This is a genomic window from Desulfurivibrio modestus, assembly GCF_044068625.1.
In the GTDB taxonomy this organism is placed as follows: Bacteria; Desulfobacterota; Desulfobulbia; order Desulfobulbales; family Desulfurivibrionaceae; genus Desulfurivibrio.
Window position 1 is genome coordinate 1 of the sequence record NZ_JBIPKH010000019.1, and the last position, 42,470, is coordinate 42,470.

45 protein-coding genes and 1 tRNA gene are annotated in these 42,470 nt (G+C 60.3%); 36 read left to right on the plus strand and 10 right to left on the minus strand.

Annotation, left to right across the window (positions count from 1 at the left end):
* The first annotated feature begins 77 nt into the window (after nucleotides 1-77).
* Both ACHHRT_RS10910 and ACHHRT_RS10915 read left to right on the plus strand, forming a co-directional pair.
* Nucleotides 78-3,986, plus strand: coding sequence for an RHS repeat-associated core domain-containing protein (locus ACHHRT_RS10910; protein WP_395499802.1), 3,909 nt, complete (start codon nucleotides 78-80; stop codon nucleotides 3,984-3,986).
* A 412-nt stretch (nucleotides 3,987-4,398) separates the two neighbouring features.
* On the plus strand, nucleotides 4,399-5,412 hold the full coding sequence (locus ACHHRT_RS10915; protein WP_395499803.1) for a transposase: 1,014 nt from the start codon (nucleotides 4,399-4,401) through the stop codon (nucleotides 5,410-5,412).
* A gap of 253 nt (nucleotides 5,413-5,665) precedes the next feature.
* On the opposite strand, the gene ACHHRT_RS10920 is transcribed toward ACHHRT_RS10915, so the two are convergent.
* Together ACHHRT_RS10920 and ACHHRT_RS10925 are read right to left on the minus strand one after the other, a co-directional pair.
* Nucleotides 5,666-6,298, minus strand: a complete 633-nt coding sequence (locus ACHHRT_RS10920) for an esterase/lipase family protein (RefSeq protein WP_395499804.1) — start codon at nucleotides 6,296-6,298, stop codon at nucleotides 5,666-5,668.
* Between the two features lie 3 nt (nucleotides 6,299-6,301).
* Nucleotides 6,302-8,254 (minus strand): chemotaxis protein CheW, encoded by a 1,953-nt coding sequence (locus ACHHRT_RS10925; RefSeq protein WP_395499805.1) that lies wholly within the window; start codon nucleotides 8,252-8,254, stop codon nucleotides 6,302-6,304.
* Nucleotides 8,255-8,472: 218 nt separating this feature from the next.
* On the opposite strand from ACHHRT_RS10925, the gene ACHHRT_RS10930 reads away from it, so the two are divergent.
* The 8 genes from ACHHRT_RS10930 (at nucleotide 8,473) to rimO (ending at nucleotide 14,356) form a co-directional block, all read left to right on the plus strand.
* Complete coding sequence (locus tag ACHHRT_RS10930) at nucleotides 8,473-8,754, plus strand: hypothetical protein (RefSeq protein WP_395499806.1); 282 nt, start codon at nucleotides 8,473-8,475, stop codon at nucleotides 8,752-8,754.
* 94 nt (nucleotides 8,755-8,848) lie between these two features.
* Nucleotides 8,849-10,156, plus strand: a complete 1,308-nt coding sequence (gene hemL, locus ACHHRT_RS10935) for a glutamate-1-semialdehyde 2,1-aminomutase (RefSeq protein WP_395499807.1) — start codon at nucleotides 8,849-8,851, stop codon at nucleotides 10,154-10,156.
* A gap of 111 nt (nucleotides 10,157-10,267) precedes the next feature.
* Nucleotides 10,268-10,492 (plus strand): AtpZ/AtpI family protein, encoded by a 225-nt coding sequence (locus ACHHRT_RS10940; RefSeq protein WP_395499808.1) that lies wholly within the window; start codon nucleotides 10,268-10,270, stop codon nucleotides 10,490-10,492.
* Nucleotides 10,489-10,896 carry an ATP synthase subunit I gene (locus tag ACHHRT_RS10945; RefSeq protein ID WP_395499809.1) on the plus strand — a complete coding sequence of 136 codons (408 nt, stop codon included), beginning with the start codon at nucleotides 10,489-10,491 and terminating at the stop codon, nucleotides 10,894-10,896. Before ACHHRT_RS10940 ends, ACHHRT_RS10945 begins: the two co-directional genes overlap by 4 nt.
* A 20-nt stretch (nucleotides 10,897-10,916) precedes the next feature.
* The gene (gene atpB / locus ACHHRT_RS10950; RefSeq protein ID WP_395499810.1) at nucleotides 10,917-11,654 is read left to right on the plus strand and encodes a F0F1 ATP synthase subunit A; all 738 of its coding nucleotides are present in this window, start codon (nucleotides 10,917-10,919) and stop codon (nucleotides 11,652-11,654) included.
* Nucleotides 11,655-11,716: 62 nt separating this feature from the next.
* Complete coding sequence (gene atpE, locus ACHHRT_RS10955) at nucleotides 11,717-12,073, plus strand: ATP synthase F0 subunit C (protein WP_395499811.1); 357 nt, start codon at nucleotides 11,717-11,719, stop codon at nucleotides 12,071-12,073.
* 181 nt (nucleotides 12,074-12,254) lie between these two features.
* On the plus strand, nucleotides 12,255-12,989 hold the full coding sequence (locus tag ACHHRT_RS10960) for a nucleoside phosphorylase (RefSeq protein ID WP_395499812.1): 735 nt from the start codon (nucleotides 12,255-12,257) through the stop codon (nucleotides 12,987-12,989).
* Between the two features lie 5 nt (nucleotides 12,990-12,994).
* Nucleotides 12,995-14,356: a 30S ribosomal protein S12 methylthiotransferase RimO gene (gene rimO, locus ACHHRT_RS10965; protein ID WP_395499813.1), complete on the plus strand. Its 1,362-nt coding sequence runs from the start codon at nucleotides 12,995-12,997 to the stop codon at nucleotides 14,354-14,356.
* On the opposite strand, the gene ACHHRT_RS10970 is transcribed toward rimO, so the two are convergent.
* From ACHHRT_RS10970 to ACHHRT_RS10990, 5 genes are all read right to left on the minus strand, one after another.
* Nucleotides 14,346-14,621 carry an HU family DNA-binding protein gene (locus tag ACHHRT_RS10970; protein ID WP_395499814.1) on the minus strand — a complete coding sequence of 92 codons (276 nt, stop codon included), beginning with the start codon at nucleotides 14,619-14,621 and terminating at the stop codon, nucleotides 14,346-14,348. The genes rimO and ACHHRT_RS10970 overlap by 11 nt on opposite strands.
* 88 nt (nucleotides 14,622-14,709) lie before the next feature.
* Entirely contained in the window at nucleotides 14,710-15,447 is a 738-nt protein-coding gene (locus tag ACHHRT_RS10975; protein WP_395499815.1) for a pseudouridine synthase, read from the minus strand.
* 30 nt (nucleotides 15,448-15,477) lie between these two features.
* A complete protein-coding gene (locus ACHHRT_RS10980; RefSeq protein ID WP_395499816.1) occupies nucleotides 15,478-15,915 on the minus strand; it encodes a hypothetical protein in 438 nt (145 codons plus the stop codon).
* A 78-nt stretch (nucleotides 15,916-15,993) separates the two neighbouring features.
* A complete protein-coding gene (locus ACHHRT_RS10985; protein WP_395499817.1) occupies nucleotides 15,994-17,775 on the minus strand; it encodes a UbiD family decarboxylase in 1,782 nt (593 codons plus the stop codon).
* Between the two features lie 62 nt (nucleotides 17,776-17,837).
* The gene (locus tag ACHHRT_RS10990; protein WP_395499818.1) at nucleotides 17,838-18,086 is read right to left on the minus strand and encodes a hypothetical protein; all 249 of its coding nucleotides are present in this window, start codon (nucleotides 18,084-18,086) and stop codon (nucleotides 17,838-17,840) included.
* Between the two features lie 36 nt (nucleotides 18,087-18,122).
* On the opposite strand from ACHHRT_RS10990, the gene ACHHRT_RS10995 reads away from it, so the two are divergent.
* The 10 genes from ACHHRT_RS10995 (at nucleotide 18,123) to mnmE (ending at nucleotide 26,593) form a co-directional block, all read left to right on the plus strand.
* The gene (locus tag ACHHRT_RS10995) at nucleotides 18,123-18,872 is read left to right on the plus strand and encodes a flagellar brake protein (RefSeq protein WP_395499819.1); all 750 of its coding nucleotides are present in this window, start codon (nucleotides 18,123-18,125) and stop codon (nucleotides 18,870-18,872) included.
* Between the two features lie 117 nt (nucleotides 18,873-18,989).
* The gene (locus tag ACHHRT_RS11000; protein WP_395499820.1) at nucleotides 18,990-19,640 is read left to right on the plus strand and encodes a precorrin-2 dehydrogenase/sirohydrochlorin ferrochelatase family protein; all 651 of its coding nucleotides are present in this window, start codon (nucleotides 18,990-18,992) and stop codon (nucleotides 19,638-19,640) included.
* A gap of 5 nt (nucleotides 19,641-19,645) precedes the next feature.
* Entirely contained in the window at nucleotides 19,646-20,461 is an 816-nt protein-coding gene (gene ccsB / locus ACHHRT_RS11005) for a c-type cytochrome biogenesis protein CcsB (RefSeq protein ID WP_395499821.1), read from the plus strand.
* The gene (gene hemA, locus ACHHRT_RS11010; protein ID WP_395499822.1) at nucleotides 20,451-21,734 is read left to right on the plus strand and encodes a glutamyl-tRNA reductase; all 1,284 of its coding nucleotides are present in this window, start codon (nucleotides 20,451-20,453) and stop codon (nucleotides 21,732-21,734) included. The genes ccsB and hemA overlap by 11 nt, the downstream gene beginning before the upstream one ends.
* Nucleotides 21,735-21,846: 112 nt before the next feature.
* A complete protein-coding gene (gene rpmH, locus ACHHRT_RS11015) occupies nucleotides 21,847-21,984 on the plus strand; it encodes a 50S ribosomal protein L34 (RefSeq protein WP_395499823.1) in 138 nt (45 codons plus the stop codon).
* A gap of 26 nt (nucleotides 21,985-22,010) precedes the next feature.
* Entirely contained in the window at nucleotides 22,011-22,382 is a 372-nt protein-coding gene (gene rnpA, locus ACHHRT_RS11020) for a ribonuclease P protein component (RefSeq protein WP_395499824.1), read from the plus strand.
* Nucleotides 22,382-22,654: a membrane protein insertion efficiency factor YidD gene (gene yidD / locus ACHHRT_RS11025; RefSeq protein WP_395499825.1), complete on the plus strand. Its 273-nt coding sequence runs from the start codon at nucleotides 22,382-22,384 to the stop codon at nucleotides 22,652-22,654. The genes rnpA and yidD overlap by 1 nt, the downstream gene beginning before the upstream one ends.
* A 22-nt stretch (nucleotides 22,655-22,676) precedes the next feature.
* Entirely contained in the window at nucleotides 22,677-24,362 is a 1,686-nt protein-coding gene (gene yidC, locus ACHHRT_RS11030) for a membrane protein insertase YidC (RefSeq protein WP_395499826.1), read from the plus strand.
* Between the two features lie 12 nt (nucleotides 24,363-24,374).
* Complete coding sequence (locus ACHHRT_RS11035; RefSeq protein WP_395499827.1) at nucleotides 24,375-25,154, plus strand: Jag family protein; 780 nt, start codon at nucleotides 24,375-24,377, stop codon at nucleotides 25,152-25,154.
* Between the two features lie 11 nt (nucleotides 25,155-25,165).
* Complete coding sequence (mnmE, locus tag ACHHRT_RS11040) at nucleotides 25,166-26,593, plus strand: tRNA uridine-5-carboxymethylaminomethyl(34) synthesis GTPase MnmE (RefSeq protein WP_395499828.1); 1,428 nt, start codon at nucleotides 25,166-25,168, stop codon at nucleotides 26,591-26,593.
* A gap of 3 nt (nucleotides 26,594-26,596) precedes the next feature.
* Here mnmE and rd read toward each other — a convergent pair whose 3' ends face one another.
* Nucleotides 26,597-26,761 (minus strand): rubredoxin, encoded by a 165-nt coding sequence (gene rd, locus ACHHRT_RS11045; protein WP_395499829.1) that lies wholly within the window; start codon nucleotides 26,759-26,761, stop codon nucleotides 26,597-26,599.
* A 192-nt stretch (nucleotides 26,762-26,953) separates the two neighbouring features.
* Between rd and ACHHRT_RS11050 the strand changes: the two genes are divergently transcribed.
* The 9 genes from ACHHRT_RS11050 to ACHHRT_RS11090 all read left to right on the plus strand — a co-directional run bounded on the left by ACHHRT_RS11050 (nucleotide 26,954) and on the right by ACHHRT_RS11090 (nucleotide 33,660).
* A complete protein-coding gene (locus ACHHRT_RS11050) occupies nucleotides 26,954-27,958 on the plus strand; it encodes a transposase (protein ID WP_395499830.1) in 1,005 nt (334 codons plus the stop codon).
* 32 nt (nucleotides 27,959-27,990) lie between these two features.
* Nucleotides 27,991-28,545 carry a hypoxanthine phosphoribosyltransferase gene (hpt, locus tag ACHHRT_RS11055; RefSeq protein WP_395499831.1) on the plus strand — a complete coding sequence of 185 codons (555 nt, stop codon included), beginning with the start codon at nucleotides 27,991-27,993 and terminating at the stop codon, nucleotides 28,543-28,545.
* A complete protein-coding gene (gene bioA, locus ACHHRT_RS11060) occupies nucleotides 28,542-29,951 on the plus strand; it encodes an adenosylmethionine--8-amino-7-oxononanoate transaminase (protein WP_395499832.1) in 1,410 nt (469 codons plus the stop codon). Before hpt ends, bioA begins: the two co-directional genes overlap by 4 nt.
* A 10-nt stretch (nucleotides 29,952-29,961) precedes the next feature.
* Nucleotides 29,962-30,038 (plus strand) — tRNA-Arg (locus ACHHRT_RS11065).
* Nucleotides 30,039-30,076: 38 nt separating this feature from the next.
* On the plus strand, nucleotides 30,077-30,517 hold the full coding sequence (gene mntA / locus ACHHRT_RS11070; RefSeq protein WP_395499833.1) for a type VII toxin-antitoxin system MntA family adenylyltransferase antitoxin: 441 nt from the start codon (nucleotides 30,077-30,079) through the stop codon (nucleotides 30,515-30,517).
* Between the two features lie 28 nt (nucleotides 30,518-30,545).
* Nucleotides 30,546-30,920 carry a type VII toxin-antitoxin system HepT family RNase toxin gene (gene hepT / locus ACHHRT_RS11075; protein ID WP_395499834.1) on the plus strand — a complete coding sequence of 125 codons (375 nt, stop codon included), beginning with the start codon at nucleotides 30,546-30,548 and terminating at the stop codon, nucleotides 30,918-30,920.
* An 87-nt stretch (nucleotides 30,921-31,007) separates the two neighbouring features.
* On the plus strand, nucleotides 31,008-32,252 hold the full coding sequence (locus tag ACHHRT_RS11080; RefSeq protein ID WP_395499835.1) for a Fic family protein: 1,245 nt from the start codon (nucleotides 31,008-31,010) through the stop codon (nucleotides 32,250-32,252).
* Nucleotides 32,253-32,270: 18 nt separating this feature from the next.
* Nucleotides 32,271-32,417, plus strand: a complete 147-nt coding sequence (locus ACHHRT_RS11085; RefSeq protein ID WP_395499846.1) for a hypothetical protein — start codon at nucleotides 32,271-32,273, stop codon at nucleotides 32,415-32,417.
* Nucleotides 32,418-32,487: 70 nt separating this feature from the next.
* Entirely contained in the window at nucleotides 32,488-33,660 is a 1,173-nt protein-coding gene (locus tag ACHHRT_RS11090; RefSeq protein ID WP_395499836.1) for an ATP-binding protein, read from the plus strand.
* A 71-nt stretch (nucleotides 33,661-33,731) separates the two neighbouring features.
* On the opposite strand, the gene ACHHRT_RS11095 is transcribed toward ACHHRT_RS11090, so the two are convergent.
* Both ACHHRT_RS11095 and ACHHRT_RS11100 read right to left on the minus strand, forming a co-directional pair.
* Complete coding sequence (locus ACHHRT_RS11095; RefSeq protein ID WP_395499837.1) at nucleotides 33,732-34,055, minus strand: type II toxin-antitoxin system PemK/MazF family toxin; 324 nt, start codon at nucleotides 34,053-34,055, stop codon at nucleotides 33,732-33,734.
* On the minus strand, nucleotides 34,052-34,264 hold the full coding sequence (locus ACHHRT_RS11100; protein ID WP_395499838.1) for an antitoxin MazE family protein: 213 nt from the start codon (nucleotides 34,262-34,264) through the stop codon (nucleotides 34,052-34,054). Before ACHHRT_RS11100 ends, ACHHRT_RS11095 begins: the two co-directional genes overlap by 4 nt.
* A gap of 216 nt (nucleotides 34,265-34,480) precedes the next feature.
* On the opposite strand from ACHHRT_RS11100, the gene ACHHRT_RS11105 reads away from it, so the two are divergent.
* The 7 genes from ACHHRT_RS11105 to ACHHRT_RS11135 all read left to right on the plus strand — a co-directional run bounded on the left by ACHHRT_RS11105 (nucleotide 34,481) and on the right by ACHHRT_RS11135 (nucleotide 42,415).
* A complete protein-coding gene (locus ACHHRT_RS11105) occupies nucleotides 34,481-34,792 on the plus strand; it encodes a helix-turn-helix domain-containing protein (RefSeq protein WP_395499839.1) in 312 nt (103 codons plus the stop codon).
* Complete coding sequence (locus ACHHRT_RS11110; protein ID WP_395499840.1) at nucleotides 34,789-36,012, plus strand: type II toxin-antitoxin system HipA family toxin; 1,224 nt, start codon at nucleotides 34,789-34,791, stop codon at nucleotides 36,010-36,012. Before ACHHRT_RS11105 ends, ACHHRT_RS11110 begins: the two co-directional genes overlap by 4 nt.
* 268 nt (nucleotides 36,013-36,280) lie before the next feature.
* A complete protein-coding gene (locus ACHHRT_RS11115) occupies nucleotides 36,281-38,014 on the plus strand; it encodes a hypothetical protein (protein ID WP_395499841.1) in 1,734 nt (577 codons plus the stop codon).
* 238 nt (nucleotides 38,015-38,252) lie between these two features.
* Complete coding sequence (locus ACHHRT_RS11120) at nucleotides 38,253-39,161, plus strand: hypothetical protein (protein ID WP_395499842.1); 909 nt, start codon at nucleotides 38,253-38,255, stop codon at nucleotides 39,159-39,161.
* A gap of 318 nt (nucleotides 39,162-39,479) precedes the next feature.
* Complete coding sequence (locus tag ACHHRT_RS11125) at nucleotides 39,480-40,022, plus strand: class I SAM-dependent methyltransferase (RefSeq protein ID WP_395499843.1); 543 nt, start codon at nucleotides 39,480-39,482, stop codon at nucleotides 40,020-40,022.
* A gap of 33 nt (nucleotides 40,023-40,055) precedes the next feature.
* Nucleotides 40,056-41,345 carry a hypothetical protein gene (locus ACHHRT_RS11130; RefSeq protein ID WP_395499844.1) on the plus strand — a complete coding sequence of 430 codons (1,290 nt, stop codon included), beginning with the start codon at nucleotides 40,056-40,058 and terminating at the stop codon, nucleotides 41,343-41,345.
* A complete protein-coding gene (locus tag ACHHRT_RS11135; RefSeq protein WP_395499845.1) occupies nucleotides 41,342-42,415 on the plus strand; it encodes a class I SAM-dependent methyltransferase in 1,074 nt (357 codons plus the stop codon). The genes ACHHRT_RS11130 and ACHHRT_RS11135 overlap by 4 nt, the downstream gene beginning before the upstream one ends.
* Nucleotides 42,416-42,470: the final 55 nt, after the last annotated feature.

Below are 42,470 nucleotides of genomic sequence, written 5' to 3' on the forward strand. Positions count from 1 at the left end.
GGCTTTACCAGATCAATGATTCCTCCAGTTATCTGGTCCGCAATCTCCATTCGCGGTGGAGCTTGTACAATGACCTTGTGTATACCCCCATTGGCGATCTGTTGAATTTTGCCATCGTGATTGACCCCTCGACATTGGACCCGGGTGAGCATGCTTTGACGGTCTATCTGCAGGATATCTTCGGAGTTCATTGTTATTACCCGCGGGTGACCCATTACACCAATTACGCGTCTCGTCTTGGTGATATTGTCGATCAGCAGACCATCTTCTTCACCGTTCCCGAACCCGGAACGGAAGGTTGCTGTGAACTGGATATTGAGAACTTCAACGGCGGCGGCACGGTGAATGTCAGCGCCGGCCAGGCGGCGTCATTTTCCGCCGATATTACCGGCAGCCCAAGCAAGGCGGTCAACTGGGAGCTCGAACTGGTGGCGGCCGGAGGTGTTTCGTCGCCCGGGGTTATCGCCACCGGCAGCGGCCGCAAAGTAAGCACCCGCTGGAGCGGTCGGGCGGCCGACGGCACCCAGGCCGAGCCCGGTAACTATACCGCCGTTCTCCGGGCATGGGCGGTGGATGATCCCAACTGCCAGGATACCGCCACTGTTTCCCTGCGGGTGGACTGGGACGCCAACTGCAACCTGCTGATCGCCTTCGGCTCCCGGGCCAATATCGCCAGCGGCAATCTCTCGCACCGCCAGCCGCTTTTTGCCGGTAGCGGCAGCGGCCCCGTGGTTGACCTGAACCTTTACTACAACAGCCTCGATCCCCATGCCGGTGTGCTGGGCCGGGGCTGGAGCCATAGCTACGAACTGCTGCTGCGGGAGCTGGCCGACGGTTCGGTGTTGATCAAAATGGCCAACGGTGATCGCAAGCTCTACACCGCCACCGCGGAGGGTTACCTCTCGCCCCGGGGCGATTACTCGCTGCTGAGCAGGGACGATGACGGCGCCTTCACTCTGAAGCAAAAGGCAGGCACCGTCCACCGTTTCACCGCTGCCGGCCGGCTTGCCGCCATCGAGGACCGCAACGGCAACACCCTTTCCTTGGTTTACGAGGGGGGCCAACTGGTTGCGCTTAGCGATCCGGCCGGGCGGGTTACCGGCTTTGCTTATGACAACACCGGCCGGCTCGCGGCCATAACCGATCCGGCCGGCCGCGACTATTCCTTCGAGTTTTCCGGCAACCGGCTGGCGAAGGTGGTTTATCCCGACGGCGGCAGCTGGAACTACAGCTACGACGCCCGGGGTTTCCTGCTCGGCAAAACCGATCGGCGCGGTTTCACCACCAGCTACGCTTACGACGACCGGCAGCGGGTAACCGGCGTCACCGACCCGGAAGGGCGGAAGCGCGTCATTGAATACCCTCAGCCTGACGATGAGGCAGAGCAAACCGCCCTGGTCACCGAAAAGGACGGCGGGGTCTGGCGCTACACCTACGACAGCGTCAAGGGCGACCTGGTGGAGAAGGAAGACCCCTTGGGCGGCATCACCCGCTATCTTTACGATGATCACCACAACCTGCTGACCAGGACCGATCCCGACGGCGGCACCACTTCATACAGTTACGATGAGAACGGCAACCCGCTCTCCATTACCGATCCGCTGGGGCAGCGCACCAGGTATAGCTATAACGACTTCGGCCAGGTCACCGGCATCACCGATCCCGCCGGGGAAACCAGCGAGTTCCGCTACGACCAACGGGGCAACCTGACGGCGACCGTCGACCCCACCGGCGCCGTCACCAGCTACCAGGTGGACGGGCGGGGCAACGTCATCGCCATCACCGACCCGGCCGGCCTCACCACCGCCATGACCCATGACGCCGCCGGCAACCTGCTTACCATCACCGACCCGGCGGGGGGCACCACCCGTTTCGAGTATGACGGGGTCGGCCGGCTGCTCAGGCAGATCGATCCCCAAGGGCAAGTCGCCTCTTTCGAGTACGACAGCAACGACAATTTAGTAAAGATTACCGACCCCCTGGGCCATGTCACCACCTTCACCCATGATGCCGCCGGCAACCTTCTTACTCAAACCGACGCCAATGGCAACACCAGCCGCTATGAATACAATGCCCAAGGACAGTTGGTAAAAATGATCGATGCCGAAGGCTTCGTCACCACCTTCAGTCATGGCGGCGAGGGCTGCGCCACCTGCTCCGGCGGGGGCACGGACAGGCTTACCGCCCTCACCGACGCCAAGGGTCAGACCACCCTCTTCGCTTACGATCAGCTCGGACGGCTGCTCAAGGTGACCGACCCCCTGGACAACGCCACCAATTACAAGCATGACGCCAAGGGCAGGGTGATCAGCCGCACCGACGCCAACGGCAACACCATCAACCACCGCCATGACGCCCTCGGCCGGCTGGTAAAGAAGAGCTACCCCGACGGCAGCGAAGTAACCTTCACCTACGACGCCCGGGGCAATATCCTCACCGCCGCCAACCGCCATATCGGCTACTCTTTTACCTATGATGCCGCCGGCCGAATGACCGGCGTGGTCGATTCCTATGGCCGGGTCATCGAGTACCGGTACGACCAGGCCGGCCGCCGGACCCGGATGATCAGCCCGGACGGCCGGACCATCAGCTACCGTTACAATACCGCCGGCCAACTGGCCGCCATCGACGACGGCGAGGCGTTCAGCTTCACTTACGACGAGTTGGGCCGGCGAACCACCCTGGCCTATCCCAACGGGATGACCGCCGACTACGATTACGATAACGCCGGCCGGCTGACCGCGCTGGTGCATCGGGATGCTGCGGGCGAGGCGCTACTCAAAAGCATCTACGAGCTTGACAAAATCGGCAACCGCCTGGGCAAGACCACCGAGCGGTTCAGCATCGGCTACGACTACGACCGGATCTACCGGCTGCGGGAAGCGGTGCAGTCCACCCCGGGGTTCAGCCCGGAGAATGAACGGGGAGGATCGGGCCGGGGGATCGAGCGGGCCGCACAGAAGCAGAAGGAGCATTACGACTACGACCCGGTGGGCAACCGCCTCGCCTCCCATCTGGCCAAGAGCTACAGCCATAATGCCGCCAACCAACTGCTGGCGACCAATCGGACCCAGTACGCTTACGACCACAACGGCAACCTGGTGCGGAAAGAAACCCCCGAGGGGGTCACCACCTACCAGTGGGATTACGAGAACCGGCTGATCAGGGTAAACCTGCCCGACGGCGCCAGGGTCGAATTCGCCTACGACCCCTTCGGCCGGCGGATCGAAAAGCAGAGCACCGGTCAAAAAGGAAAGGAGGTCAATACCACCCGCTACGTCTACGACGGCCAGGATATCCTCTTCGAAACCGACGAAACCGGAGCAATCGGCAACCGCTATCTCCCCGGCCCCGGCATCGACCAGCCCCTGGCCCTCCACCAGGGCCGCCACACCTACTACTACCACGCCGACGGCCTGGGCTCGATCACGGCACTAACCGACCAGCGCGGCCGGGTGGTCCAGGACTACCATTACGACTCCTTCGGCAACCCCCGCAACCGGAAAAACCGCATCAAACAACCCTACACCTTCACCGCCCGCGAATACGACCGCGAAACCGGACTATACTATTACCGCGCCAGGTATTATGATGCCCCGGCGGGAAGGTTCATCTCGAAAGACCCCATCGGGTTTGCGGGGGATGGGCCGAATTTGTATGCTTATGTTCTTAATAATCCGGCGAATGTGGTTGATCCGACTGGATTAAAATGTGGGACTTTGTGGAACGATTGGGCAGTGCCCGATAGTTGGTGGGGCAGCTTCTGTTTCGAGAGGGCATGCGGGGAACACGACGACTGTTACGCTCGGTGTGGTTCCACGAAAAGCCAATGTGATGAGGAGTTTAGAAAAAACATGCTTGCAGCCTGTGAAGGATTGAACGGAACAATGAAAATACATTGTAAATCTATAGCCGGATCATATTACAGTGCCGTCCGTACTCTTGGTCAATCAGCATATAATCAAGCCCAGAAGTGTTGCGAGTAATTGAAATAATAATATTAATTCAATTAAAATGGTGAGTAATAAATGACGGCGTTAGTCACATTTCATGTGATTGCTATTTTTTCTGCAATAATTATTAATATTCTAATATATAATAAATATATTGTTATTTTATGTTCATCATTAATCACAACCGTAATTTACCAGATTGTCGGCTATTTTGTTGTCGGTTATCTTGACCCTTTTGTTTTTTTTGCAGTCATAGCTAGTTTTTTATACTCATTAATTATTTCGTTGGTCGTGACCCTTGTTTTTCATTTTCTTCTGCGTGTAAAGAAAAGATAGGGTTTGGGGGTTGTGGGGGGAAGTGTGGGGGGACGACGTGTGGGGGGACGGTGTGGGGGGACGTTGTTTAATTGTTGAATAGAAATTTTCCAGATGTTATTTTGCTCATATGCCACGTCAAGCACGACTCGACCAGCCAGGCCTGCTGCAGCATGTTATTGTCCGCGGAATAGAACGGCGGAACATCTTTCGTGATAACGTTGACCGCCGTTTTTTCGTGGAGCGTTTTTCCAGCCTGCTGCAAGAGACCGACACCGACTGTTTTGCCTGGGCCATCATCCCCAACCACTTCCATCTCTTGCTCCTTCCCAGGCGCATCGAATTGAAGCAGTTCATGCGCCGTCTGCTGACCGGCTATGCCGTTAATTTCAATAAACGACACCGCCGCGTAGGGCATGTTTTTCAGAATCGTTATAAATCCATGGTCTGCGAGGAAGAAACGTATCTTTTGGAATTGGTCCGTTATATTCATCTCAATCCCCTGCGGGCAAACATCGTGCCGGATCTGGGATCACTGAACAGTTACCAGTGGTGTGGTCATGCCGTGCTCATGGGAGCGGCAACCCTGGAGGGGCAGGTTGTGGATGAAATCATGGGGCGCTTTGGAAGGAGTCCCGAGAAGGCCAGGGCGCAATTTCTCAAGTTTATCGCGGACGGATTGCAACAAGGAAGAAGGCCGGATCTTGTCGGGGGCGGCCTGAAAAGGAGCCGCAGAGACTCCACGCCGGCCGGTTCCGAACCGGAAATATATGATGAGCGAGTTCTTGGCAGCGGTGCATTTATCGAGCGACTCCGGCAAGAACGGGAACTGAGTGAAAAGCTCTTTTCCGGCATGAAACCGCCGGAGCTGATGCGCAGGGTGGAGCGCTTCTATGGCCTTGAGGCCGGTCGGCTTGGCAAGCGGAGCAGAAACAAGGATGTTGTGACGGCCAGGGATGTTTTCTGCCATATTGCGGTGCGAATTCTCTTGTACTCCGGCACGGAGATCGGGAAGCTTCTCGGCATAAGGCGGTCCGCGGCAAGCCACGCGGTGCGGCGAGGCGGTGAAATAGTTGTCGAGCAGCCTGAGCTGGTTAAGAAGATCATCTCAGGTCCTATTAAACAATTAAACAACGTCCCGTAAGGCCCCCAATTAAACAACGTCCCGTAAGGCCTCCAACGTCCCGTAAGGCCTCGCAATTAAACAACGTCCCGTAAGGCCTCGTAAGGCCTGCCAACGTAAGGCCTCCGTAAGGCCGCGTAAGGCTAGTCCCGTAAGGCCTGCCGTCCCGTAAGGCCTGCCGTCCCGTAAGGCCTGATTACCGGTTAATCAGAATGGGCAAAAGGGAGCAAAAGGGGATAGAGATAGCATTTGCCTGACACCGCACCTTCGGCCATCAGTCAAAGGTGCCGGTTTGGAGGAATTTGGCCACCAGGGCTGCCACCCGGCCCTGGAAGAGCATTGGCAGGTGACCGTGGGGGATGGTGGTCCGGGCGGTGGCGCCGGCGATTACCGTTTCCGCCAGGGCGACGGTGCCGTCGTGGGGTTTGGGCATTGCCGGGATCAGATGGCCGATGCCGGGGCCGCAGTCGCCGGCGATCACTCCCAGGGGCGGTTTATGGTCCCAGGAGGAGACGGCGCTGACCAGGGTCGGCCCGGCTTTTCCCAATAGCAAGCGGCTGACGGGGTTGCGGGCCAGCAAGCGGGCGATGTGGCTGCCGGCGAAGGGGGTGCCCAGGGTGACCACCCGGCCCAGCCGTTTGGCCAGCCGTGGATGGCGGCGAAGCAGCAGTTCACTTATCCGGCCCCCCAGGCTGTGGCCCACCAGATGGACGGTTTGTTGCGGCAGCCGGTCGATAAATTTTGCCAGGTCATCGGCATTGCGCTCCGGGGTGGTCCGCAGGGAGGAGTAGGGGAACCGGCGGGTGCTGAAACCCGCCGCCCGCAGCCTCCGGCCCAGCAGGGCCATTTCAAAACCGGTCATCCAGATGCCGTGGATCAGCACCACCATCGGGCGGTTGGCGGGCAAGGGTTAGAACACCTCCTCGGCGTCGCCGGCGGCCGCGACCATGGGCACCGCCTCCTGGGTGTGCATCAAGCGGTCGATATCCAGCAGAATGGTGACCCCCTCCTTGAGCTTGGCCATGCCGAGGATCATGCTCCGGTCCACCCCGCTGCCGAAGGAGGGCGGGTCCTCCACCTGATCGTCGCGGATGTTGAGGACCTCGGAGACCGAATCGACAATGATCCCGGTCAGGGTGGAGCCCCGCACCCCGGAAATTTCAACGATGATGATACAGGTGCGCTCGTTGTAGGCGGCGGCCTCCATGGCGAACTTCAGCCGCAGGTCCAGCACCGGTATCACCCGGTCGCGAAGATTGATCACCCCCTTGAAGAAGGGCGGCATGTTGGGCAGTTCGTGGATATCCATCAGGCCGATGATCTCTCGCACGTCGAGGATTCCGATCCCGTAGCGCTCGTTGCCCAAGGCAAAAACCAGATATTTACCCTCGCGGCTGGCCAGGACCTGTTTTTCCTTGAACTCCTCAAGCTTCAGGGCCGCGCCCGACCGGCCGCCTCCCTCCTGCCTGGCCGCCTTCTGCTCGCCGCTGCGGCAGGCCTGGTCGGCAAAGCGGGTGTCGATGAAGGCTCCCAGGTTGATGGTCTTGCCGATCTCCATCTTGTTGACCATATAATCCTGGATGGTTTCCAGGTCGTCGCGCACCGGGTAGAGGTCGTCGTAAACGATCCCCTCGGGGTCGGAAAGCACGTTGCGCAGCAGCTCCGCCGACAGCCCGATCTTGCCGGCTGGATCAAGGAATTGCACCGCGATTTCGGCCGACTGGTCGATGTTCTCCTTGATGGAACGGCCGGCGGTGACCATCAGGTTGGTGAACTCCTGGACCGCCTCGGGATACTGGTTGATGATCTCTTCCCGGAAGACCACCACGCAGCAGGGGTGGCGATCCCAGATCTCGCTGGAGAGAAACTGCTTTTCGGCAATCCCGGCGGCAATGGCCCGGGAGCCGATGGGTTCGGCCACCAGGAAACCGCAGGCCTCGTGGTTGTCGCGCAGAAACTCCGGCATCGCCACCGGCGGCACCACGTCGAAGAGGACGTTGACCGCCTCCTTGCCCGCCACCCCCGGCCGCAGGCCCATCTGGGTGAAATACATGTGGGCCAGCATGTTGTGGATCGACATCTTATGGGGGATGTAGAAGGTTTTGTGCTTGAAAAACTGCTGGTAGGGCTTGATATACTTGCCCTGGCGATTGCGCACGCAGATGCTGCCGTTGCGATGGGCGAAAAGTACCAGCTTGAGCGGCACGTCGTAGCTGAAAAGGTCCATGGCCGCCGGGGCCAGAATCAGGGCGCCATCCACCTCGCCGCTCTCCAGGGCCGCCTGGACCGGGTTCCAACTGGCCAGGCAGCGGGTCTCCAGGGAAAAATGGGCGGGTTTTTCCCGGCCCGTTTCAATCCGGTGCTTGAGTACTCCCAGGGCCAGGTGATCGGTGATCTGGATATGGGCCATCTTGAGGTTGACCCGGCCCTCCCGGGACACCTTGGGGCCTTGGTCCACCACCGGGGCGGCCTCCTGCTCGATGCCGAAGGCCTTCTCCATGGCGCACTTCAACTCGTTGGGGGTGAAGGGCTTGGCCACCACCCCGTTGGCTCCACCCTCCAGGGCCTTGGCCACGTACTCCTTGTCGCCGTGGCCGGTGGCCATCAGGAAGGGGATCTCCCGCAATTTTTCCTGGCCGCGCAACCATTGCACCAGTTGCAGGCCGTCCATGTTGGGCATGGACCAGTCGCTGATCACCAGGCCGATACCATCCTCGCTTTCCAGCTTGGCCACCGCGTCCTGGCCGTCCACCGCCTCGACGATGTTGGTGAAACCGACCTGGCCCAGGATCTTGGCCTCCATTTTGCGCATGGTGCCGGCATCTTCGACCAGCAGGATTTTGATGTTGGTGTCTATGGACATGGGGCCCCCCAAAGGTCTGCGGTTGATTGTCGGGCGGTTTGGTCGCCGCCGAACGCTAACGCTTCCAACCAATATAGACCAAGCCGGATTGGGTGGCAAGGGATGTGAATGGTGACGCGGTGGTGGCAGCCCGGCAATTTTACGGGTGCAATCAGGGGAATAATCGGGGTATAGTCCCGCAGTACCGTCGCCCATCCATTAGCCAAGAGGGGAGTGCCATGTCACGGGAGAAACCACGTACGGTAATTGATCTGGTTCCGGCCAGGCTGCCGCGCTGGCTGATCCAGCCGTTGCGCATCCTGGTGTTCACCGGTTTTCTGCTCAGCGCCATGTTCATGGTGGCCACCGAGGAGTTGACCCTGATCCACATCCTGCTGATCTCCGTTCAGGTGGTCTTCTCCCTGGCCCTGCTCTCCGAGTGTGGCCGCAGTGCCGCCGTGTACAAAAATCTCGACGAGGCGGCCGCGGCCGCCCGCAAACGGGAACAAGAGGATTTTTGACATCGGTCGGCGCCCGTGTTAGCTTTGCTCGCTGTTAAGCGCCGTCACCGCCATTAAGCATTGAATCGAACACTATACATTATAAGGGGAAAAAATGAATATCGAACGATCCAAAGAACTTTTTGCCAAGGCCTGTCGGCATATCCCCGGCGGGGTCAACAGTCCGGTGCGGGCCTGCAAGTCGGTGGGGTGTGAACCTCTGTTCATCGAGCGGGCCGCCGGGTCCCGGGTTTATGATGCCGACGGCAACGAGTATATCGATTTTGTCTGCTCCTGGGGGCCGATGATTCTCGGTCATAATCACCCCGCCGTGGTGGCGGCCATCCGCGAGGCCCTGGATTCCGGCACCAGCTTCGGAGCCCCGACCTCCAAGGAGATCGCCTTGGCCGAACTGGTCACCGGCGCTCTGCCTTCGGTGGAGAAGGTTCGTTTCGTCAGCTCCGGCACCGAGGCCACCATGAGCGCCGTGCGCCTGGCCCGGGGGTTCACCGGCCGCGCCAAGGTGGTCAAGTTCGACGGCTGTTTCCACGGCCATGCCGACAGTTTCCTGATCAAGGCCGGCAGCGGGGTGCTGACCCTGGGGATTCCCGGCAGCCCCGGGGTGCCGGAGGATATCGTCAAAAACACCATCTCCATTCCCTATAATAACGAGGAGATTCTCGAAAAAACCCTGCGGGGGCTCGCTGGGGAGATCGCCTGCGTGATCGTCGAACCGGTGGCGGGCAATATGGGGGTGGTACCGCCGGCCCCCGGCTTTCTCCAGGCCCTGCGCCGCTTGACCAGTGAGCTGGGGATCGTGCTGATCTTCGACGAGGTGATCACCGGTTTCCGGCTGGGTTTGGGCGGGGCCCAGGAATATTACGGGATCCGTCCCGACCTGACCTGCCTGGGCAAGATCATCGGCGGTGGTTTGCCGGTGGGGGCCTACGGCGGCAAAAGGGAGATCATGGACCAGATCGCCCCGGACGGCCCGGTTTACCAGGCCGGCACCCTGTCGGGCAATCCCCTGGCCATGGCGGCCGGGGCTGCCACCCTGCGGGAACTGAGCCGCCCCGGTTTCTATCAGGAACTGGAAGAGAAGGCCGCCCGCTTCGCCGCCGGACTGAGCGAGCTGGCCGAGCGTCATCTGCCGGGGCAAACCACCCTGAACCGGGTGGGCTCGATGATGACCGCCTTCTTCACCCCCGGCCCGGTGACCGACAACGAGTCTTCGGGCCGGTCGGATACCGCCAGGTATGCCGCCCACTATCGCAACATGCGGGAGCAGGGGATCTGGCTGGCGCCGGCCCAGTTCGAGGCCGCCTTTATCTCCGCCGCCCAGTCGGAAGCCGACCTGGCCCTGGCCCTGGAGAAAAGCGAATGGTCATTCAAAAAGTTGCGGGACCAGGAAAAAAGCCGTTGACTTTAAAGGCCTGCCTTGATAGATACGAAACACTTTGCGGCTTTATGAGGGGCGATTCATTTTGGTCGCCCCCCTCGTCAGGGCCTGGGAATCACCAATGGGACTGAGCTGATGGCCGGAGAACAAAAGGAAGTACTGAAGTTGCTGGCCACCTTCGGGACCATCGGGATGACCATGGTCTTTTCGATTTTCATCGGCCTGGGCATCGGTTACTTCCTCGATCACAAAGTGTTCGACGGCCGCACCGCCCCCTGGCTGACCATGCTCTTCCTGGCCTTCGGGGTGGCGGCCGCTTTTAAGAATATGTACAGCTTGAGCCAAAGAAAGGATCTATGACCACGGCGACCGGAGACGGCATGATCATCCAGCAGATGGCGGATATCCCCCTGAAAAGGGTGGAGGTTATCAGCTATGTGGTGCTGCTGGCCCTGGCGGGAGCGGCCTGGCTGCTGGCCTCCCCCCTGGCCGCCATATCGGTGCTGATCGGCGGCTTTGTGGTGATCCTCAGTTTTCAGTGGCTGAAGCGGGATTCATTGCGGCTGGCGGCCAATCCCACCAAGCCGGCCAAGATCAAGTTCATGTTCAAGTGTTTGGGGCGGCTGGTTTTTTTGGGCCTGCTCTTCTATTTTCTGGTTCGTTATCAGCAGCTTCATATTCCCGGCTTTCTGGTGGGGTTGGCGACGGTGCAAGTCGGCATTACCCTGGCCGCCATCAGCCGGGCCAAAAGACTTCTGGCGTGAGGGAGGCTTAGTAGACAGCCATGGAACATCCGATTCTTTTTCTTAACGTGCTTCTGGAAAACCTGCTGGGACTACCGGTACCCCATGATATGCCGCAGCCCGGCAACTTCTGGGACCTTACCCAGCTTCTGGCTCCCCATGTGACCTACACCCTGCTGGTGATGCTCTTCCTGATCATCCTGCCCCGGCTGACCATGGGAAGCAGGATGGAGCTGATCCCCGGCCCCGGCCAGAACTTCTGGGAGACCGTGGTCGGCGGGATCGAGGACTTCATGGCCGAGCACATGGGCCGTGAGGGTGCCCGGATGATGTTTCCCATGCTGGCCACCTTCGGCCTGTTCATCCTGGTCAGCAACCTGATCGGTCTGATCCCCGGATTCTTTTCCCCCACCGCCAACCTGAATATCACCTTGGCCATGACCCTGATCGTCTTTGTCACCACCCATTTCCTGGGGGTCAAATACCATGGGGCCGGTTACATCAAACATTTCCTCGGGCCGATGCCGGTACTGATTCCCTTGATGCTGCCCATTGAGTTGATCAGCCACTTCGCCCGGATTCTTTCCCTCTCCATTCGTCTCTTCGGCAACATCATGGCCAAGGAGACCCTGCTGGCCATTCTCTTTATCCTGGCCGGCGCTTATTTCGCCCCCCTGCCCATTCTGGTGCTGGGGGTGCTGGTCTCCTTTGTCCAGGCGGCGGTGTTCGTGCTGCTCAGCGTGCTCTACTTCGCCATGGCCATGGAAGACGCCCACTAATAACCAAGGTTTCACAAGAAGAAGGCCAATCTTCTCAATAACAAAGCAAGGAGGAAGTAAGGATGAAAAAGGTAGGAGTAGTTGCTCTGTCAGCCCTGATGGTCCTGGGGATCTCTTCGGTGGCCATGGCTGCCGGCCATGAAGCAGCCGCCGGTGGCGTTAACCAGATGGCCATCGCCCTGGTTTGTGTTGCCGCCGCGCTTTCCGTCGGCCTGGCCGCCCTGGGTTGCGGTATCGGTATTGGTGTAGTCAGTGGTAACGCTTGTGCCGGCATCGCCCGGAACCCGGAAATCTCCGGTAAGATCACCGTAACCATGATTCTCGGTATCGCGTTTGCCGAGTCGCTGACCATCTTTGGTCTGGTTATCTCCCTGATCCTGCTCTACGCTCATCCTTACGGCGCCCTGCTGGGCATGTAGGGAAATCCGCTTTAAGCGGTCGGCCGCTGACCGCCCCGGAGTAACGGGGTGTAAAAGTTGGCCGGTTGTGGTAAATAATCCGGCGACCGATTGATTTCGGTCGCCGGTTTTTGTTTGCGGTAAGGCCCGGAACCGAAGGCTTTGCCGTCTTTTTTTTGGGCCAGCAGCAGGGAGCGGCTTGATGGGCGATGGGGGTGACGATAAGGTGGTGATCGCTCCCCGGCGGTTGCCGGGGGAGCCGGCGCTGGCCGGGCCGGGGTTGCTGCTGGTCAATCCGGCCGAGGCCGGCGCCGGAATCTGCCTGGCTCAAACGGCCGGCTGGCGGCGGCAGCGCCTCTTCCACAGCAACCTGTGGCAGAATCAGGCCGGAGGGGGCTGGCTGGCCGGGCCGGCGGTGGGGGCGCCCATGGCGGTACTTTGCCTGGAGAAACTGATCGCCCTGGGGGCTGGGCCGGTGATTGTCCTGGGCTGGGCCGGTGCCCTGGCGGCCGATCTGGCAGTGGGGGATATTGTTTTGCCCACTTCGGCCCTGAGCGAGGAGGGGACCTCCCGCCACTATCCCCTGGCCGAGCCGCCGCTGCCCGCCGAGGGTTTGCTCACCTCCCTGGAGCAGGCCCTGGCCGAAGCCGCGCTCCCCGTTCGCCGGGGAGCGGTCTGGACCACCGATGCCCCCTATCGTGAAACCATGGCCAAGGTGGAGGAATATCGCCGGGCCGGCCTTTGCGCGGTGGAGATGGAGTATGCCGCCCTGGCCACGGTGGCGGCTTTCCGGGGGGTCGAGCTGGTGGAGTTGCTGTTGATTTCCGACCTGGCGCGCCCCGATTCCCCCTGGCAGCCCGCGTTTAACCACAAAGAGTTTCGTCGCCGCTCCCGCGCTGTGCTGGAGCTGCTTTTTCACTTTATCGGGCGAGGATAATTTTGATGGCAACTGTTCATTTAACCAGTCTGGGCTGCCCCAAGAACCTGGTGGATTCGGAGGTGATGCTGGGCTTGCTGCTGGAGCAGGGCTTTACCCCGGTCAGCGAGCCCGAAGAGGCCGATATCCTGCTGGTTAACACCTGCGGCTTTATCCAGTCGGCGGTGGAGGAGGGGATCGACACCATCCTCGGGCTTATCGAGCTTAGGAAAAATCCGACGGTGCGGGTGGTGGTGACCGGTTGCATGGTCAAGCGCTATGGCGCCGATCTGGTAAAGGAACTGCCCGAGGTGGATCTCTTTCTCGGGACCGAAGAGGTGGCGACCATTGCCGATCGGCTGCGGGCCCTGGCGGCGGGTGGCTCCTGTGCCGTCCTGCCTGGAGCCGCCGACCGCTTCCGTGAACAGGGCGAAATTCCGCCTTTTCTGATGAACTCGGAGCTGCCCAGGCGGCTGGCGACCCCAACCCATCGGGCCTATCTCAAGGTTACCGAAGGCTGCGACAACCGGTGCAGTTACTGTCTGATTCCCTCCATTCGCGGCGACCTGCGCAGTCGAGCCCTGCCCGATATCCTGCGGGAAGCCCGGGGGCTGGCCGCCGCCGGAGTCAAGGAGTTGACCCTGGTGGCCCAGGATTTGACCGCCTACGGTCTGGACTTGCGGGGCGGACCCAAGCTGGCCGATCTGCTCCATGGCTTGTTGCGTGACACCGATATCCCCTGGATCCGCCTGCTCTATCTTTACCCCTCGCGGGTCAAGTCCGACCTGATCGCCCTGGTGGCGGAGCAGCCCAGGATTCTGCCCTATTTCGACCTGCCCTTCCAACATGTTTCCGACCGGGTACTCAAGGCGATGAATCGTCCCTACGGAGAAGCGATGATCCGGGAGCTGGTGGGGGAGATCCGCCGGCTGCTGCCCGGGGCGACCATCCGCAGCACCTTCATGGTCGGTTTTCCCGGGGAAGAGGAGGAGGACCTGGAGCGGCTGGCCGCCTTCATGGCCGACTGCCGCCTGGATCACGTGGGAATCTTCACCTATTTCAACGAGGAGGGGTGTGCCGCCTCCGTGTTGCCCCGGCAGTGCCCCGATGAGCTTAAAGAGCGGCGGCGGGACCGTTTGATGGCCTTGCAGGCCGAGATCTCACTGGCTGCCAATCAGGCTCGGGTGGGGCGGGTGGAGGAGGTGCTGGTGGAGGGGGTAAGTGGGGAGTCGGAGCTGCTGCTGGAGGGTAGAACCCGCCATCAGGCCCCGGAGGTGGACGGCTGCGTTTACATCGCCGACGGCCAGTGCCGGGCCGGCGACCTGGTCCGGGTGAAAATCACCGAGGCCCACCCCTACGACCTGGTCGGCGAAATCGTCACTGATTGACCTGTTCCCGCAGCTCTTTGCCCACCTTGAAGAAGGGCAGCCTTTTGGGATCGACCTTGATCTTCTCCCCGGTTTTGGGGTTGCGCCCGAAATAGCTGTCGTACTCCTTGACCGTGAAGCTGCCAAAACCACGGATCTCGATGCTTTCCCCCTTGGCCAGGGCCTCGATCATGGTTCCCAGGATGGTCTGGGTCACCGAGCTGGCCTCCCGGGAGGGGAGCTCGGTTGCCGTGGCCAGGGCTTCGATCAGTTCCGACTTGTTCATGGTTGTTCACCCACAGTGCATAAATAAACGATAAAATCCAGCAAGATGAGCCATCTTACCCGTCACGCTCCGGCAATGCAAAGCATATTTATTCCTGTTGCCCCTGGGGCGGGCTCCCCTGGAAAAGGCGGCGGATATCCGCCGCGGTAAGGCGCCGGTGGGCGCCGCTGGCCAGGTCGCCCAGGCGCAGCCCCCCGTAGGCCACTCTTTTAAGCCGCAACACCGGATGGCCGATGGCGGCGAACATCTTGCGCACCTGGCGCTTGCGCCCTTCGTGGATTATCACCTCCAGGGTGCATTCGCCTTCCCGACGGCGCAGGGTTCTGATTTGGGCGGGCCAGGTCCGGCGCCCTTCCAACTCGATCCCCTGGCGCAGGGCCTGGAGAGCGGCGGCCGCCGGCACCCCCTTGACCGTGGCCTGGTAGGTGCGCTTGATCTCGTAGCGGGGGTGCAGAATGCGGTTGGCCAGGTCGCCGTCGTTGGTGAGCAGCAGGGCGCCTTCGGTCTCCAGGTCCAGCCGCCCCACCGGGAAAAGGCGCAAACCCGGCTCCTTGACCAGGGAGCCGACCAGGGGCCGCCCTTGGGGGTCATGCATGGTGGTGACGTAGCCGGCGGGCTTGTTGAGCAGGACGGTGATCTTTTCCTCGGGAAAGGAGAGGGGGCGGCCGTCGAAGGTGATCCGCTGGCACTCGGGGTCCACCTGCAGCCCCATCTGGCTGACCCGGCAGCCGTCCACCATCACCCGGCCGGCGGCGATATAGCCCTCCGCCGCCCGGCGGGAACCGATGCCGGCCCGGGCCAGTACCTTCTGCAATCGTTCTTTCATTCAGGGAAGATCGGGGGCGGATCGATTGATTTAATTGTAATCGCCCCGCCGAAATTTGGCGGCTTCCAGATGGGAGACGGCGGCCACCTGATCCAACAGGCGGCTCAGGGGGTCCTGTTCCGGCAGCTCCCGGCGCAGGGCCTGCATGGCGGTGAGATCGTTTTCCAGGGCGCTGATATAGGGCTCCAGCTCTTCGGTCCGCAGGGCGGTGTTGCCCAGGGCGGCGCTGAAGGAGTCCAGGGTGCTGATGGTGGTTTCGGAAAGGCTCAGTCCTTCGAGTCGCAAGTGGGCGGGGACGGCGGCCAGGGCCTGGCTCGCCGCCGAGGTTGAGCCGGTGGCGGCGGTGGTTTGGGTCCCGCTAAGGTGGCTTTGCAGCACCCGGGCGAAATCGATTCCCCCTTCCTTGGGGCCCGAGATTTTTTTACCGCCGGCAATCTTTTGGTTCTGCAGGATATCATCGATCTTCATGGCAGCCCTCTTGCTGGATTCAAACGCGCGTTTTCACTATAACCCATCGGTGGGCCGGCGGTCAAACATGAGAACTTTTTACTCCCCAAAATTGGGCAAGATCTTTGCCATCTTGCCGTCCACCAGGGCGCGGGTGGCGGGGTCCACCTCCAGGACCGGCGGATACCAGGGCTTCATCCGGCAATCGAAAACCACCGGCGGGGTCAGGCCGACATGGAAGCGGCGGACGGTGGCGCTGGTGGCCCCGTAAATGTCGGCGGCCGGCTCAAAACGGGTAAAGAAGGTCCAGATAAACTCCTGCAGGCTTTTGGTGGCCGCCGCCACGCTGTCCACCAGCAGAACCACCGGCCAGTCGGCCAGGGCCGGGTCGGCGGCCAGGCGGGCCGGCAGCTCCCGATCCGCCTCATACGAACTCCCCTCCAGGACCAGGGTGCCGGGGAGAAAGGCCCGGGCGGCCCGGCAGCCATGGGGCGGGGCCTGGTTGAACTCCTCGGGCAACTGCCGCTTGGCCTCCCGGCCCAGGCCCATCATCAGGGCCTTGGAGCCGGAGTTGACCGAGGGGCCGGTGTAGTCCAGGGTATCCTGGGAGACATTGGCAAAGACGAAAAGATCGGTTCGCCAGTTGATCCGCTCCAGCACATGGCGCCAGAGCCGGGGAAAATCGGCCACATCGAGGTCACCATCGGTGATGATGAGGAATTTGGTCAACGAGAGCTGGCCCTCGCCCATGATCCGCAGGCCGGAGGCGAAGGCCTCGCGGGGATAGCGGTCGGTGACCCTGGCCGCCGCCAGGCAGTGGAAGCCGGCCTCGCCGAAGGTCTTGAGCTGGCGCACCCCGCTCATTACCAGGGGGAAGAGGGGCGAGAGCAGCTCCTGGAGAAAATCACCGATGTAGAAATCCTCCTGTTTGGGGCGGCCAACCACGGTGGCCGGGTAGATCGCCTTGTCGCGGTGATAGAGCCGCTCAACCTGGAAAACCGGATAGTCGTGGGTGAGGGAGTTGTAACCGTAGTGGTCGCCAAAGGGTCCTTCCGGGCGGCGGAGATGGGGCGGCACCACTCCCTTGGCGGCGAATTCGGCCCCGGCCACCAGGGGGTGTCCCCCCAGGGGATCTTTGACCAGGGGCAGTTTTTTCCCCAGAATCAGGGAGGCCAGCAGCAGCTCGGGAATGTTTTCCGGCAGGGGGGCGATGGCCGCCATCATCAGGGCCGGGGGGCCGCCGATAAAGAGGGTCAGCGGCAGGGCCTGGCCCAGTTTTTCCGCCTCGTGGTAGTGGTAGCCCCCCCCCTTGTGGATCTGCCAGTGGATGCCGGTGGTGGTGTCGTCGTAGCGCTGAATCCGGTACATCCCCAGATTGTGGCCCCGGCCGCCGGGGTCCTCGGTATAAACCAAGGGCAGGGTCACGAAGGGGCCGCCGTCACTGGCCCAGGAGGTGAGCATGGGCAGTTCGCTGAGCCGGGCCGGGCTTTGCCGGTTGGCCAGGATCGCGCCTTTGCGGCCGGTTTTCAGGCCGATGGCGGCGGCCTGGCGCAGCAGGCCCCGCCGGGCCCACAGCTTTTCCAGGCTGGGGGGCAGCATGGTCTCGATCATCTCCACCAGTTCGGCGACAAAGCGCAGGGGCCGGCGGCCGAAGGCCAGTTCCATCCGCCGGGAAGTGCCGAAAAGGTTGGTGACCACCGGAAAGGCGCTCCCCTTGACCTTGGTGAAGAGCAGGGCCGGGCCCTGGCGGGCGATCACCCGCCGGTGGATCTCGGCGATCTCCAGATAGGGGTCCACCGGCTCCTCGATAACCGCCAGCTCCCCCTCTCGCCGTAAGATTTCCAGAAATTCCCGCAGGTCGTTGATGATCGGTTCAGTCATGCAGTAGCTCCTTGTTTATCTGGCCGCCGGAAGGTATTTATGCTTGCGCTTGCCTGCGACAATCAGTACTTTTCCCGATTGTCTAAAAAAAGTTTATGGTACTCGCGATGGTTGAGGTGTTGGCGCATCAGGCGGCCGGTGAGGTCAACCAGCTCCTCCAGCTCCCGGCTGGTAAGACGGGGGGCCAGGGTGGCCAGGAGCTGGGGGCGGGCGAAGCGGCGCAGCAGCTCGATCAGCGATCGCTCGTCGGTGGCCCGGTCCAGGCCGAAACAGATCGCTTCGGCGGGAATGGGGGGAGGCAGGTTGTCCATGCTCTTTCCTTAAAGATATGTTAAATTCTCACGGCTATGACGACTGGCATCTCCGAGGAACATAGAGCGCTCTCCAGCGGCTGGGTTGATTTCGGCGACGGCATTCATGCTACCCGATCCGCCAAAATTATCCAACAGGCTCTGCACATCATCAAACAGCAGCACATCTTCTGCGTGGTGGTGGCCAAGGGGTATGAGTCGGGCAAAGTGGTCATGCTCGAGTACGACAGCGAGCGGGTGGTGCTGGATATGCCGGTGGATTGGCCCCCGGGGATGACCCCCCAGCCCCTGCGGATCCTTTTCAAGGACAAGGGGCAACTCTGGAACCAGTTTTCGGTCAAGCTGCTGGAGGTTACCGCCGACACCCTGATCACCACCGTGCCGTTCAAGTATGTCCAGTTGCAGCGCCGCGCCAATTACCGGGTGGATGTGCCCCGGGGCAGCGAGGTGGCCTTCCGCCATCGGGATGATTTAAAACACAACTATATCCCGCGAAATATCAGCGCCACCGGCATCCTGATCTGCCTGGAGGAGCGGCGGGTCGAGGGGTTACAGGCCGGCGACCTGCTCGGTGAGATCACCATGACCTTTCCCTGTGAAGGGGGGCAGCGGGTGCGGTTGCGGGTCAAGGAGGCGCGGGTGGTGCGGGTTTGTGAAAATGAGCGGCGGGAACCCTGTTTCGGGCTTCAGTTCCTGCTGCGGCCCCAGGAGGAGAAAGAGGTGATGCAGTATGTGCGCCTGCGGGAGCGGGAGCTGCTGCGCAAGGGGATGGCCGAGGAGCTTTAGGTTGGCGCCGCCATGGGGTTAATTGATTGCGGAATGTGCCAGATTGTTTATAGAAGGGATTGTTCGTCCCTATTATGTGATGCGGGGTTTTGATTAATGGGTTTTTTTCCGGTAAGTTTGCAGCTCGCCCGTCGGCCCTGTGTGGTGGTTGGGGGGGGAGCGGTTGCCCGCCGCAAGGTGGAGGGTCTGTTGGCCTGTGAGGCCGCGGTCACGGTGATCAGCCCCCGACTGGATGGGGAGCTGGAACGCCTGCGCCAGGCCGGGGCCTTGCGCTGGCTGGCCCGGGAGTACCGCGAAGGGGATCTGGCCGGGGCCTTTCTGGTGATCGCCGCCACCGACGATGAGGGGGTGCAGGCCCGGGTCCATGCCGAGGCGGAGCGGGACAACCTGCTGCTCAACGTGGCCGACGTGCCCAAATGGTGCAATCTGATTCTGCCGGCGGTGGTTCGCCGGGGCGATTTGAGTCTGGCGGTCTCCACCGGTGGGGCCAGCCCCGCCCTGGCCGCCCGGCTGCGCCGGGAGCTGGAGGATAGTTATGGCGACGAGTACCGGGTGTTGCTGGCCCTGCTGGCGGCCCTGCGCCCCCTGGTGATCGATCGGGGGGAAGGGCACCAGGTGAACTGCCGCTGTTTCAAGGAGCTGGTGGCCGCCGATCTGGCCGGCTGGATCCGGGAGGGGCGCTGGGATCTGGTGCGGGAGCATGTCGAGGAGTGTATTGGTTCCCCCCAGGCCCTGGCCGTGGTGGACCGGATCAAAAATGAGGGCTGAATAGCATGGATCTCCTGTTTTTGGCAGTTTTTGCCCTGTATGCCGTGGCCACCGTCGCCTCGCTGGTTTGTTTCTACACGCTCAACAAGCGACTGCGGGCCATGGTCCGGGTGCTGCTGCCCGTTGCCGCCGCGCTGCACACGGTGTATCTGCTGACCCGTTTCGTGGTTTCCGGCCACACGCCGGTGGCCAGCAGCCATGAGGCGGTCTCCTTCTTCGCCTGGTCGCTGACCATGGCCTATCTGCTCTTCCGCTGGCGCTACCGGGTGAAAAATTTCGCCGCCTTCGTCACCCCCCTGATCATGCTGCTGATGATCGTGGCCCTGGCCTCGCCTTCCCATATCGTGGAACTGCCCCCGGCCATGCAGAGCTGGTGGTTGCCGGCCCACGGGATGATCGCCCTGATGGCCAACGCCTTCCTGGCCCTGGCCTTCTGCGGCGGGATCATGTACCTGCTGCACGAGCGAGAGATCAAGAGCAAGCGGATGGGGTTCTTCTCCGAGCGCCTGCCCTCGCTGGAGGCCCTGGACAATCTCAACCAGCACTGTCTGACCATCGGCTTTCCCCTGCTGACCCTGGGGATCATCAGCGGCTCGGTCTGGGCCCGCCAGGCCTGGGGGGCCTTCTGGCAGTGGGACCCCAAGGAGACCTGGTCTTTGGTGACCTGGCTGATCTACGCCTCGATGATGCACCAGCGCTTCACCTTGGGCTGGCGGCGGCGGCGGGTGGCGATCATGGCCATTCTCGGTTTCTGCGCGGTGCTTTTCACCCTCTGGGGGGTCAATCTTTTCCTGGGGGGAGCCCACTCCTATGCTCGCTGAGAAGATCGCCTGCCTGGGGGTGAATCACCAGACCGCCCCGGTGGAGATTCGGGAAAAACTGACCTTCTCCGGCGATTGCCTCAACCCCCTGGTGCGGATCAGGCAGATCCCCGGTTGCGATGAGTGCTGTTTCCTCTCCACCTGCAACCGGGTGGAGGTGCTGCTGGTGGCCGATCCGGCGGCGGAAACCCTGGAGAAGGTGCGCGACTTTCTTTTTGCCGGCAGCGGCTTGTCCCGGGAGGAGGCGATCAAGTACAGCTACCTCTTCACCGGCGCCGAGGCGATCAACCATGTTTTCCGGGTGGCCTCCAGCCTGGATTCCATGGTGGTGGGGGAGCCCCAGATTTTGGGGCAGCTCAAGGAGGCCTACCGGGTGGCCGTGGAGCACAAGGCCACCGGGACGGTACTCCATCGCCTGCTGAGCAAGTCGTTTTCGGTGGCCAAGAGGATCCGCACCGAGACCAGTATCGGCAGCAGCGCGGTGTCGATCAGTTACGCGGCGGTGCAACTGGCCCGCAAGATCTTCGGCGAATTGAACGGCAAAACCGTGCTTCTGGCCGGGGCCGGCGAGATGGCCGAGCTGGCGGCGGAGCATCTGCTGGCCCAGGGGGTGGGCAAGGTGGTGGTGGCCAACCGGACCCTGGAACGGGCGGTTGCCCTGGCCCGGCGGTTCAACGGCGAGGCGGCCTCGCTGGCGGAGCTGGTGCCCAAGCTGGCCGAGGCCGATATCCTGATCAGCTCCACCGGGGCGCCCGATCTGATCCTCCGCAAGGAGGAGATGGCCCCCTTGATGCGTCAGCGCTACAACCGGCCCATCTTCCTGATCGATATCGCCGTGCCCCGGGATCTTGATCCCGGCCTCAACGACCTGGACAACGTCTACCTCTATGATATCGACGACCTCCAGCAGGTGGTGGAGGCCAACAAGGGAGAGCGGCGCAAGGAGGCCGACCGGGCCGAGCGGATCGTGGGCGAGGAGGTGATCAAGTTCCTCCAGTGGCTGGACAACATGGAGCTGGCCCCCACCATCACCGAGCTGCGGCGCCGGGCCGATGCCCTGCGGGAGGCCGAGTTGCAGCGTACCCTGCCCGCCCTGGCCAAGCTAAGCCCCCAGGAGCGGCGGGCGGTGGAGATGATGGGGGTTGCCCTGGTCAACAAACTGCTCCACCACCCCATGCTCTTCCTCAAAAACTGTTCGGGAGCCGAAGAGAAAAGCCATAACCTGGCCGCCCTGCGCAAGATGTTCGGCCTGGATGGCGATAACGGCTGTTAGCGGTTACAGGTTGACAAAGGCTCACCATTAAGATAAGTTTCCCCGTTTATCGGTTCCCTCTGCGGAGGGAGCCGCAAAATTATCTTCATCACCGGTTTAAAGAGGTTTCGTCATGAGCAAGAGAACATTTCAGCCCAGCAACACCAAGCGGCACCGCACCCATGGCTTTCGGGTGCGGATGAGCACCAAGAACGGCCGGGCGGTGATTAACCGGCGGCGGGCCAAGGGTCGCAAGCGGCTGGCGGTCTGAGCGGAAGCTAGCGGGCGTTTAAGGCGATGAAGCGCTTTGGCCTGCCCAAAACCGCGCTGATCAGAAAGCCCGGGGAGTACCAGCGGATCTACGCCCAAGGTCGGCGGGTCCGGGGCGACAATTTCGCCCTGGTCTACCGTCTGGCCGAAACCGCCCCCAGCGGGGGGGAGGGCGCCCGCCTGGGGATCAGTGTATCCGGGGTCAAGTCGGCGGTGCGGCGCAACCGGATCAAACGGATTGTCCGGGAATATTTCCGTTTGCATCGGGGGGGCATGCACCCCGCCCTGGAGGTGGTCTTCACCGTACGCCGCGACTTCGCCCTCACCAGTCCGGCGGAGATCGCCACCGCTTTAAGCCGGATCACCGTGGGCCGGGCCGAACTGGCCGGGTTGCGGTGATGGGCGTCGCTCCCGCAAATCCAAGCCTGGCTGGCCGGTTGGCCGCCGGATTCGGCGCTCTCCTCCGGCGGGGCTGCCTGGCCCTTATCCACGGTTATCGTAACCTTATCTCTCCGCTGTTCCCTCCCTGTTGCCGCTTTGTCCCATCCTGTTCCGAGTACGCCGTGGAGGCGATCAGCATCCACGGGGTCCGGCGCGGCGGCTTCATGGCCCTGAAAAGGATCCTGCGCTGCCATCCCTTCTGCCGCGGCGGCTTCGATCCGGTCAAGTAACCACAAGGAACCTTTTGCTGTTATGGATAACTATCGAGCCCTGATCGCCATTGTCTTGTCCATGGCGGTCCTGTTGGTCTATCAGTTCTTTTTTTCCCCGTCGATGCCGGCCCCCGTTCAACCGGTGGCCTCCCCACCTGCCGCCGGTGAAACCGCCGGGCCGACCTTGGGTGACGGCCCGGTCATCGGCCAACTGCCGGGGATGGCGGGCGAAGCCCCGCTGGTCCCGGTGGATGTGGCCAGCCTGCTCGATCCCAGCCGGGCCGGCCGGGAGATCACGGTGGAGACCGCCCTCTACACCGCGATAATCTCCGAGAACGGCGGGGTGCTGAAAAGCTTCCGAGTCAATGATTTCCGGGAGACGGTGGATCGTAACTCTCCGGCCAAGGATCTGGTCCGTACCGATGCCGAAGAGGGCCTGCCCCTGCGCTTCTCCTGGGGAGTGGAACCCTCCCGGGCGGAGCTGCTGCGCTACGAGGCCGAGCAGGATGGTCGCCTGGTGGTGGCCCCGGGTCGGAGCCAGACCCTGACCCTGCGGGCCTATTCCCCCCTGGGCCTGGAGTTTGTCCGCACCTACACCTTCCGGGACGGCGATTACCGGATCGAGCTGAGCGAGGAGGTGCGCAATCGCGGCGAGGTGCCGTTGCAGGGCGCCCCCTACTTGAGCTTGACCGCGCGCTCCTTCACCGATGGGGCGGACCCCCTGGACCGCTTTCTTTTCAGCGGGCCGGTGGCCCTGGTGGACAACGAAGTCCATGAGGTCAAAATCAAGGATCTGGCCGGCGAGCGGGCCGGGCGCAGCTACACCGGCCGGGTGAGCTGGGCCGGCTATCACGACTCCTACTTCCTGGCCGGGATCATTCCCCTGGCCGAGGGTTCGGCCACCGCCCATTTCTCTTCCCGGCCCGATGACGCCGCCACCACCGTGGTGGCCGCGGCCCCGGACATTATTCCCGCCGGCGGCTCCCAGCGTTACGACTACCTGATCTACTACGGCCCCAAAAAGCTGTCGTTGCTCAAAGAGCTGGGCCACGACCTGGAGCGTTCGGTCAACTTCGGCTGGTTCGATTTCCTGGCCCGGCCCGCTCTTTATCTGCTCAACTTCTTCCACGGCCTGGTGGGCAACTACGGAATCGCCATCATCCTGGTGACCATTCTGATCAAGATCGCCTTCTGGCCTTTGACCCACAAGGGTTTGAAGTCGATGAAGGTGATGCAGAAGATCCAGCCCAAGATGGCCAAGCTGCGTGAAAAGTACAAGGATGACCGCCAGCGTCAGCAGCAGGAGATGCTCAAGCTCTACCAGACCTACAAGGTCAACCCCCTGGGCGGCTGCCTGCCGATGATCCTGCAGATACCGGTCTTTTTCGCCCTTTACAAGGTGCTGCTCCAGTCCATCGAGCTGCGCCACGCCCCCTTCATGCTCTGGATCAACGATCTTTCCGCCCCCGACCGGCTCTATATCGGCTTCGATATTCCCTGGCTGGGCGGAATTCCGGTTCTGACCCTGCTGATGGGGGCCAGCATGTTCATCCAGCAGAAGATGACCCCGATCACCGACCCCCTGCAGGCCAGAATCATGATGTTTCTGCCGGTGGTCTTCACCTTTCTTTTTCTCAACTTCGCTTCGGGCCTGGTCCTTTACTGGTTCATCAACAACGTCCTGACCATCGCCCAGCAATATACGATCTATCGTCAGAAGGATTGAGGTAAAATCGCGATGAGTGCCTTAATGGAATACAAGGGCGACGATGTCGATCAGGCGATCACCAACGCCTGTGCCGCCCTGGGAGTGGATAGAGAGGCCCTGGAGATCCAGGTGGTCACCACCGGTTCCGCCGGGATTTTTGGCCTGGGCCGCCGCAAGGCGGTGGTCCGGGTGGGGCTGAAGGTCGCCGCCGCCCCGGTGGCCGCTGAGGTGGCCGACGAAGTGGTCGGCAAGGCCGCCGCGGCCCCGGAAAAGGAGTCGGCGGAGAGCGTCGATCCCCTTTCCCCCGAGGAGCTGGCTAAGGTGGCGGCCACGGTTGCCCGCCTGCTGGAGCTGACCGGCCGGGCCGTTGAAGCCCGGGTCGGCGAGGTCCAACCCGACGGCAAGATCCCCATCGAACTGGTTGGCGAGGAGAGTGAGCTGCTGGTGGGTTCCGAGGGGCAGGTGCTGGACTCCCTCCAGTATCTGCTGCGCAAGATGCTGACCAAAGAGCTTAATCGGCGGGTGCTGCTGGAACTCGATGCCGGGGGCTACCGGGATCGCCGCCATCAGGAGTTGCGGGAACGGGCCCTGGCCCTGGCCGCCGAGGTCAAGAGCAGTGGCCAGAACCGGACCCTGGCCGCCGTCGGCCCGGCCGAACGGCGCATTATCCATCTGGCCCTCCAGGGCGACAGCGAGATCCGCAGCCGGAGCGTGGGGGAAGGGCTGTTCAAGAAGGTTCTGATCCACCTCCCGGGTAAAGGAGGGGGGCGCCGGCGCCCGCCGCGTTCCCGGGGTAAAGGCAGGTCCTGAGGCGGTCCGCCATGGACGCCTACGCTGAATTCGAGCAGGCCACCATCGCCGCCATTGCCACCCCCCCCGGCCCCGGCGGGATCGGGATAATCCGGGTCAGCGGCCCGGCGGCTCCCGCCGTGCTGACCCGCCTCTTCCGCCCGGCCAAACCTGCCGCCCATCCCGCCCCAATTCCCAGTCATCGTTTGCGCTACGGTTGGATTATCGATCCCGGCAGCGGCCATCCCCTGGACGAGGTGATGGCGGTTTACATGGCCGCGCCCGCCACCTACACCCGGGAGGAGGTGGTGGAGATCCACTGCCATGGCGGCTACGTGGTTCTGCGGGAGATTCTGGCCCTGATCCTGGCCATGGAGGGGGTCCGGGCCGCCGAGCCGGGGGAGTTCACCAAACGCGCCTTCCTCAATGGCCGCATCGACCTGACCCGGGCCGAGGCGGTACTCGATCTGCTCAACGCCGAAACCCGTCAGGGCTTGAATCTGGCGATCTCCCAGCTCAGCGGCGGCCTCCAGCAGCAACTGGCCGGGGTCCGTGACGCCCTGCTGGCCATCCTGGCGGTGCTGGAGGTGGCCATCGATTTCCCCGACGAGGATGGCGAGATCATCGATCACCGCCAACTCCATCGGCAACTGGCGGAGGGGGTAAACGCCCCCCTGGCCGCGCTGCTGGCGGGCCGGGCCCGGGGCCGGATCTTCCGGGAGGGGGCGGCGGTGGTGATTCTGGGCCGGCCCAACGTGGGCAAATCCAGTCTGCTCAACGCCCTGCTGCGGGAGGAGCGGGCCATCGTCACCGCCATTCCCGGCACCACCCGCGATACCATCGAAGAGGGTCTGAATATCCACGGGGTGCCGGTGCGGATCGTCGATACCGCCGGCATCCGGGAAAGCAGCGAACAGGTGGAGGAGATCGGGATTCGCCGGTCCCGCAGCCTGGGGGAGCGGGCCGATCTGGTCCTGCTGCTGCTGGACGCGGCGGCGGGGGTGACCGCCGAAGACCTGGCGTTGTATGAGAGTGTGCGGGAGAAAAACCTGCTGCTGGTGGTGAACAAGGTCGATCTGCCGGAGGTGGCCGGGGGGTTGGCGGCCCAGGGGACCACCCCTTGGGCGGGCGACTTTCCCGAGCGGCCCCTGGTGGCGATCTCGGCCCGAACCGGGCAGGGGTTGGCGGCGCTGGAAGACGCGGTTTTTCAGGCCCTGACCGGCGGCAAACCGTTGGACCCCGGTTATGCCTGCGTGCCCAACGCCCGGCACGAGGCCGCCCTGGTCAAGGCCCTGGAGGGGGCGGAGCGGGTGGCCGCCGGTTTGCAGAACTCCCTGGCCCCGGAGCTGATGGCGGTGGAGGTGCAGGGCGTTTTGGGGCAACTGGGTGAGATCAGCGGCGAGACCAGTGGTGACGATGTGCTGGATGCCATCTTCTCCCGGTTCTGCATCGGCAAATAGGGGTTATTGCTCAATCGGCGAGAACTGGCTCTTGTCGGCCCCGCAGATCGGGCAGGTCCAGCTTTCCGGCAGATCGGCAAAGGAGGTGCCAGGGGCGATGCCCCCTTCCGGGTCGCCGGCTTCCGGATCATAAATGTAACCGCAGACGTTGCATTCGTACTTTTTCATGGTTGTGCCTCCAGAGGGTGAAGCCCGGTGCTGCCGGAGGTCGCCGGGGCTTTTGAGTCCCATGATGCTGGAGGCAGGGCGGGGCGTCAAGGCTTTTCTGGGGCGGCGTGATCGAACCCAAGGAACCCAAGGGGACGGAGTTAGCTTATTAGCTTAGTTGACAATCCTATTTTAACCAGCTACGATTCCAGCATGCCAAGACATAAACGCCTTGATATCCCCGGTGCAGTTCATCATGTCATTGTCAGAGGGTTGAATCGTCAGGATATCTTCCTGGGCGACAACGACCGGAACGACTTTCTTGTCCGTCTTGAAACAGGCCTCTCCCAGACCGGGTGCCGGTGCTACGCCTGGGCATTGCTTCCTAACCACTTCCATCTTCTTGTCCGCACCGGCGAACAATCGCTCAGCAGCCTGATGCGGAAAATTCTTTCCGGCTATGCCATAGCATTCAACCGTCGCCACCAGCGAAGCGGTTATCTTTTTCAAAACCGGTACAAGTCTGTTTTTTGCCAAGAGGAAAAATATTTTCTGGAATTGCTGCGCTATATTCATCTGAACCCCCTCAGGGCCGGAGTTGTGAAAGATATGGGCGAACTGGAGCAATATCCGTGGTCCGGGCACGCCGTTCTTGCGGGGCGGACCAGGAGAGACTGGCAGGTGGTCGTGGAAGTCCTTGCGCGTTTCTCCAGGACCGAGCAGGAGGCGGTATCCCGATACCGTCAGTTTGTTGCCGATGGGATCAGTCTCGGCCGGCGTGAAGAATTGACCGGAGGGGGCTTACGAAGAAGCGCCGGGGGGTGGGAGGGTTTGCGGCAGTTGCAACGTTCCGGAGAATGTTGTCGGGGTGACGAACGCATTCTTGGCGATGGGGATTTCGTCAACACCGTGCTGCAGAAGGCCGAGGAGAAATTGACCCGCCGGGAGCAATACAGGCGGCAGGGCTGGGACTTACCGAGACTGGTGCAGGAAGTTTGCAAGCTGCTGGCTGTTTCCCCGGAAGACCTAAGAAAGAAAGGCCGGGCCAACGATATTTCCCACGCCAAGGGGCTAATCTGCTACCTTGGTTATTCGCGCCTTGGTATCAGCGGCACGGAGTTGGCCGGCTATTTTGCCATGAGCCGGCCATCGGTGTCGCAGGCGATTCAGCGAGGCGAGCGAGTGGCCAGGGAAAAGGCGGTTAACCTACTAAACTAACTCCGTCCCCAGGAGGACAGGAGGAGGGGTTGATGAAAGGAATGCAGGTTTTGTACAGTGCCGAGGAGATCGCCGCCCGGGTGGGGGAGTTGGGGCGGCAAATTTCCCGGGATTATGCCGGGCGGGATCTGGTTCTGGTGGGGGTGCTCAACGGCGCCTTCATGCTGACCGCCGACCTGGCCCGGGCGATCAGCATTCCCTTGATGCTGGACTTCGTGCGGGCGGCCAGCTACGGCCAGGCCACCGCCTCCTGCGGCGAGGTGCGGCTGGGCAAGGATGTGGAGCTGGATCTGACCGGCCGCCATCTGCTGCTGGTGGAGGATATCGTGGACAGTGGCCGCACTTTGGCCCGGCTCCGGGAGCATCTGCTGGCCAAGGGCGCGGCCTCGGTGCGGGTCTGCGCCCTGATCGACAAACATGAGCGGCGGGAGGTGGAGGTTACCGTGGATTACCCCGGGTTCAGCGACGCCCACGGTTTTCTGGTGGGTTACGGCCTGGATCACGCCGAACGCCATCGCCAGTACCCCGCCATCTATCGAGTCGAGGGGCGAGTCGAGGGGCGAGTCGAGGAGGAGCAAGGATCTTGAACGAAGCTATTTTGCAGCAAAAGGATCGGGCCTGCCTCTGGCACCCCTTCACCCAGCAGTACGACTACGCCCGGCGGGACCTGCTGCTGATCGACCGGGCCGAGGGAGTGATGCTTTACGATGGCCGGGGCAAGGGCTATTTCGACACCATCTCCTCCTGGTGGTGCATCTTGCACGGCCATGGGCACCCCACCATGAAGGCTTACGTCAGGGCCCAAATGGAGCGGTTGGATCAGGTGTTGCTGGCCGGCACCAGCCACGAACCCGCCATCCTGCTGGCGGAAAAGCTGGTGGAGCTGACTCCGCCGGCTTTAAGCAAGGTTTTCTATTCCGACAACGGCTCCACCGCCTGCGAGGTGGCGGTGAAGATGTCGCTGCAATACTGGCAGCAGAGCGGCCAGCCCCGGCGGCGCGGTCTGGTGGCCCTGGAGCGGGGCTACCATGGCGATACCATCGGCACCATGAGCCTGGGGGGGGTGCCGGAGTTTCACCAGGCCTTTGCCCATCTGATGTTTTCCTCCCACCGAATTCCGCCCCCTTACTGCTATCGTTGCCCGGCCGGGATGGAGCCGCCCCCGGCGGATGCCGCCGGGCTGAATGATCCCGACGCGCCCCTGGCCTGCGACTGCCGTTGCCTGGCCCCCCTGGAAAAACTGCTGGCCGAGGAGGGGGAGGGGATCGCCGCCTTTATCCTGGAGCCGCGCATTCTGGCGGCCGGGGGGATGATTATCTACCCGGCCGCGTGGTTGCGACGGGCCGCCGAGTTGACCCGTCGCCACGGCGTCCACCTGATCTTCGACGAGGTGGCCAGCGGTTTTGGCCGCACCGGCCGGATGTTCGCCCTGGAATCGGCGGGGGTAACTCCCGATTTCCTCTGTTTATCCAAGGGATTGACCGGGGGGATGCTGCCCATGGCGGTCACCATGACCACCGACGAGGTTTATCAGGCCTTTTACGCCGAATATAGCCAGGGCAAGACTTTTTTCCACGGCCACACCTTTTCCGGCAACCCCCTGGCGGCGGCGGCGGCCCTGGGTTCGTTGGAGGTTTTCCGCCAGGAACGGACCATGGCCGGGCTGCCGGCCAAGATCGAACATCTGGGCCGGCGGCTGGAACGCTTCCGCGATCTGCCCTGGGTGGGGGATCTGCGCCGGTTGGGGATGATCGCCGCCCTGGAGCTGGTCAAGGACCGAGCCACCAAAACCCCCTTCGCTCCGGCTGAGCGGGTGGGTTGGCCGATCTATCTGGCCGGGCTGGAGGAGGGGCTGATCCTGCGCCCCATGGGCAATGTGGTTTACCTCTGGTTGCCTTTAAGCGTCACCAGCGAAGAGATCACCGAGATCACCGAAAGAATGTGGCGGGTTTTAAGCAACCCGGCTAATATCAAGGGGTTTTCCGCAGTTTGACAAGGCATGGGCGCCTGTAGCTCAGCTGGATAGAGCACCGGCCTTCGAAGCCGGGAGTCGGGGGTTCGAATCCCTCCGGGCGCACCAGGATTGAAAAATATAGGGAGTTTCCCTGGTTTCCTAAAATGACCCCTGCCCCAGATCCCCAGCCTTCCGAGATTGCTCGGCAGTTGCAGCCGGTCTTCGCTCAGCGGAACGAAATCAGCGCGGCGTACCTTTTCGGGTCGGCCGCGAAGGGTCGGTTGCGGCCCGGCAGCGATGTCGACATCGCCCTTTTGCTGGCTCGAGAACCCCGGGCCCTGACCCGCAAAGCTTTGCTGGACAGCCTGCTGCCGGCCCTGGGTCGTATCCTGCGACGGGATGTTCATTTCCTGTTCCTGAACAACGCTTCCTATCTGGCCCGGGCGCAGGTTTTTAACAACGGTGAACTCCTCTACGTGCGGGATCGCAAGGAACTGGCCAGGTTCCGCATGATCAGCACCGCCTTGCTGGCGGACTTTATGCCCTATTTGCGCATGACGCAACAGGGTCTCGAAAACAGACTGAGGCGCGGGCATGGTGGATAAGAACATTATACTGGCCAAAATATCGGCCATGGAAAAACATCTGCAAAGGGTCCGTACGAAACGGGAGATCGGCCCGGATATTTTTCTGCGGGATATTGATTGCCAGGAAAGCATTTTGTTCAATCTGCAGATGGCCATCCAGAACTGTATCGACCTGGCCGCGCATGTGGTCAGCGAAGAGGGGCTGGGCGCGGCCGGAAGCACCAACGAGCTTTTTTACCTCCTGGAGGACAAAGGCCTCATCGAGCCCGAACTGACGGAGGCCATGGTCAAGGCCGTGGGTTTTCGCAACCTGGTGGTACATGAATACGGCAAGATAGATCTGGAAGTGGTTTTCCGGGTATGCCACGAGAATGTGGCTGATTTGGAAAGATTCGCCCGGGCCCTCATGGACAAATACTAGTGGTTTCCTAAGCGGTCATTAGAGCGGCCACGGTGAAGCTCTTTGAGTAACTGGACAACCTTTTAACTCTATGATATAAGAGCGTTCATGAGTGTAATTAGCGCGGACAATGAACCGGCCATTGCAGCGGCCTTAAACCTCCCGGACCGTGGCGAATCGATCGCCTTGATGGAGCCGATGGTGGTGAGCGAAAGCTCAAGACACCGCACGGCTTTATGTGATCTCGCCATTGAACTTGCGGGCAAGGCTGCCGGGTTCCGCCGCAGTCTGCCGAGGGGGGTAATGGCGGCCCTGGCTGATCTGGTACGGGCCATGAACTGCTACTACAGCAACTTGATCGAAGGTCACGATACCCACCCGGTCGATATCGAACGCGCGCTCAAGAACGACTACAGTACGGATCCCGCCCAGCGCGACCTGCAGCTCGAAGCAAAGGCTCATATCGCGGTCCAGAAATGGATTGATGATGGCGGATTAAAGGGCCGGGCCACAACCGGCAGCGGTCTCCTCGAGACTCACCGGCGCTTTGGTGAGTTGCTCCCCGGCGACCTGCTCTGGGCGAAAGACCCGGAAAGCGGCGAGAGAATAAGGGTCATCCCCGGCGCGTTGCGGGAGCGCGATGTTCGGGTGGGTCGGCATGTACCCGTCAGTCCCGGCGCCTTGCCCCGCTTCCTGGCGCGCTTCGAAGCGGGCTACGGCAATCTCGGCCCAACGGATGCTATTCTGGCCGCGGCGGCGGCGCATCACCGGCTGCTCTGGATCCACCCGTTCCTCGACGGCAATGGTCGGGTCGCGCGTCTGATCTCTTACGCGATGCTGCTGGAGACCTTGAATACGGGCGGTGTCTGGTCCATCGCCAGGGGACTGGCCCGCAATGAGGGCACCTACAAGAGTCAGCTTGTGGCGTGCGATATGGTGCGGCGCAATGATCTTGACGGTCGCGGCCATTTGAGCGAAGAGGCGTTGGCGGAGTTCACCCGCTTCTTTCTCACCACCTGCATCGACCAGGTGAAATTCATGGAAAGCCTGGTTCAGCCGGATCGGCTGCGCGACCGTATCCTGATCTGGGCGGAGGAGGAAATCCGGGCCGATACCCTGCCGCCAAAGTCAGGCGCGGTGCTGGAAGCCGTGCTTTATCGCGGTGAGCTGCCCCGGGGCGAAGTTGCCCGTATCACCGGCACCAGCGAGCGCCAGGCCCGCCGCGTAACGGCCGCGCTTATCGAGCAAGAGGCCCTGGCCTCCGCCAGTTCGCGGGCGCCTCTTCGTCTGGCCTTTCCCGCCAAGCTCGCCTCGCGCTGGCTGCCGGGGCTTTTCCCGGAAAAAACGGCATAGAAAGCCCGGGCCGGGCTGATCAAAAACTACACGGGAGTATCCGCCCCCTACGAGGCCCCGGCTAACCCGGACCTCCGTCTTGATACCGGCAATCGCCTTTTGACGGAATGCGTCGCAAGCATAATCGGGCTGCTGACTCAAAAGAACATCTTAGCTAATAAATAGATCTGCCCCCTTTTTTATGTATATTTAAATTAAAAGTTGCAATCTGCATAATTGCGGGCTACGTTCCGGTATGACTATTATTCCCCGTACAGCAGCGCCTTATCTGCGGAAATTTTCCGGGCAGTATCCGGTGGTGACCATTACCGGGCCACGACAGAGCGGCAAAACCACCTTGTGCCGCATGGTTTTTGCGGACAAAAAATATGTCAGTCTGGAAAATCTTGATACGCGTCGCTTTGCCCAGGAAGATCCCCGCGGATTTTTGGCGGGTCTGCCGGACGGAGCGATCTTGGATGAAATCCAGCAAGCCCCGGAACTGCTCTCTTATATTCAGACCATAGTTGACGAAGAGCAGCGGCCGGGCCTGTTTATTCTTACCGGCAGTCAGCAGTTTGAAGTAACCAGCGCCGTCAATCAATCCCTGGCCGGCCGGACGGCGATTATCAAGCTGTTACCGTTGAGCATGGATGAACTGGATGATCGCCTGACGGATACCGGAGTCGACCAGTTGCTGCTCAAAGGTTTTTACCCCCGGATCTGGAAGGATGATCTTGACCCCGTTCAGGCTCTGGCCGCCTACCTGGAAACCTATGTCGAGCGGGACATCAGGAAGTTGATCAACATCAAGGACCTGGTTCTGCTTCAGCGTTTTGTCACCCTCTGCGCCGGCCGGATCGGCCAGTTGCTCAATTTCAGCAACCTGGCGGCCGATGCCGGGGTTTCCCATCAAACTGCCCGCAACTGGCTGACCCTGCTGGAAGCAAGTTTTATCCTTTTTCGGTTGCCTCCTTACGCTGCCAACATTGCCAAAAGGCTGGTCAAGTCGCCCAAGCTCTATTTTTATGATGTGGGTTTGGCCGCCCATCTGCTGGGATTGGAGAGCGTTAACCATGTCAGTCGCGATCCTCTGCGCGGCAATCTTTTTGAAAACCTGGTGATTATGGAGGCGCTGAAATTCCGGCTGCATCGGGGTAAGCGTTCAAATTTGCATTTTTATCGCGACAGCAACGGCAATGAGGTGGATTTGCTGCTCAGTTTGGGGCCGGATTTGTACCCCGTCGAGATCAAAGCCGGAATGACCATCAATCGCGACTACTTTAAAGGGCTTGACCATTTTGGGAAAAACTTTCCCCACGGTCAGGGGCGGGCCCTGGTTTACGGCGGCGATGAGGAGCAGCAGCGCTCCACAACCTCCGTGTCCCCGGCAATCAGCTTTCACCGGCTGTTGGCCAGGCTGACATGAAGCCGTTGATATTCGGTCACTGCAACGGATCGAAAAGGTGGTTGCCACACCATGCCTGCGTCGCGAGGAAATTACGCTATCCCGAGAAAGACCGCCAAAGACTGCTCAACTTCCGTCAGTATCTCTTTCTCAACCGTGCCGAACGCGGCTCCCACCTTTTCGCGTGCCACGGTCATGGTTTTGTCCACCATGACCTGAGATGTTTTTTGTAAGCCATTGGTTTCGCTGGGGTGAATCGTTATCCGAAACAGCGGGGTTTCCCGCAAGGCACTGGTTACCGGCAATACCGTCACCGATGGGTGAAGATCAAAGAAATCAGCTTGAATGAGCAGTGCCGGCCTCGGCTTGCCATAATCACCAGGCAGCGCCACCGTCACCAGATCGCCGCGTCTCATTCCCAACCCGTTACGTCGGTGCCGGTCTCAATCCAATTCAGCACTTCGCGTTCATCGGGGTCATTTAGCAGCATTGCCGATTGCCGCCGGCACTCCTTGGCAAACGACGGTTTTCGGGTATCGGGAACCCAAATCTGCACCGGCCGTAATCCTGCCTTGCGTAACCCCTCTCTGTGCTTACGTACTCTTGCCGCGCTTGATGCGATCATGTTGTAACCTCCAAATGTTCTTCTGTTACAGGTAACACGTTCGGTTGGTTTTATCCAGTGTTCTTTTCAAGCATAACCTCTGCTAATCATGGATATTCGGTCACTCATATGGCCAGAATTAAATAATAAAAAGTAATATTTTATCTATAAACACGAATTACATGGTGTTAAGGATAAAATATTGTCTGTTTTTCTCTGGTCCGGTATAATCGAAGCATGGAACCGGCACTTCTTACATTGACCACCCCCCGGGAAATGGGCTTGTCGTTGGCCCGGCGTTTGCGGGAACTGCGGTTGCTTAAAATCTGGACCAGGGAAACCCTGGCAGCGAGGGCCGGAGTTTCCGCCGCCTCGCTCAAGCGTTTTGAAACCCAAGGCAAGGCATCCCTCGACCTGGTGTTAAGAGTTGCCCATGCCCTTGGGCGGCTCAACGATTTTGCGGAGATTCTGCAGTTGCCACCGGCTGCCGGTATCGCCGAACTTGAACGCCGGGCCGCCAAGCCTTTGCCCAAACGAGGTCGGGTATGAAAAAAGTCGAAGTCCGCTTTACCCGCACCCCGGGGGATGAGTTGGTTGTCGGCTTTCTGGCCGAAGATCGTAACCGGGTCTATTTTGAATATACCCCGGAATTTTTGACCACCGGTCTGAACCTTTCCCCCTTCCGGCTGCCTTTCGCCCCCGGCCTGTTCGAGCATACCGACCATAGTTTTGGCCCGCTGCCCGGCCTGTTCGACGATTCCCTGCCCGATGGCTGGGGACTGTTGCTGATGGATCGCCACTTTCGGGCTTCCGGCATGAACCTGGAGAGTTTAGGAGCGCTGGATCGGTTGGCCTGGTTGGGCACCCGCACCATGGGCGCGTTGACCTACCATCCGCCATCGCAGCAGCCTGAAGTTGTGCCGGAGACTTTCGATCTTCACCGCCTGGCCCGCCACGCTGAAGAAATACTCCTTGGCGAGACGGTGGAGGTGCTGCCGCAGTTGCTGCGGGCCGGTGGTTCACCGGGTGGAGCGCGGCCCAAGGTTTTGGTCGGATTTGATCCTTTGCGCGACCGAATCATCGCCGGGGGGAGCGACCAGTTGCCTGCCGGGTTCGAGCCCTGGATCGTCAAATTTTCGTCCCACTACGATGACACCGATGCCGGGGCGATCGAATACGCTTATTCCTTGATGGCCGCCGCCGCCGGCATCGAACTGCCCCGGAGCCGTCTCTTTGTCACCCGCGAGGGTGACCGCTTTTTCGGTTGCCAACGGTTCGATCGCCATCATGCTCGCCGTTTTCACATGCACACTTTCGGCAACCTGATCCAGGCCAACTTTCGGATTCCTGCCATGGATTACCGTGATCTGCTCAAAGCCACATCGTTGTTGACCCGTGACCACCGCCAGGTCGCACAAGCCTTTCGCCGGATGGTCTTCAATGTCTTGGCGCACAACCGGGACGATCATGTGAAAAACTTTGCCTTCATGATGGATGACACCAATGCCGAGTGGCGACTGGCCCAGGCTTACGATCTTGTTTTTGCCTCCGGGCCCGGTGGCGAACACACCATGACCCTGGACGGTGAAGGACGCAATCCCGGCCGTGGGCAAATACTGAAATTGGCCAAGGAGGCCGGATTGGATGACCGGGAAGCCGCAAATATCATCGAGCAGGTTCGTGAGGCGGTTGCAGGCTGGCACGACCATGCAGATCGGGCCGGAGTAAGCCGGCCGGGTCGGGAACGGGTTGCAGCATCCTTGTGGTGAGCGATGGGGCGCAACGGGGGAACACCGTATTATTATTGTCGAAGGCGCATTGCCGAGCGGATAAAAAATAGATCTGTACCCTTTTTAACCATGATGGTGCAGGTCGGCCTGTTCGCCGCCATTTTATCTCCTTCTGGCTTGATTTTTGTGTTATATGTCTTGCCACGGTGCAACCTAATGGTTTGTCATGTAATTTTATAAATTTAATATCATGCGGCCGTGCCGCAAACGGTCTGCTGGGTCCGGCAAGGCTTGAGCTGAAATAGTCATGAATCTGTTTACGGAAACTACTTCTTTCTGGGGCTGGTTTGGCACTGTAATCCGGAATTTTCTGCGGATCAGGCCTTGGACAACCCTGGCAATCATTCTCATGGCCTCGGCCTCTCGGGTTTTCTACGTCCTGGCTTTTTTCATGCCCCTGAAGGTTATTTTACTGGCGGGCTCCCCCGGGGTGCCTCGCTACTTTCAGTTTTTTATCACCCCGGAGCAGAAAACTGCTTGGATTGTCGGTTTCACCCTCGGCGCCATCGCCTGTTATATCCTGACCATGATCCTGGATGCCCTCGTGGACCGACTGGCTCTTGCCGGCAGCGCTCAAGTCCTGCGGCAGGCCCAGGTTATTCCGCTGCTGAACAACCAACAGGCGGTGGTTCAGGGATATTATGCTAAATTTTGCGGTATTTGCGCGGACAGCACTTTTGTGACGGCCGGGTTGCTGGTTGGATTGCTGATTAATACCCAGCTTTTTATTTTTGTAGTAGGGATTATGGTGTTTTTTTACGTTTTTACCGCCTTTTTTGCCCGTAGTTATGATCAGCTTGAACCCCGGCCTTTAGCGGCCTATATCAGGGACAACCTGCTTAACTACCTCAAAGTTCTGGCCTCACTAGTTTTTCTCTCCTCATTTATCGTCCTGTTGATCCCCCTGCTGCTTTCGGAGGATGCCAACATCCTGGCGGCGATTCTTTCCATTATCATTTTGCGCCAACTCGCCGGTTCGCTGGTGGCCATCGTTAAAGACACGGTCACCCTTGCGGGGGCTAGGCACCGGATTGATGCCCTGGTTTTCAAGGATATTCAATTGCAGGAGAAGGAAGCGCCCGAGGAGGTCGTTTTTCGGGAGCTTTTTAATAAAAGAAACCGCAATCAAAGGGCAGAGCATGAACTCGGGCGAGTTATGGCTCTGCCGGCAAAGCCCGATGTTACCTGGCTTGACCCTGTAATTCCCGGTGTGAGTTACTTTGCGATTACGGTTGCCGGGGAGCAGGCTGCCGAAAAGCGACATTACCGCATGGATGTTTATTCGCCCAAACATTTACAGAAATTGGAACATGAGGCCTTTCTTTTTAGCCATGTCTCCCGTTCCGGATTGCATGCCCCCAAACTTATTACCCAGTATTTCGCTGGCTCATTTCAATGCCAGATCTGTGAAGCCGGCTCGGGAGAACGACCAACCGGCGCGGATTGGGGTGCCCTGCAGAAAACGCTGATCGGCCGGAGATGGGGCCATAGCCCCCCCCCGGGGTTGGTGGCGGCGTACTGCTCGTCAAGCCCTCTTTTGCCCCAGCGCCTCGATGAAAACCTCGTTTCATCCATGCAGGTTGCGGTCGATACAGAGGCGGAAGCAGACAACCTGGGGCGGCTGCTGGAAAAGCTGCCTGTAATTCGAGAGAAACTGGAAAAGTTGCCTCTTTATATTTATAACCCCGACCTGCAGCCACACCAGATAATGCTCGCCGGCGACGGTGAGCCACTGGTAATGACATGGTGTCGTTGGTCCCTGGAACCTTTGGGGGCAGGAATCCCGATCAACCTCAAGGAGGTTGATTTGGCGGAGATATTGGACACCGTGCGGGCGACTAGAAATGATGTTTCTGCGGAGTTGGCTCCGGCTGATATTCTGTTTGCGGCCGGTTGTCAGGAGCTTGAAAGAATGATCAGGGGCCGACGCTATAAAGCCGCCTTGCAGCAGGCGGCAAAAATTTTGACCGGCATGGCTTAAGTGGAGGCTTAATTTAATGTCGGCTTTTGATTTAAGTCTGATGCGTCAACTGGTGGCCCAAGTTCCAGGGGCCCGCAGTCTCAAACGCCTGCTATGGCCGGCAGGAGGGAAAAAGGGGAGGTGGCTTGCGCCGTTACCCACTCCACTGGACCGTGGTCCGGTGCCACGGCGATATTCACGGGAACAATTGTTGCGGGAATATCGGGCGAGCGGTCTGGCTCAAGAAGCTGATAATTTTGTGCTCTACCGGATTATCGGCAACGACCTGGTTCCCCGGCACAGCAAGGGCCAGTCCCGGGCCAATCTCTCTTTTATTCTGAAAAACGAGGCAGATTTTCCCGGCTGTGAAAAACGTTTCGTGGTCAACCGTATCGTTGATTCCGAGGAGGAGCGGGCCATCATTGCCCTGCTGGAAAGCAGCGGGAAACCCTTTATTCATATCCCTTTTGTGTGGGATGAATACCGGAGTATTCCTTGGGATAACTCGTTTGAATTCGAGAAATACAAACCCGGCAGCCGCCTCTTTTCCCGCCTGAGCGAAGGGGAACAGGGACGAGTCATTATGCGCCTTTATCGCCATAAAAATAATTATGTAATGAACAACAACGGGGCCAGGAACGCGGCCCTCAGGGAGGGGCGGCAACTGGCCAAATGGGTGCTGCCATGGGACGGCAACTGCTCCCTCACCCCCGATGCCTGGCGGCAGTTGCGGGAAGCGGTGACAACCTCTCCGGAAATTCCTTACTTTCTGGTGCCAATGGCCAGAGTTACCGATAACCGTCAATTACTGAACGACAGCTTTACCCCCAAAGCCGGCGAGGAACCCCAAATACTTTTTCGCCGGGATGCCCCTTTGGAGTTCAACTGCGCATTCCCCTACGGTCGGCGCCCCAAGGTGGAGTTGTTCTGGCGGCTTGGGGTACCGGGGAAGTGGGATCGTTGGCCGATTGAGCCATGGGATTTGCCGTGTCCTCCTTACGCCGAGCAGGCCGGGGCCTTTGCCCATGCTGGCTGGGTGGCCCGACTTTTTTCCGGTCAGGCCCACTTGGAAAAAAAAGGTTCGCAAAGGGCCCTGGTCCGGGTTGAAGCTATTCGCGGTTTTCTGGAAGCCCTGGACGGAACAGAATTTGCTGATGATGGCAAATGATTGTCTCTTTACTTGCCGGACTAAATGTGACAAACTCGCCGAACTATCCGCCCCGGTTGGGCGACAATTATCGAACTGAAACATTACATGCCTGCAATTAATAATATTAAACGCCTGGTTAAGCCTGTCCTGGCGCGGCTGGTGGCTCAGATTTGCCGACCCACCGATGGGATCAGTCCTGCCGGGTCCTGTTATTGCCCTATTTGTGAAAGCAGAGTACAAAGTTTCCTGCCGTTCGGGGATCCGCCAAGGGCAAGTGCCAGGTGTCCCATATGCGGCTCGCTGGAAAGGCATCGGTTGGATTGGCTCTATTTTAAAATGAAGACCGACCTCTTCGACGGCACCACAAAAAAAATAATGCTTCATATCGCGCCGGAAAAGTTTCTGGCGGGAAAATTTTGCGAAATCAATAACCTGGATTATCTGAGCGCGGATCTGAGCAGCCCGAGGGCCATGGTCAAGATGGATATTACGGCCATCAATTACCCCGCCAACTCCTTTTCGATTATCTATTGCAGCCATGTGCTGGAGCACGTTGTCGATGATCGCAAAGCGATCGCGGAGTTTTATCGGGTCCTGTCTCCCGGTGGCTGGGCGGTTTTGCAGGTGCCGATCATGGCCCGGGAAACATACGAGAACCCGGCGATCATTGAACCGGAAGAAAGGAAAAAACACTTTGGTCAATGGGACCACGTGAGGCGTTGCGGGCCAGATTACGTTGAGCGGATAAGTGAGGCCGGTTTTGCGGTCCAGGTGTTCCGTGGAACCGACCTGGCGCCGAAAGCCGATTGCGCCATGATGGGGTTTGACCCGAATAGGCTGATATTTAGTTGCAGAAAACCGTTGTCGGATGGCAACTAAGGTGGCAACAATCTGCAAAACGGAGGAGTTTTAATGTACCTGATCGTTGGCTCTACCCCCTTCTGTAACTGGGAGCGCGTTCTGCCGCTCTTGCAGCGGGCCGGTTGTGCCTGCCCGGCGGCCACGCGTTTGGAAAAGTGGCGATCGGGAGCCAAGGGTGGAGCCGCAAACGCGGCATTCAGAGAGGCCTGTGCCGAGCTGCTGAATGGCTGCGAATCTCCCTCCGTGCTGGCGGTTGACCCCTTTCCCTTAAACGGAGTTCCGCTGGATTTCTGGGTTGGTGAATTTGCCGACACCCACTTGTTGCTGCTGCACAGCCGGCCGGAGAGATTATTGGCACAAGCGATGGCCGAAAATCGGGAGCCGAAAGAGCTGCTTGAACAGTGGCAATCCGCCGCCAAAAAACTCCTGCAATACTACCGGCGCAACCGGGCGCGGGCCACTCTGATCGACGTTGACTGCGCCCTGGCTGCTCCCGAACTTTTTTCCCAGGCCTGCCATGATTATCTGGGCTTAAAAAACGCGCCCGCCAACTCTGAATCCCACCCTAAATCCTCTGCTGTCGCCACCAGATCCGATATTTACCAGTTGATTGCCCAGCAGATGGTTGCCCAGTCCCCCGAGCTGAACGATTTGCTGGCCGAACTTGAGGCCGGATCGCTGCCCTTGGGCGAACTGCCGCTGCCATATTGGGATTGCCAAAGGCTTTACGATGATTACCGCAATTTGCTGGATCAACTGGAGCAGGTAAGCAAGTCCAAAGTCGAGCAGGGCGAGCTGCTGCAGCGGGCCGAAAGCCGGCGCAAGGAACTGGAAGAGGAAAACGAACTGCTCCTGCTGCAGCTCCATCAGGTTCAGGAAGAACTGGAAAACAGATACTTGCAACTGAAGCAGCTCGAGGATTCCCGTTCTGACAAGGAAGAGCTTCAACAACAGTACGAGAGCAAGGTTAAACAACTGGAGAGCGAACGGGCAAAACAGGCCAAACTTTTGGCCGAACAGCAATCAAAGTTAGAGCAGGTAAGCAAGTCCAAAGTCGAGCAGGGCGAGCTATTGCAGCGGGCCGAAAGCCGGCGCAAGGAACTGGAAGAGGAAAACGAACTGCTCCTGCTGCAGCTCCATCAGGTTCAGGAAGAACTGGAAAGGTACTACATGCAGTTGCAGGAGGAGAAAGAGGATTTTGGTCGCAGGGAAAAAAAGCTGAAAGCACTGGAACGTAAAATCAGCTATATGGAAAATTCCAAATCCTGGAAGATCACCCGCCCCCTGCGGGGTGTGATCAAACCATTCATGAAAAAAACAGTCGAGGATAAGCCGGCATGACACAGCTATCCGCCATTATCCACCTGGGGGCCGGTCGGGGCCGGGAGCTGGATGAATACCTGGCTGCCAAGCCGGAACGGATTGTGCTGGTTGAGGCCGATCCCGTGGCGGCACAGCAGCTTGCGCGCCGAACCGCCCATCTGCCCCAGGTTGAGGTCGTTGCGGTGGCCATCGCCCCGGCAGGCAGCAGGGCCGTTCTGAATATCTTCAACCTGGCCGCCTTCAGCAGTCTGCGCGTCCCGACCGGCCTGCGGGAAATGTTTCCCGGCCTGCGGCTCAGTCGGGAAGTGGAGGTGGACGCCCTCAGTCCGGTTGAGTTGGTCGAGATCAGCGGTCTTGCCCCGGACCGGTCAAACTGGCTGGTTATTGATGTTCCCGGCGAAGAAGCCGAGGTTCTCGAGGCCCTGCAGCAGGCGGGCATGCTTCATCTCTTCGACCGGGTCGTGCTCCATTGCGGCAGGGTGGCGTTGTACGAGGGCGGGCGAGATGCCGAGCAGTTGCTTCGGCTTCTGGAGGATAAGGGCTTCGAGGTGGTGAGTTGTGAGGCCGAGATGGATCCGGACCGGCCCTGCTGGGTTTTGCAAAAAAATCTACTCAAAATCGAAAACCGGGAGCTGCGATCTCAGGTTGAACAACTGCAGAAGGCCAAGGCGGAACAGGCCAAGCTGGCGACCGAACGTCAGGCCAAGCTCGATGAGTTGAGCAAGTCCCTCGACGAGCAGAGCCGTCACCTGTTGGAACTCAAGACACAACTGGATCAAGCCACCCGGGCCAAGGCGGAACAGGCCAAGCTGGCGACCGAACGTCAGGCCAAGCTCGATGAGTTGAGCAAGTCCCTCGACGAGCAGAGCCGTCACCTGTCGGAACTCAAGACACAACTGGATCAAGCCACCCGGGCCAAGGCGGAACAGGCCAAGCTGGCGACCGAACGTCAGAGCAGGATTAAACAACTGGAATCGACCCTGGCGGAATTTGAATCCCGCCAAGGCCTGCTGGCCGAAGAGATGGCCCGGGCCGAGGGCCAGATCGACCTGATCAAGGATGTCCTGCTGCGCGAGCCGGGATTATGATGGGCGTTTCCGGAGGGAAAACCGGGACAGAAAAACATAAAAAATGGGGTCTGAC

Excerpts from the sequence above, each read along its gene's own strand:
- ACHHRT_RS11090 (WP_395499836.1), top strand. The coding sequence starts at position 32,488 with ATGACTATTATTCCCCGTACAGCAGCGCCTTATCTGCGGAAATTTTCC.
- ACHHRT_RS11105 (WP_395499839.1), top strand. The coding sequence starts at position 34,481 with ATGGAACCGGCACTTCTTACATTGACCACCCCCCGGGAAATGGGCTTG.
- hemL (WP_395499807.1), top strand. The coding sequence starts at position 8,849 with ATGAATATCGAACGATCCAAAGAACTTTTTGCCAAGGCCTGTCGGCAT.
- hpt (WP_395499831.1), top strand. The coding sequence starts at position 27,991 with ATGAAAGGAATGCAGGTTTTGTACAGTGCCGAGGAGATCGCCGCCCGG.
- mnmE (WP_395499828.1), top strand. The coding sequence starts at position 25,166 with ATGGACGCCTACGCTGAATTCGAGCAGGCCACCATCGCCGCCATTGCC.
- ACHHRT_RS10995 (WP_395499819.1), top strand. The coding sequence starts at position 18,123 with ATGACGACTGGCATCTCCGAGGAACATAGAGCGCTCTCCAGCGGCTGG.
- ACHHRT_RS10985 (WP_395499817.1), bottom strand. The coding sequence starts at position 17,775 with ATGACTGAACCGATCATCAACGACCTGCGGGAATTTCTGGAAATCTTA.
- atpB (WP_395499810.1), top strand. The coding sequence starts at position 10,917 with ATGGAACATCCGATTCTTTTTCTTAACGTGCTTCTGGAAAACCTGCTG.
- ACHHRT_RS10930 (WP_395499806.1), top strand. The coding sequence starts at position 8,473 with ATGTCACGGGAGAAACCACGTACGGTAATTGATCTGGTTCCGGCCAGG.
- ACHHRT_RS11125 (WP_395499843.1), top strand. The coding sequence starts at position 39,480 with ATGAAGACCGACCTCTTCGACGGCACCACAAAAAAAATAATGCTTCAT.
- ACHHRT_RS10960 (WP_395499812.1), top strand. The coding sequence starts at position 12,255 with ATGGGCGATGGGGGTGACGATAAGGTGGTGATCGCTCCCCGGCGGTTG.
- ACHHRT_RS10945 (WP_395499809.1), top strand. The coding sequence starts at position 10,489 with ATGACCACGGCGACCGGAGACGGCATGATCATCCAGCAGATGGCGGAT.
- ACHHRT_RS11110 (WP_395499840.1), top strand. The coding sequence starts at position 34,789 with ATGAAAAAAGTCGAAGTCCGCTTTACCCGCACCCCGGGGGATGAGTTG.
- ACHHRT_RS11130 (WP_395499844.1), top strand. The coding sequence starts at position 40,056 with ATGTACCTGATCGTTGGCTCTACCCCCTTCTGTAACTGGGAGCGCGTT.
- ACHHRT_RS10915 (WP_395499803.1), top strand. The coding sequence starts at position 4,399 with ATGCCACGTCAAGCACGACTCGACCAGCCAGGCCTGCTGCAGCATGTT.
- ACHHRT_RS11080 (WP_395499835.1), top strand. The coding sequence starts at position 31,008 with ATGAGTGTAATTAGCGCGGACAATGAACCGGCCATTGCAGCGGCCTTA.
- yidC (WP_395499826.1), top strand. The coding sequence starts at position 22,677 with ATGGATAACTATCGAGCCCTGATCGCCATTGTCTTGTCCATGGCGGTC.
- ACHHRT_RS10980 (WP_395499816.1), bottom strand. The coding sequence starts at position 15,915 with ATGAAGATCGATGATATCCTGCAGAACCAAAAGATTGCCGGCGGTAAA.
- atpE (WP_395499811.1), top strand. The coding sequence starts at position 11,717 with ATGAAAAAGGTAGGAGTAGTTGCTCTGTCAGCCCTGATGGTCCTGGGG.
- rd (WP_395499829.1), bottom strand. The coding sequence starts at position 26,761 with ATGAAAAAGTACGAATGCAACGTCTGCGGTTACATTTATGATCCGGAA.
- ACHHRT_RS10990 (WP_395499818.1), bottom strand. The coding sequence starts at position 18,086 with ATGGACAACCTGCCTCCCCCCATTCCCGCCGAAGCGATCTGTTTCGGC.
- ACHHRT_RS11035 (WP_395499827.1), top strand. The coding sequence starts at position 24,375 with ATGAGTGCCTTAATGGAATACAAGGGCGACGATGTCGATCAGGCGATC.
- ACHHRT_RS11100 (WP_395499838.1), bottom strand. The coding sequence starts at position 34,264 with ATGATCGCATCAAGCGCGGCAAGAGTACGTAAGCACAGAGAGGGGTTA.
- ccsB (WP_395499821.1), top strand. The coding sequence starts at position 19,646 with ATGGATCTCCTGTTTTTGGCAGTTTTTGCCCTGTATGCCGTGGCCACC.
- ACHHRT_RS10970 (WP_395499814.1), bottom strand. The coding sequence starts at position 14,621 with ATGAACAAGTCGGAACTGATCGAAGCCCTGGCCACGGCAACCGAGCTC.
- rimO (WP_395499813.1), top strand. The coding sequence starts at position 12,995 with ATGGCAACTGTTCATTTAACCAGTCTGGGCTGCCCCAAGAACCTGGTG.
- ACHHRT_RS11135 (WP_395499845.1), top strand. The coding sequence starts at position 41,342 with ATGACACAGCTATCCGCCATTATCCACCTGGGGGCCGGTCGGGGCCGG.
- hepT (WP_395499834.1), top strand. The coding sequence starts at position 30,546 with ATGGAAAAACATCTGCAAAGGGTCCGTACGAAACGGGAGATCGGCCCG.
- ACHHRT_RS11115 (WP_395499841.1), top strand. The coding sequence starts at position 36,281 with ATGAATCTGTTTACGGAAACTACTTCTTTCTGGGGCTGGTTTGGCACT.
- yidD (WP_395499825.1), top strand. The coding sequence starts at position 22,382 with ATGGGCGTCGCTCCCGCAAATCCAAGCCTGGCTGGCCGGTTGGCCGCC.
- ACHHRT_RS11050 (WP_395499830.1), top strand. The coding sequence starts at position 26,954 with ATGCCAAGACATAAACGCCTTGATATCCCCGGTGCAGTTCATCATGTC.
- ACHHRT_RS11095 (WP_395499837.1), bottom strand. The coding sequence starts at position 34,055 with ATGAGACGCGGCGATCTGGTGACGGTGGCGCTGCCTGGTGATTATGGC.
- hemA (WP_395499822.1), top strand. The coding sequence starts at position 20,451 with ATGCTCGCTGAGAAGATCGCCTGCCTGGGGGTGAATCACCAGACCGCC.
- rpmH (WP_395499823.1), top strand. The coding sequence starts at position 21,847 with ATGAGCAAGAGAACATTTCAGCCCAGCAACACCAAGCGGCACCGCACC.
- ACHHRT_RS10925 (WP_395499805.1), bottom strand. The coding sequence starts at position 8,254 with ATGTCCATAGACACCAACATCAAAATCCTGCTGGTCGAAGATGCCGGC.
- mntA (WP_395499833.1), top strand. The coding sequence starts at position 30,077 with ATGACCCCTGCCCCAGATCCCCAGCCTTCCGAGATTGCTCGGCAGTTG.
- rnpA (WP_395499824.1), top strand. The coding sequence starts at position 22,011 with ATGAAGCGCTTTGGCCTGCCCAAAACCGCGCTGATCAGAAAGCCCGGG.
- ACHHRT_RS10940 (WP_395499808.1), top strand. The coding sequence starts at position 10,268 with ATGGCCGGAGAACAAAAGGAAGTACTGAAGTTGCTGGCCACCTTCGGG.
- ACHHRT_RS10975 (WP_395499815.1), bottom strand. The coding sequence starts at position 15,447 with ATGAAAGAACGATTGCAGAAGGTACTGGCCCGGGCCGGCATCGGTTCC.